We start from the raw sequence: 57,671 nt of genomic DNA on the forward strand, positions 1-57,671 counted from the left end.
TCGGGCCGAGATCAATCTTAGGATTAATCGGCCTTTTCCCTTCTTTTTTCGGACCGAGCATCAAAACCTTTACTTTTTCCTGGGCTTCTTCCTTCGAAATACTGCCTGTCTTCACGGATGCATCGAAGGATTCAATCAACTGGATGGACATTTGCACCGTGTTTCTTAAATCTTTTTCAATCAAAGAATCGGTAACTTTAGAAGAAACATAGTAACTGGTGCTGCCTAGAATCAGAATGGGAATGAGCAATAAAAATAGCGATGTGGCTAGAATCTTGGTCTGAATGCTCCTTTGAAAAATCTTTAACATGGTTTACATTCTCCCTATATTTTGTAATTTTCTGTATGTATTCGATATGAATATCCTGTTTCCTTCCCGCAAATCATGAACAAAAACTGCCGGATCACCTATTCCCCATGCACAGGCGGAACTACGATGCCTTATTCCATGGCAACGTCCCTTTTCTCCCCCTGAAGAGGAACTGTGGTGCGTTAAATGAGCGAAAATGTGCCTACAACCCAGCATTTCCTGCTCATAAGGTACGGTAGTTCCGCGAAATGTCCCTACAGCCGAAAATACCGCCTCTTAGCGCACCTACGTTCCGCTCACCCGTGCAAAAACACGATCTATCGCAGATCGGGGCGACATTTCATACTCCAAACCGCTGTGGCACTTCCGGATTTTCCACGTCCATCCTGTCAAATGCCCGTACTACACGATGCGTGCGGAATCTCTCCACTCCAAGAACTCGCCAAACATACATACCTGACGGCGTATGCTTTCTGGCGTGTTAGAATGGGTATCCCTAACGCTTAGTTCAGCAACTTATTCAATAAAAAAACGATCGCCCCCCGGTCATTTACCGGAATGCGATCGTTTTCTTATGCCGAGGAAGCGGCAATATTGGTTCTACAAATGGCGGCCTGTAATGTATCTGTTCTTCCAGTAACCGGAGTTCATGTCGTTAATCACGACACCGGAGCTTTTCGTGTTGCTAATGAATTTCCCGTTGCCCAGATAAATGCCGACATGGTTGATTTTCCCGGGCGTACCCACGCTGAACATAACCAAATCACCTTTGGTTAAATTCGCTTTGCTCGAAACGGCCTTACCCACTCTAGCTTGCGCGCTGGATCCCCACGGAATGGTCACTCCATTTTGCTTGAATACCATCTGCGTAAATGCAGAACAATCTAAGAGTAAATGGTTCGTATCCCTGACCCCGAATCGGTAGGTTACTTTCCCGATATAGGATTCAGCTGTATGAATGATGCGGTCCGCCTGGCTTGCGCTTGTACTTGCTGCGTTGTAAGCAGCCGTTGAACTAGAGGTACTAGCCGCGGCATGAGCGGATGTTGGATTCAGCAGCAGGCTGCTTGCTGTCAATAAGGAAAGACTAAGGCTTATCCCCACTAACGATTGGCTAAGGCGGTTCTTTTTCATCGATTGCATGATTGGATTTCCTCCTCTTGATCGTGGTGTTAGGCTTGTGCCTGATATTAATTTAGCATAGATCAGGTTCCCTAATATTTACCGACGATGGAAGAAAGCCATGTCCTGCCTAGCATAATCCGCCATTCTTAGAATTACATGAGAAATGCATGAGCACGATCACCTTGACACTCTCAATGCGTCAGTGCCACCACGTATGTAAGCACTTATCCGAGTGTGCTCACACTGTTCTCTTGACGGTACTCCGATGGCGTAACGCCGTACTTCTTGCGGAACACCTGCGAGAAGTGCCGCATGTCTTGATAACCGATACGCTCGGCAATGTCCGCGAGCTTCATCTTGGGGTTCATTAGCAGCTGCTTCGCCTGCTCCAGCCTAAGATGAATGACGTATTCCTTGAACCCTTGGCCCGTCTTCTGCTTGAATAATTGGCTGAAATAGGCCGGATTCAAGTAAACGATGGCCGCGACTTTCTCCAGCGACAAATCCGCATGATAATGCGTACGAATGTACTGCTGCGCCACTTCGATAGAGCGGTCGCTGCCATTGGCATAATGCTCGTAGACCTGTGTGGTAGACGCTTGACGCATGCGCTGCACCTCTGCGGGCACTGCTTGGAACCGGTCAATGCGTTCTGTGAACATGATTTGAAACGGAACTTTCAAATACTTGATCAGATGGCCGCGCAGCTCGTCAACCAGCTCCGATACGCTAGCGCCTTGGGGCAGTGTAACCAGCCCGAGCAAGCTTTTGTTGTCGTGCATAGTGACGAAGCCTTTGCCAAAACGTTCGATCAGCTCAAGAAGGACGTTCTCGATGATGAAATTTTCGAGATGAACGACTTTATCGCTCTCCATTTTGACCATGATCAGATGGAAATTGGGATACTGCTCCACAAAAGGCTGCATATCGATGCGGCCTGTGTCGAGTCCAAGCGCCCAGCGCTGGAAGACAGCTTCCTGCAAATAGCGGAGGTTCGTCTTCAACAGCTGCGCTTCTTCTGTCCATTCCGATTCTCGTATAATCTCCTCGCTCAGCTTCTCGATCATCTCGCTCAGCACTTCTTTGCCGATTGGCTTGAGCAGATAATCCTTCGCCCCGAGCCGAACGGCCTCCTGCGCATAGGCGAACTCCGAATACGCCGAAATGACCACCCACTTCACATGAGGGTGGCGGCTTCGCGACATGTTCATAAGCTCAAGTCCCGTCATGCCTGGCATTAAGATATCGGTAAGCACCAAACGAATCGGATGATTGCGAAGCAGCGTCATTGCTTGCTCCGCATTCGCTGCCAAATGGATCTGATACTGAGGAAACCTGTTATTCAGAGTCCGCTGAATCCCTTCGCGGATCACATTTTCATCGTCAACGATCAGAATATCCAAAGCTTACCCCCCTTTCCGAGGAAGCGGAAACGCAAGGATGACCGTCGTTCCTTCCCCTAATTTACTTTGAATTCTTAGGCCATAGCTATCCCCGTACATGAGGACAATGCGCCGGTGAACATTCGTCAGCCCGATGCCGCGCCTAATTTTCGCAGAAGAATCTGAGATCTCCACCGCGGCATTGCCAGCATGCCCTCCCTTGGCTGAGCGATAGCCGGCTTCCGCTTCCAGTGTGTCCGTTTTGAGCATGTCCCATATTTGCCGCAGCACGCTCTCTTCAATACCGACGCCGTTGTCCGCAATAATAATATGCAGCTCCTGTTCATGAACTTCTGCGGAGACGCGAAGCATCCCTTGCTGCGCCAGCGGCTCTAGTCCATATTTCACGGCATTTTCGATGACCGGCTGCAGCGTCATCTTCGGCAGAATGGCATCCAACCACTCGGATGCGACATGAATATCGGTGCTGACCCTGCCTTCCAAGCGACTTTCAATAATCGTCATATAATGCCTCATTTGATCAAGTTCCTGCCGCAGCGTTGTCTTCGAGGCCTCTTCCCAGTCGCTGCTGTAACGGAACATATGCGATAGCGCCAAGATGACCCGTCCAAGCCTGTCGTTCTCGCGTTCATCGAGCATCCAATAAATCATATCCAGCGTGTTATACAAGAAATGCGGATTCACTTGGGACTGGAGCGCCTGCAGCTCCGCGTTCTTCTCACTGATGGAGGACAGCGTAATCCGCTCAATCAGCTCGTCCATTCGCTGCACCATGCGGTTGAAAGAGGAAACCATGGAGTTGATCTCTTCATAGGATTTAACGGTCACGGAGCCTTTGAAATTCCCCATCTCCACCTGCTTCATCTCGCGAATCAGCAGCTTTAACGGGTTGGCAATTGTCCGGGAAATAATGCTGGCCAGCACGGTCGATAAAATAATAAGTACCAGGATAACAAGGTACAAATACTCCCTCGTCTTCACGACCTCGGCATTAATATCCCCCTTGGGCGTGAGCCCAAGCACCGTCCAATCCGACATCTTCGCATTGGCGGCAACGATAAGCTGGTCTGTCCGGTCATCCACGATGATTTCGTTGGATTGCGGGCGCGGAAGCCCGCTGAAGGAGGGCTGCTTCACCTGCTCACTTTCCGTAGAAGCAATCAAACGGTCTTCCCGGTCAACGATGTATACACGGCTGTTCGGGCTAATGGTCACATTCGACAATGCGGCAAGAATTGGCTGCGGATTCGTCTCAATAAGGATGACGCCAATCATCCGATGCTCAGTTAAATCGTACAGCTTGCGGCCGAATATGAAGAGCGGCTCCTCGCTAAACCGGTTGATGACCGAGCCTGGGAACAGCCCCAGCCACACCATCTCACCGGAGGAGTTCACGAGTTTCTGATACCAGTCCGATGACGAATAATTAGCGTCGATGACACCAGCAAACCTTCGTTCATAGTTATAATTCTTCCCTGAATTTGTAATGACGTGAATCCCGATAATATCGTCTCGCGAGTAATAAATCGCGCCTAAAATATTGGTAACGGTCCGCTCGTTGATCACGCTGAGAGCAGGATCTATATTCGCTTCGCGATCTTCAATGAGCCTAATCATTTCATAATTGCTATTCAATGATTTAGTCACGCTATCATACCCTTGTAAAAGCAAATCGAATAAGCCGACGGTTTGCGAAATATTTTTTTGTGCCAAATCACTAATTTTACTGTGAATAATCTCTGTTGTTTTCTGATAGTAAAGAAAGCTTACAAGCAACAGCAGGACCATCATACAGGAGAGAAATAGCAAAAAAAGCCGATTGCGGATGGAATGCAGGCCCCGTTTCAATGCAGTGGTCCCCTTTCGTTATACCTTACCTCCATCTTACACCATTAGTCTCCGCAGGAACAAAAAAAGAGAGAGGGGTGAATTAACCCTTCACCGCTCCCGCTACCATACCTTTTGTAATTTTATCCGCCAGCAAGAAATAAATCAGAATGACCGGCAGCGCGCCAAGTACAAGGAATGCGCCGATGGCTCCATAATTGACCGAATATTGACTGACGAAGCTGTTTACGCCGAACGGCAATGTTTTCAGTCTTTCGGACGAGATGAACGTAGCCGCCAAAATGTACTCGTTCCATATGCTAATGAAAGTGAGGATACACACCGTCATCATCGGAGGTACGGAGATTGGCAGAATGATGCTTCGGAAGGTCCGGAACACGCCGGCTCCATCCATAATCGCCGACTCTTCAATTTCATTCGGAATCGACTTCATAAAACCGCTTAGAATAAAGACGGCGATCGGCGTCTGGAACGCCACATACGGCAAAATGATCGAGAGATGCGTATTCAGAATATGCATGTTTTTGAAAATGATCATCAGCGGCAGCAGCGTCGCTTGCAGCGGAATCATCAGCCCAACAAGGAAAATGAGCAAAACCGCTTGGCCGTATTTCCACTTGAATCGGGCAATAGCGAACGAAGTGAGTGAGCTCAGCAGCAAGACCAGAACCATCGTTAGCGATGTAACAAACAAGCTGTTTTTCAAATATTGAAAATAGTGTCCGGACTGAACAGCGTCGCTGAAGTTCCTCCATTGCAAGGAAGCCGGCAGCGCGAAGAATCGGCCAGACAAGATTTCCTCGTTCGTTTTCAAAGAATAGATAAGCAGCCATAGAAGCGGATAGACTTGTGTAACGACCAGAGCCGATAAAAGAACAATCACGAGCACTTTCACGATAGAGAGGCGTTTGCGTCTCACTAAGGCGGCAGGTTTCACTGAGGATACAGCTAACGTTGAATTCATAGTGGCACTCCTCTCCCTAGTTGAATTTTCTCTCTAATCGGTTAAAGATCAAGTTGATGATCAATGTAGCAATCAAGCAAAGCACCACAAGAAATGCTGCAATGGAGCTTCCGTAGCCATATTTCATGGATAGGAACGACATGTTGTACATATGGGTCGAGATGACGTCAGTAGCATGCGCCGGTCCGCCGGCCGTCATGACCATAATCATGTCGAAGGCTTGAAGGGAACCGATAAAGGCGAGGACAATCGATATTTTGAAAATCGGAATATTCATAGGGAAGGTAATATGCCAGTCGGCTTTCAAGCCTTCGGCTCCATCAATCCGGGCCGCTTCATAAATATCCGCGGGAATGTTCTGAATCCCGGTAAATTGAATCAGCGTATGATAGCCCAAATACTGCCACATCGCTACAAAGTAAAGGGAATACATCGCGATCTTCGGATCTGTCAGCCATGATCTCGTCCAGCCTTGTAAATTCAGCATCTCGAGCACTTGGTTGAGCATTCCCCCCATCGCGGCAGGGTTATAAATGGTTTTCCACAGTTGGCCGACAATAACGACGGATAAGATAACAGGCATAAAGTAACTCGAAACAAGAAAATTCGGCTTCTTAATGAATCGATTAAGCAAAATGGCCACAAATAACGCAACCGGAATTTCACCCATGGAGAACACAGCGAACATCAATGTCCTGCGTACAGACGGCCAGAAGACCGGGTCTGCAAACAACAGCGTACGAAAGTTTTGCAAGCCAATGAATTTCGATTCGCCAATTCCGTTCCAATCCAACAATCCACTGTAAAGTGAAACGAAAATCGGGACAAACACGAGACCCACATAAATGATCAAACAGGGCAGTACAAACATAGCTATCGTCCATTTGGAGACTCTCAACACATTCACTCTTCTCGCCTCCCTTTCTGAATGAACCAATCGGAACTTACCTTCTTCACCGTCGCGGCGTCAAAGATAAATTCCGATTTGGCTTCTCTCTTACTCTATTTTTTATTTGTGTCGTAAGCCGTTTGATGTTCTTTAGCTACTTCAGCAGCATCTTTCTTCTGTACGAACAGGTTTTGGATGCTAGTCAAGTGGCCTTGCGCCGTTCCTGGGTTCATGGTGTTATCGAACGCGATGTCTCCGCCTTTAACTTGCTTAAACAGGTTGAGTACTTCCATCGCCATATCTGAGTAACCAGCTGCTTTGAAGTCGCCTTCTACTTTCTGAGCGACACCGACTGCCGCTTTTGCTGCGAAGGCTTCTTTTGGATAGTTCAACATGTAGTAGTTCAAGAAATCTTTCGTTTCTTTCAAATGCTTGCTGTTTGCAGATATCGCGAATCCACTGCCTGGAGCCAACATGTACTCGTCTGGGTTACCTTTCCCTTTAACCGTCGGGAATTTGAACACGCCCACCTTGCCGTTTACCGAAGAAGTTTCGATTCCGCCAGTTGCCCAGCTGCCCATGAAGTACATCGCGGCTTTGCCGGTTTTGAACAAGTTCTCACCTGAGGTGTAGTCGAAGGAAGTTGCGCCTTCTTGGAATGCACCCGCTTGAATCAGGTCTTGGAAGCTGCTGACAGCATCCGTGAATGCTGGATCTTGGAACGTCTTTTTGCCGTCAACGACAGCTTGCAGGAAGCCAGGACCGCCATTGGTGCGAAGCAAGACATTCATGAACAAGAAGGAGCCGGTCCAGCTATCTTTTTCGCCAATCGCCATCGGTTGAATCCCTTTGGCTTTCAACGTTCTCACCGTTGTTACCATCTCTTCGAAAGTCTTAGGAATTTCTACGCCTGCTTGCTTGAACAAATCTTTGTTGTAGTAAACAACGGCGATGTTGTTGCCGTCCGGCAAAGCGTAAACGTTATTATTGAATGTATAAAAATCAAGAATTCCGCCTGTAAATGTATCTTTCAGACCGTTTTGCCCGAGCATATCGTTCAGTGGCGCGAACAGGCCTGCATCTACGAAAGGCTTCATTTGCGCGGATGGATTCACGATGGTGATATCCGGCACTTCTTTGGAAGCAGCTTGCGTTTTCAGCTTCAATTTTTGTTGATCCGTGTTCAGCGAATCCAACTCAATTTTGATGTTTGGATTTTTCGTTTGGTAGTCGTTTACGATTTTTTTCAACATGCCGTTTTTCGGATCGGTTGGATCCGGATATATATTTTGGAACGTAATCGTCACGTTCTCTGCCTTTTTCGCTTCAGGTGTTGCGTTGCTCGTCGTCGCTGCGGGCTTGTCTCCATTACCGGTGCTTGCCGCGTTGCCGCATGCAGTCAATCCAATTGCCAATGTGCTCGCCATAACGATCTTTAGTGCGTTATATTTCGTAGCCATTTGTAAATCCCCCTCATGTACTTTGTTGTTTTTGATGTGTTTATTATCGCTCGAAATTGGCAGCACTTACAATGTGCGAACTTTAGATATAAGGTTTACTTTTTATAGATTGTGCAGAAAGAAAAAAAGACACCGGTTAGGGTGTCTTTGGGGTAGATATGGAGGCGAGAGGATTACAATCTACAGTTCGTCGCCTCTTAGCCCCGCCCATTTCTCACGGAGCTTCAGCGTTTCACGAGACGTATGAAAAAAGCCATACTCCCGATAAGGCTGTTCCCGATGCAATTCGTAATAGCGCTTCATTGCCACTGCGGAATCGTCAAAACGATCAATAAGTGCCAATTCTTCAATGAACCAGTAGCCGTCTTCTGAACGAGACTTCAAAGCTTCACAGACCACCCACTCATCTGGAAATTGCTCTCTAACCTCTTTCCAACGCATCTAACCACCTCTGAAGGACACTCGCTTCCTTCACAATACTATAACACAGAAAAAAAGCATGGCTTGACAAACACACATGGCGAAATCACTGCCTTTGGAAACTCTGTTTTCTGGAATTGTTTGGCCTCCGGTACAGAACTAAATGAGAACCATCCGCCATCATATTTTTCGATTTCTATACCATTCAGATTGGTTTCTTTAGGATTACAATATGGACATTCAATCTTATCAATTTGAAGACATAGGTTTACTTATCAACATTAAGCCAATACACTCTAAATCCTGCCCTTTAATCTCATGTCTTGTTTCATGCTCTCCTCCTCAGTTAAACAATTTTATTTAAAAATCCTGTGTTCTGATCAAACTCCATCACAGAAACATCGTCAAGCAAATGCCGATAAGTTCTTACATAATATTCCGCAAGTGTTTCATTTCTGCCAGCGTGTCTATCCAAGTTAATTACCAACACTTTTTGAGTGTTTTTTGGAGCATGTTGTAAATAAAAAACTGCCTCATTAAGAACCGACATCTTTGCGCTAGGCACATTATTCCCCGATGTCCAAGTGTAGTTTTTGGTTTCAACAATTACTCCACCGTCGCTGGAGACTAAATCGAACTTGTGGTCTTTTGCCGGCTTCCCAATTGGATAGGCAATCTCCATGACAAAAGGCTTCTTAAAATATGCAGCCAATGCTTGCTGAACTAATAATTGGAATGCTTTTCCCCTACCCGGATTCAAGCTATTTAAACTTGCCATTGCTATTCTTCCCTCCCCTTGATTCAGACGCGGAAATGATTCCATTTGAGTTCTCAATCAAACTTTTTCAGCCATGCCTCAAAGTAACTTCTGCTAAGTTCTTCGACCCAGTGGTTACAAAGCAAGTACAACTTATCCCCAATTTGGTAAGGATCTGCATAATATCTAGCGTGACCAAGAGGGTCATTTCTCTGCACATTGATCGGACGTGTTTTTTCGTATTCCTTAAGAACAGGGTAATTTACATTAAACACTCTCTTCGAATACCCTTCTTGTGTCATTCGTTCTATTTCCATTGAATCAAGCAGATTCTTTTCAATAAGTTGAGAGAGACTCGATCTGACCAAGAGACCAATCTTCATTTCCTCAAATCCCTTAAAGTCTGTATATGTCTGCTTTCTCACAATCTCCTTTTTCTGCCTCTCAACCCTCTGCACAGGCTCATCGACAAAAAGATTATACATTTGAATGCTTCTCATGAAGAGCTCAGAAGTATCGGAAACAGCCCCCGCCAACGCTGTCACGACATTGAATACTTTATCTCTAAAGTCCTCATTGCAGATGAGCGTGAATTTGAAATCCAATCCTTTCTTATCGAATATCTGTTTAAGCTCTATCAGACACTGCTTTAATGGAGCACTGATTATTTCATAAACTCTAGGAGAAGCAAATATGATTTCTCCCTTGTTCATGTTTAAGTAACCGTGCAGAATCATGGCGGAACGAATCATCTTTTTCAGCACACGGGCTATTGTCTCTTCACGTGATGCATAGTTTAGTCCATTTTCATGAAATGCCACGTCAATAGCGTATATATTCCGAACGGAACCTTGGTTTAGCTCTATACCGAGAGCATCTATCTCACCTTGTTGCATAAGCTGCGTATAAGTGTTTTTCTTGAACAAATTCATTCCCTGGTATCTCTTACTAAAATATTCATCCGCCTCGTTCATTATCGCTTCTACTTCTGTTTCATTTGAGAGTTCCCATGTACCAGCCGATGGTTTCCAGTTTAGTTGGACAATCTGGCAGTTCTTGGCGTGCCTTAACCAAGACAGCATCAACGATTCCGCGATCTCTATCTTCATAGCTACCCCCCCATAATTAAAAACCGTTATTAACCTTTCAACCAGTAGCATTATATCAGAATCAATTGGCTCCTTAACATCTTCAAAAAAAGAGTCAGAAGCGTCAAAAGTGCCACCAAGGTGCGATTGACACTACTGACATAAGTAAGAAGCTCTTTTTGACTTGGTGAACCCCTTTCCATATCCTTAAGTTGTGGTTTTGCATGGACAAGGGTTCCAGCAACTGAGCGGAGTCGAACCTCTATCCAAAATAATGCCCCACAGGCAGCGCTTCGCGGTGACGAAGTCCGCGTGTTTGATTTCCACCCGAGCATAACCCAGAAATTCAGCACTATAAACTCGATAAAATGCAAAGTATACTTATCATTATCCACAGCATAATGTATAATAAGAATAACAATTTTGAGAAGGTGAACCTAATAATGAAGGACCTGATTACTGAGGAGAACATTTTACAAGTTTTACGTGGGTTCAACAGATGGTGGGAAACGAATGTAATATCCGAAGAGTTTTCCAAACCAATAAAACGATTTGCTTACTATGAAGCGAGACAAGCCTTCGAGCATATTGATATTCGTCGACATGTTATTCTAACTGGTTCTAGACGTGTTGGAAAATCAACGATCATGTATCAATTTATTAATGACTTGCTGGATAAAGGTGTTCCATCAAAAAACATTATCTACGTTTCGTTTGACCATCCCATATTAAAAATGTCCAATATGGATCAGATCATTAAAGCATTTATAAACAATATTGCTCTTGGCGATGACATTTATTTATTCTTGGATGAGATTCAATATGCGACAGATTGGAATGGCTGGTTGAAAACCATATATGATAATAATCCCACATATCGGGTTATGGCTACTGGTTCTGCAAGCCCTATGTTGCACGAGAAAATGCCTGAAAGCGGGGTTGGTCGGTGGATTCAAATTCAAATACCTACCCTATCTTTTTTTGAATACTTAGAGTTAAGGGAGATCAAAACGCCATCAGTCGATAAGCTTATTGGTCCCACATCTTTAATAAATCTAGATAACGATACTTTAAAACAACTAATGGCAAGCCTACAGTCACTAGAAAAACACTTCCACAGATATCTATTGGTTGGCGGGTTTCCAGAGATCGCCCGAACCGATGATATTTCTTATGCGCAGCGAATTATTCGCGAAGACGTGGTAGATAAAGTGCTGAAACGCGATATGGTTTCGCTCTTTAATGTTAGGAATATTGATGAACTAGAGAAGATATTTATTTATCTCTGCATGACAACCGGAAACATTATAGAAGCGACTACGATTTCAAGCAATATGGAAATTTCGCGCGCTACCGTCAATAAATATATGTCTCTTCTCGAAATGGCCAACTTGATATACATTGCCTATCCAATCGAGATGACAGGGAAAAAGATTCTGAAAGCAAAACCTAAAGTGTATCTCTCAGACTCGGCTATTAGGAATGCCGTTCTTGGTCATGGTGAGGATGTTGTTCATGATCCCGATCAAATGGGAATGATCGTTGAATCAGCGGTTTTTAAACATATCAAAACGTTTTATTACAATATGAATCCAAAGCTTGGTTACTTCAGGGATACTGCTACTCAGAAAGAGATGGACATCGTGTTATCCATCCCTAGAGGTAAAATTCTAATTGAGGTTAAATATCGGAATGATACAAATTTGAAGGAGTCCGAAGCAATAGTCGAGTGGTCAAAGAAAGACAAGCTTAACTTATCCATCTTGGTCACGAAAAATAGCGAGGATTACGGAGCAGTAAAAAATGCCCCCATTATGAAAATACCCGCATATGTTTTCCTTTATCTGCTTGGGCATGCTGAAAAGCATCGATTTAGAACACCTCAGTAGTGTTTAAGAAAATCGATCTAGAAACTATACATGTCCAATGAGCAGTATAATGCTTATAAATTCACTACAACACTACTCTCCCCAGCCCAAACTGCATACTCTAGAGTAAAAGCGTTAGTTAGGATGTGCTGCCCATGTATCCTTTTTCCTCCGACTCCCGTAACGCTCAGAGACCTAATTTCCTCGTGTTCCTCGTGGATGAGGAGCGTTATCCGCCCCTCTATGAAAACTCAGAGATTCAGGAATGGCGCAACAAAAATCTCATCACGCAAGGGCTTCTCAAGCGCCACGGGCTAGAATGCCACCGGCACTACATCGGAAGCGCCGCGTGCTGCCCCAGCAGGGCCACCCTATTTACTGGGCACTATCCATCGCTTCACGGTGTTAGCCAGACGGACGGCATCGCCAAGAGCGCTTTCGATTCCGATATGTTCTGGCTCGGTAGAAACACAGTGCCTACGATGGGCAATTACTTTCGCGAGGCCGGTTACCAAACGTATTATAAAGGGAAATGGCATATCTCTTATGAAGACATCGTCGTTCCTGGAACGCACCAGGATGTCCCGAGCTACGATCCCTTGACAGGTGTGCCCGACAGGAAAAAGGAAGCCTTATACGCTCACGCGGACAACCTGGACAGCTTTGGCTTCTCCGGTTGGATTGGCCCCGAGCCGCACGGGGTAAATCCCCGAAACTCCGGTTCCTCCGCCGCATTTGGCGTAAGCGGGAGAGACGTCGTTTACTCGGCGGAAGCCGTCGATCTCATCGAAGCGCTGGATCACGAGAAACGCGCCGATCCCGCTGCGAAGCCTTGGCTTGTCGTGGCTTCTTTCGTGAACCCGCACGATATCGTGCTGTACGGCGCGCTGGCCGAAAGCCAGCCTGCCTTTCATTTTGAAGCGGACGATATCCCGCCAATCCCACCCCCGCCCACGTTCAGCGAGCCTCTGGACACGAAGCCGCATTGCCAGGCAAGCTACCGGAATCTCTACCCGATCGCCTTGCAGCCGATTATGAATAATCCCTTTTATCGCAAGCTCTATTACCAATTGCAAAAAAATGCCGACCAGCAAATGCTCAAGGTGTTCGAAGCGCTGACTCGATCCTCTTTTTACGACAATACGATTGTCATTTTTACATCGGATCATGGAGATTTGCTTGGCGCTCACGGCAACCTTCACCAGAAAATGTACTGTGCCTATGAAGAGGCTTTGCATGTCCCTCTCGTCTTTCATAATAGAAAACTCTTCCCTTCGTATAAAAGCTGTCCTGCACTGACAAGCCACCTCGATCTGCTCCCGACCATGCTGGGACTGGCCAATGCCGATACGGCAGACATTCAAGACCGCCTACGGACTCAATTCAGTGAAGTGCATCCCTTGGTAGGACGCGATCTTTCCCCCTATCTCTTGGGACAGCAGGAATCCGCTCCAGCGAATGAACCGGTTTACTTCATGACGGACGATGATTTGCTGCGCGGACAGCGCCAAATCAGTCTTATCGGCGTGCCTTATCCAGCCGTTACGCAGCCGAACCATATCGAAACGGTGATCGCCATCCTATCGATCAATCAGCAGCAAGAGATGTGGAAGCTCTCCCGTTTTTTTGATAACCCGCAGTTCTGGAGCCAACCGTGGATCAAGGATGAGACCTGCCATATAGGAGTCCACCCTGCAGGAGGACCATACAAGTCGACGAAAACCGTACCCCTCCCGGACGAATATGAACTGTATAATCTAACCGAGGATCCTCTGGAATCCAGGAATCTTGCACATCCCGCTTTTGCGTCGCAGCGAACGAAAAGCATCCAGCAGGCCATGATGCGCTTATTGGATGAGCAGCGGAAAAAGAAGCGTTTGACGCCTGGGCAGGCGAGGAAGCGGTGAGCCCCTTTACTCAAGGCTCATCGCTTCCTCGCCTTATCTTCCAAAGCGTACCCGACCCGAAAGGATAAAATGGAATTAATGGGAAGGAGTTCAACTTCCAGCTTGCGAATGTAATAGTTATCACATGCAAACAGGAGGAATATCATGTTTTCACCCTATCAGTCAGGAAAAGGAAAAAGCGGGAACCAAAGTACCCCGAGCCCGCAATTGCAGCGGGATGCTCCCCAGAGCGCCAACGGCGAAATGTTGAGGATGCCCGAACAACTTCTACAGCTGCAACGAACGCTAGGGAACCGCAGGGTCCAATCGCTGCTTACTCATTCATTGAGCCAGCAGGTCGGCCAAGCAGGCGCGGCTGTTATCCAGCGCGGCATCGACCCCCCGGATTCCACAACTGCGCCAACGAAAGAATCTATCGAACAGCAATGCCGGCTACTGATCAAAACGTATTTCGAAGCGCTTTATGGTACGGATGAAGAAACAAAGGAACAGACTGGGGAACTGGCCGCAGAAACGCAAGGAAATCAAGAACTGAACGTTGAAGACGACCAAGAACCGGAAGACCCTGAACCGCAGATTAAAGAGCTTGTCGAAGCCTATAACCTGCAGCATCCGGAAGACGAAATCGATGTGAAAGAGCTGATCGAACGGCTGACTCAGGAAATTTTTCAAACGGAGAAACTCCCCGAGGGAGCGGAAGAGTTAATCCATGACAGGCTTGAGAACAATTCGTTTACAATTACCTCGGGGATGCAGGAATATTCGAATTATTTCGGTGAAGATTTCGAAAAGCATGTGAACGGTCTGGAGGACAAACAGCGGTGGCTTGACGGCGGCGCAGGGGAAGCCAAAGCCATGCAGGACTACTACAAAAAGGATGGGAAGGCGCGCACGACGGCAATCGGCTTCAAAAAGCCGGAATCGGTCGATTTGCAGGAACTGGAGAAGAACGACAAGTTCCGTTATGCGTCCGGTAAGTTTTTCGGCGACATGTCCGATGAGGATCTTGGCATGGATCAAGGACTATTCGATGTAATTACCGATTACAACGGGATCTTGTCGTATACGAAAACGCTATCGGAAGATCTACAAAAGTATTTGAACTTATTGACGAAGGGCGGCACGCTGTATACGTCCTTCTACGCCAAGATTAACGGTGACACCCAGATTGAAAATTGGCTTGCGGATATCAAAGGGGCACGCCACGAGAAGTCTGGGAAAACGTCTTTTAAAATTGTGAAAACAGCCGACGAAGTTCAGGTGCCTCCGCTAGAGAGCACCGCTTATACGGAAAATAAAAATTCGAACATTCCAGATCGGGAATACCGAAATAAGATGACGGATTGAACATTCGAATAACCTGTCTTCCCCCGAGAGGGAAGGCAGTAGTGTGTGTGAGAGCTGAAACTTGATCTAGAGCACCGCATAGAAAATGAAGCAAAGCCATAAGCACAGCGGTGTGAATACAAACAAATCGTACGTGGCAAATCGCGATCCCCGCACCCTTTTGAACAGTCCCACATACTTGAAATCACCGATGACCCGAAGGCCGAATACAGCGGCGCATATCCAGCACCCCCATCTCACCATTCGTTCGGCATGGGGGAATGCGAACAAACCGCCTTGAAGCATAAGAAGCAGAGCCGCTACAAAAAGTAAACCTGCCACAACAAGCGTAGCCGTTTTACCCGGCCTGAAAACCGCCTTCTGCGCTTCACCGGTCGGAATAGCGACACTGCCTCCCCATCTGCCGCCGAAAGCCCAGTAGACATGGATGCCTCCGATCCCTGCCAAAAGCAAAGCCGATAAACCGATCAATCCCGTCATCATGCTTCATCCCTCCTCCTACGAATGCCTTCCCACACGATTTCGAACTTGCGTAAAAATATAGATTCAATACCCTGAGCATGCTGATCCGAAGACGCCCATGAAAGAACAGAATAAAAATATAAGCCCACAAGGATAGCGGCAATATCTGAAGTAACTGTGCGCTCGTCAACCTGGCCTCGTGTCTTGGCATCATCCAGCATGCCAGTAAGAACCTCCTCGAATTTGCGCGTGATGCTCATTTCTTCCTGGAAAAGCAGGGTTGAACGCATCATCTCCGAGATCGTCATCTTGATCATGTCCGGATGCTCCGAATACCGCTCAAATAGATCGTGAAATAGGCGCGTAAGCTTTTCTTTCAGATCGGATATATGAGCATAACGCTGCATGCTAATCTGAACGGCTTCCATTTGTGTTTGACCAAGGTGGAGGAGTATCGCTTCTTTTCTTGGGAAGTAGTTATAGAAGGTGCCTTTGGCGATGCCGCAAACTTGCGTAATCTCTTCGACTGTTACGTGATCGAAGCCTTTTTCCTTAAACAGCTTCATAGCTTGCACAAAGATGTGCTCCTTTAATTCCTGTTTTCGTTCGGCTCTTAGCATAAGGACGATCCCTTTCCCCAAAAATGACTACGGTCATAATTTGACTACAGTCATAATTATACATGGAAATTGGTTGCTTTTAAGAAATATTTTCCAAATATTGTTTTGGCTAAAGGCCATGAGTTGCCTGCTCTTACGGACGGTTATTCGTTCGTTTTAACAAACAAAAAGCTGCCCCCTGAGTAGACTTTCTACTTCAGGAGACAGCTTCTTTTACTAGATATCCGCTTTGATGGTCGAGGCCAGTTGCTTCTGGATAACAAACTTTTTAACCTCTTTGAATCCCATAAACCGCTTGCTCTCTTCATCCCATATATGGAATTTAAGTGATTGCAAGCTTGTGCGCAGCGTAATTGTCTGTACATTTCTAAGAACTTCATTCTTATTATGAGCCTTTTCCAAATAGTAATTAGGCACTCTCGGGCTCAAATGATGAATGTGGTGAAAACCGATATTCCCCGTAATCCAATGGAGAATTCTCGGCAGCTTGTAGAACGAACTGCCATGCATCGCCGCTTTCACATAGTCCCATTCTTCATCATGCTCATAATAGGATTCCTCGAATTGATGTTGTACATAGAACAGCCAAATGCCCGCCGCCCCTGAAAGGAAGAAAATCGGACCCTGCACAAGCAGGAACGATTGCCAGCCAATTGCCCAAATCAGCAGCGCAGCGCAGCCGACTATAGCGATGTTCGTCACGTACGTGTTGATGCGTTCTTTCATGCCCACTTTTTTGCGGTTAAAACGATAATCAATGAGGAAAATAAAGATAGGACCCACGATAAACATAACAAAAGGATTCCGATACATCCGGTAAACCCATTTTTTCAGCATCGGCAATCCGATATATTCATCTACCGTTAGCGTCCAGATGTCGCCCACGCCTCTGCGATCCAAGTTCCCGCTGGATGCATGATGAATCGTGTGCGTATGGCGCCATTGATGGTATGGACAACAGGTCAATATCCCGGTAATCGTCCCGATGACTTCGTTTGCGATTTTATTTTTAAAAAACGATCGATGGCAGCAATCATGAAAAATAATAAAGATCCGAATCAGAAATCCAGCCGCGACAATGTCCAGGACCAGGGTAATCAGGAATGAAACCGAGAGACTCAGATAGGCGAAATACCAGAGTAGAAAAAAGGGCACAAGCGTATTGATCAACTGCCACACACTGTGCTTAAAATGTGGTCTTTCGTAAGGCGCGATATCCGATCGCCACCCGCCTTTATCTTCATAACTCATTCTTATAGAACTCCCTCTCCGATGCTTGTCGGATCTTTTTTTGTTTCCGTCTCGTTGTAGTACGCAGCAGGATGAAAAGGGTTCCACCCTTGGATAGATCTTGCTCATAGCCTCCCCATCATAACGGCGATTTCGCCTTTTGTAAAATGCAATATAAGTAATTTTTATAAATGCCATTTTCAGGGAATTACCAATGAACACTCGGAGGTTTAAAGATTAAGGATCAATAGGTGCATTACATCGGCATGAAAATATGCAAATACACTAACATCTTAGACGTTCCGCAAAGCCGTCAGCCCTTCAAAACAATGAAAGTGGCGAAAAATTCGTTGAATCTATATGGCAAATTGGGATCATACTAAACCATAAATTCAATGGGGGTGTAACAGATAGATGCTTGCAAAAAAGCAAAAGACGAAAGGAATTGCCTTGGTATTAGTTACTTTAATCGTTATTGCCGCAGGTTGCACAAACAATAAAAACAGTAATCTGGTAAGGCAACAAGGAGCTCAACAACAGCAGAACCAATACCTGCCGAATGGAACCGTCAATAATCGTGTTCAAGTCGCGAAACAAGCGGCAGATAAGCTTACTCAGATCAACGGAATTAAGTCAGCGAATGTCCTTGTAACTAACCGTAACGCCTATGTTGCAGCAGTGGTGAACACAGGCCATACTGAACTTACTCGAGACTTGGAGGGTCAAATCGCCCAACATGTCAAGGCAACAGACCCAAATATTCAAAATGTCTATGTGTCAACAAACCCTGAATTTGTAAATCGCGTAAATACTTATGTTGCAGATGTAGGGCAAGGAAAGCCAGTTGCCGGCTTCTTCGAACAATTTAGCGAGATGGTCCAGCGTATTTTTCCAAACCCAAGATAGATACCTAATCAAACCTGCCGTAAATCTTACCGTCTACATTCGCTTGACCCGAAATGTCACCTTTGGTCGCATGAAGGATCCTGTTAAGGGTCCTTTTTTGCGCGTGCGTAGGAACTCGCCCTGTACGCGACGAATGGTTTTAACAAGAACGGTTTGCGGAAAGGAACCCTCACCATGAATATTTTAATCATTGAAGACGATTCCAGCATTCAAATGCTGCTTAAATTAAGCCTGGAAGTTGAAGGCTTCCACCCCACTGTAGCCGGCACCATTGCAGCGGGGCTAGAGCATCTCGCGGCGGAGCCGACGGACCTTATCCTGCTCGACCTGATGCTGCCCGATCAATCTGGCTTCGAACTGTTGAAGACGCTGCAGATCGCCTACAAGGAGATTCCCGTCATTGTGCTTACCGCCAGAAATGAAATGAACGATAAAATACTAGGCTTCCAGCTCGGCGCTGACGATTACCTGACCAAGCCCTTCGAGACACGGGAGCTGATCTTGCGGATTCGTGCCGTCATGCGTCGTATGAAAGCGGAACCAACCGAGGCAGCCGATATCCTTCAGGCCGGCGTCATTGAAATCGACAAAACCGAGCGCACGTTCAAAGTGGCTGGCTGCCTTGTGAAAACGACAAGCAAGGAATTCGATCTCCTCTGGTTGCTGTGCAAAAATCCGAAGAAGGTTTTTACGCGCGAGCATCTTCTGGATCAAGTCTGGGGCTATGAATACTACGGACAAACACGGTCTGTCGATATGATGGTGAACCGTCTGCGCGAGAAGATGAAGCCCCACGGCCACGTGCTCGCAACCGTCCATGGGACAGGCTACAAGCTGGAGGTCTAGCCATGAGGCTGCGCAATAAGCTGTTCATTCAGCACACCATTACAATCGTCATGCTGCTCGCAGCGATGTATGTCATCGTCAATTACACCTTGAGCAAAAGCATGATCGAGCGCGATACACAGACGCTTAGCCAGTACTACTCGCTGCATCGCATAGAAGCCTTGAAAATCGTGAACGATAAAAAAATTAGCATCGAACAGTTATTTTCGGGCACATACGCCCCTCTTATCGCCTCTCACTTAGCGGCTAACAGCAACTTTCAAGTCCAGCTATTCGACCCGCAGGGCACGATTATCGGAGATAGCGGCAATAAAGAGGATCTGTTCAAGCGAAACGATATCGATGCCGCATTGGAAGGCCAAACGGCGACCGTTATTACCTTGGGCGAGAGCGGCAAGCTGCTCATCTACGCCTCTCCTTTCGTGTATGAGGGCAAAATCGTTGGCGGCTTCCGCTATCTGCTCGATCTCAACCAGCATGAACAGACACTCGCCGGGATGCGCAAATGGTTCATCGGCGTTGCGCTCGGCTGCCTGCTCATTGCCTTGCTGGCGAGCTATTCCTTTTCCTTCTTCATCATGAAGCCGCTGCATGCTCTCCAACAAGCGCTTAAGCTTGTTGCCATCGGCGATTTCAGCCGGAAAATCGTCGTTCGCAGCCATGACGAGGTGCGGGAGCTGGCCGACGATTTCAATCAGATGTCCTACGCGCTGCGAGAGCATATCCAACTGCTCCACTATGAGCAGGGGAAACAGAAGAAATTTTATGATAATGTGACTCATGAGTTGAAAACACCGCTCACATCGATCATCGGATTCTCCGATCTCATTGACAAAATGGAACGTATCGACGATATTCGTACATGCAATGTCTACATCCGCAAGGAAAGCACACGGCTGCTCCAGATGGTCGAAGAACTGCTGCAATCCTCGCTCAAAGGCGATGAAGCGTGGCGCGTACAGCTCGAAAGGGCGGATCTAGCGGAGATTCTGAGCGATAGCATTCGAATCTTGGAGCCGACTCTGTACAAGTCCAGCATCACAACCACCTTGCAGGCCGATCCATGCGAGGTGTATATCGATCCGAAGCGTACCCAGCAGGTACTCTTCAATGTGATCGACAATGCCATCAAGCATAGCGAGTGCACGCAACTGCGCATCCAGTTGGAGCATGCCGACGGCCAGTGCATCGTGCGCATCACCGATAACGGCATAGGAATGAGCGAAGCCGATGTGCTTGCCCTCTTCCTCCCGCTTGACCAGCAGCAGCCACGCACGATTTCGCCGAAGTCGCACGGGCTAGGCCTCTTGCTGTGCAAGCAGCTGATGGAGCTGCAAGGCGGCCGCCTATCCGTCCAGAGCCGATTGGGGCAAGGCACCGATGTTGAATTGTTTTTCCTGACCGAGCAGTTGCCTCCGCGCATTCTGTTACAAAATTGATACAAACTAACAATTTTTCTGAGATAAAAGGAGAGTAATCTACATGCAAGAGGAGAAGAAAGGGCTTTCATGTTTGCGTCTCATCTTGTTGCAAATCGTCATCGGCTGCACAATCATCGGCATTTTCGCCTATGCGTTCCGTATCAACGTAGATGAAGTGCGGGTTGTGCCCAAGGAACCGAACAGCCGCGATATGTTCGACGGCGTGCCTATGCACATGAACATTACCTATCCGGGGATCGGCACGATTGCCATCGATGATCCGAAGGAGCTTATTGCATGGAAAACTTCGTTTTCCCGCTTGCTTAGCTCCGGTAAGCAGCAGAATCGTGCAAACGCTTCCCGTTTGCTGTTAACCGGTTCTATTGCCTACCTGGATCAGGAGGATGTTCCGTTCCAGATCGGCACGAGCGGATTCCGCTTCGGTTCCGACTCGGTCAATTCACTGGAGGTTAGCGCGGAGATCCGCAAGCTGCAAAACATGCTCATCGACAAGACGCTGACCGCGGACACCGTGGGCGCGGCGATTGAGAAAAAGGAGCATGAGGTGTACAGCTTGCAGAACGGGCAGCTTACACCGCTATCCGCGGCGGAGCGAAACGCGCTAACGCTGCAAATGCGGGCGTCGGTCAGACTCATCGACTTCAGCCATTTCAATTTTACGGCGGAAAGGCCTAGCGCCCACTTCGTCGTCGAGTTGACCGATGAGGCGAAGAGTTCGAAGCATTGGCTGCACGTTGACCGGTATGACAACGCTTACTTCGTTGTTTTCGATTTGCTGGATGAAACGAACCACAAAGCCTATTTCAAGTTAAGTGACGCCTCCTAACAACTCTGAGGGGATGGTTGGTAGAAATGGCTAGAAAGAAAAATAACAGTACCATCATGATCGTGTCGGTCATTATCGTTGTGTTGATTGCAGGATTTTTCCTATACAAATCCGGCGTTTTTGGCGGCAAGGCAAAAGGTAAAATTACGGTATACTCAATTTTCCAAGAAGAAGAAGCTCGCAAAATCCTGGATAAATTCAAAGCAGAAACCGGCATCGACTACGACGTGCTTCGTCTGCCGAGCGGTGAAGCTGTAACCCGCGTGCAAAATGAGATGGGCAAACCGCAGGCCGACTTCCTGATGGGCGGTCCTGCAGACTCCCACGAAGTGCTAAAGAAAGCCGGTGCGCTCGAAGCTTACATCACACCGAATGCCAAAGATGTGCCTGACAACATGAAAGACAAAGAAGGCTTCTGGACGGGATTCTATTTGAACCCGATTGCTATCGGTGTCAACGAGCAGCGTTGGAAAGAGAAATACGGAACAGCGCCTTATCCGCAAACGTTTAAAGAATTACTAGACCCTAAATTCAAAGGTGAAATCGGCATGTCCGACCCGGCCACATCCGGAACCGCTTACACCGCAGTCGCTTCGCTCGCACAGGTCTGGGGCAAAGACGAAATGCTGAAATATGTCGCGCAGCTCCTGCCGAACCTGAAAGAAAGACCGAAATCCGGCATCGAGCCGATTCAAAAAGCAGCAAAAGGCGAATACACCATCGGCATCACCTTCCTGGGCGACCAGTTGAAAATTAAAAATCAAGGCAACCCCATTGTCAGCATCGTGCCGGAAGCGGCAGGTTATGAGGTTGGCGGTCTGGCGATCGTCAAAGGCGGCGCAAACACCGCTGGCGCGAAAAAGCTGATGGACTACATGCTCACGAATGAGCCTGGCACCCTGTACTCCGAATCCGCAATGGCGGTTTCCGTTAAACCAGGCGTTCCGGTTCCTAAGAACGGCATCGATATCAAGACAACGAAGTACAACACGACCTACAGCTTGTGGAAAGCAGCCGAGCAGCGCAAAGAGCTGCAGGACGCTTTGAAAAACCTGAAATAACTTGAACTAATCTGGAACAAAGAAATCCATGGCAGGGCATTGCAAGAGAGCAGACAGCATGACAACCAGACAACAAACGCTCTTATTTGCAATGCCCTTTGCCCTACTTACACAATGAATTCGGAAGGTGGTCGTAAGCCCCCTATGATTATAGAAAAAAAGGGTATGGGCGCGTCGCTCAGCAGACTGGTCAAAGATCCATCTTCGCTGATCCTGGTTCTCATCAGTTTTGCCATTCTCTGTCTCTTCGTCATTTACCCGCTCATTTACGTCGTTGCGCTGCCGGGTGCGGACAGCTGGAAAACGTTTTTTAGCAAAGGCCGTTATGGAACGGCTCTGCTGAACACGGTCGTCAGTTCCTCCTTATCTGCCCTGACAGCAACGGTTTGCGGTTTCATCTATGCGTATTCCATCCATTACAGCAACATCGATGGTAAAAAGTTTTTCCGCTTTATCGCTTTCCTGCCGATTCTTGCGCCTTCGGTCATGACGGGCCTAGCTTTCCTGCTCTTGTTCGGCAGAGGCGGCATGGTGTCCCAATTTCTGAAAGCATGGTTTAACGTTGAGCTTGATCTCTACGGGCTTCCCGGTCTCTGGATCGTCCAGACGATCTCGTATTTCCCGCTTGCCTACATGACCATTACAGGCGTCCTGCGCTCCATCTCGCCGAATCTCGAAATCGCCGCCCAGAACCTTGGCGCACGCGGCTTCAAGCTCTTTCGCACCATTACCTTCAAGCTAGCGCTGCCTGGGGTCATCAATGCCTTCTTGCTGGTCGCGATCAACTGCTTTGCCGACTTCGGAAATCCCAAGCTGATTGGTGGCAATTACTCCCTCTTGGCTGTTGAAATCTACGGAGAAATTCTGAACAACGAGCCCGGACTTGCATCCGTGATGGGCCTCATTCTCGTCGTCCCTGCCCTGCTCGTGTTCGTCATTCAGAGCAAGCTGCTGTCCAAAGGCTCCTATTCAACCATTACAGGAAAGCCGGTTTCCGGTTTGAATCGAGTAACCACCTCTCGTAAAACCGATGTCCTGCTTTTCATTTTCAACTGCATCATCTCACTCTTCATCTTATCGATGTTCGCAATCACAATTCTGTTCGCCTTTACCAAAAATTTCGGACGTGACAATACGTTTACGCTGGATCATATTTTCAAAATTGTGTTTAACCCTTCCAGTCCTGCCGTCATGAACAGCTTGGTGCTGTCGCTTGTCAGCTCTCTGCTTGCCGTCGCCTTCGCGCTCGTTCTTGCCTATGTCGTCGTAAGGAAGCCCTTTCCGGGCAAAAAATTGCTCGATTTCACTGCCGTTCTGCCAATTGCGCTGCCAGGCACGTTCGTTGGTCTGGCGCTGATCGTCGCTTTCAGTTCAGGACCTATCGTCCTGCAAGGCTCGGCGATCCTCATCATCGTCGCCATGCTGCTGAAGCAGATGCCGGTCGGCTACAGAGGTCTCACCGCTTCCTTCAAGCAGGTGGACAAATCGATTGAGGAAGCCGCTACGAATCTCGGCGCTGACAGCCGCCGGACGCTGACGACCATCGTCTTCCCGATGCTGCAAAAGACCGTTGTCGCCAATTTCGTCTACGCCTTCATGAAAAACATGAACACCTTAAGCACCATCGTGTTCTTGATTACGCCCAAATGGGTCGTCGCCGCCGTCTCCATCTTCAACTATGCCGAGACCGGCACGTATTACTGGGCAGCGGCAGTCGCCGTAGGCTTGATGGGTGCGACACTGGCAACGCTCGGTGTGATGAAGCTTATTTTCCGCTCGAAGGTCAAAATCTTCGATTTCTAAACGTACGTCATGCTAATGAAGCCAGCTTTTCTAATTAATAGCTCTAAGGAGTGAGACATATGGGTACAGAAGTATTGCTCGATTTGGAAAATGTAAGTAAAGTGTTTGGTAGCAATCACGTACTCAAACAAATCAATCTGCAAATCGAACGCGGAAAGTTCATTACCTTCCTCGGACCGAGCGGCTGCGGCAAAACGACGCTGCTGCGCTCGATTGCAGGCTTTTATACGATAGATGAGGGAGAAATTCGGATCGACGGCCAGCTCGTCAACGATCTCCCGCCTTACAAGCGGGGAACGCCGATGGTCTTTCAGGAGTATGCGTTATTCCCGCACATGACGGTTTTTGATAATGTCGCTTACGGGCTCGATATTCAGAAACGTCCCGAAGCCGAGGTGCAGGATCGCGTGAAATCCGCGATGGCCAAGGTGAAGCTGACCGGACTGGAGGAACGGTATCCGCACGAAATGTCCGGCGGCCAGCAGCAGCGTGTGGCGATGGCGCGAGCGCTCGTTATGAACTCGCCGATCATTCTGCTCGATGAGCCGCTCAGTAATTTGGATGCGAAGCTGCGCGAGGAAGTGCGCGTGGAGCTGCGCAGCATTCAGCTGGAGCTTGGCCTGACGGTCATCTATGTGACCCATGACCAGCTTGAAGCATTGTCGATGTCGGATTACATCGTCGTCTTCAACAAAGGCGCGATTGACCAGTACGGCACGCCGCATGAGATTTACTACAAGCCGAGCACGCCTTATGTCGCCGACTTCATCGGCACGACGAACTTCGTGGATGGCGTTGTGCGGGAAGCTGCGAGCGGTCATTGCACCGTGGAATATGGCGCGAGCGGACGGACGGCAATCGTAAACAGCGACGAGGATGTCCGCGTGGGTGATAAGGTGCTGCTCAGCATTCGTCCCGAATCCATGAGGATCAATGGGTCCGTTGGCAGCGGTGATTTCCTCGTCAAGGGCTTCGTCAAGTCATCCATGTTCCAAGGCGAGAAGGAAAGGTATTTCATCCTCGACGATAACATGAAGGAATGGATCGTCGATGCGTATGACATCGGGCAAACGAAGTTCCAAGGCAACGTTACGATTAACGCAGCAGCGGACAAAATCCATTTGATCAAGAACCCTGGATAAGAAACAATGTGGCATATACTCTGCATAATCGTTAAAGAAACGTGACACACTCTGCTGAATGACGCTGATTTCGTTCAACTTGGCGACGACGCTGCTTGGACTTCGAACTTCGGAAGTTGTAACGTTGATGCACGCTGATAAGTGATGCCATGCGACGCTTGGGAGATGGTAGGCGGTGGGATGCGATGCGGTGCAGTGCGGTGCAAAGTGATGCAGTGTGGTGCAAGGCGATGCAGTGCGGTACGATGACACACAGCGATTTGCTTCTACCATTGGAGCGCACCCACGTATCTAAGTCTAACGGCTGCTCGCAAAGTTGCCCTCTCCAGGGAACTGGAGGAACTGCAGTGCGCTATTACTGGCTGATCACGCCAAATCGTGAGCTGAACGGAACTAGGATGCGCTATTGAGAGATTTCTCGTGATTTTCAGAGTGAAATCCCCGAAATAGCGAACCGTAGTTCCGCAAGTCGCTCTATTTAAGTGGACTAGAGCAGAATAACGCACTCAAGTTCCCTTCAGTCCTCAGGCAGCACTTACTAGTGCTATTGACTATCCGATTCAACCATCGGATTATAGTGGCTAGTTGGCATTTTGACCAGCAATCAGCTACTGGAACTAACTCTTGGCATTGTCAAATCCATACGCTTACCGAAAGAAAAACATAATTGAATTTAGCAGCTTGCTGAAAAGGGAAACTTGGGTTTCCTTTTTTGGCTGTTCAGGAGGGTGTCGGACGATGTGGAAAAAGGGATTGCTTGCGCTGACGATGGTTGCATTAGTCTTCCTTGGTTTACAATTGTTTGGGGAAAAGAAAAGCAACCAGCCACTCAAGGTATATGTCGTCTTCCAGGAGGATGAGGGCCGAATATTGCTGGAAACGTTCAAGAAAAAGACGGATCAGCCGTATGAACTCATCCGGATGTCCAGTGGAGAAGCCAGCTATCACCTGCTGACCCTGGGCAAAACCGGCATCGATGTTGTACTCGGCGGCCCGGCCGATCTGCATGAGCAGCTCAAGACCAAGAGCAAGTCCCTTCGCTACCTGTCCCCGGCCGCCTCCGGCATTCCCGCCAAATACAAGGACGGCGAAGGGTATTGGACGGGCATGTACATGGGCGCGCTCGCCATTGGCGTAAACCAAACCGTCTGGCGGCAGGATCCTCAACTGGCGGCTATGCCGATGCCGCAGCAGTACGAGGATTTATTGCGCCCGGAGCTCAAGGGCAAGATCGAAATCCCCGATCCAGTTACCTCGGGGACGGGGTATACGCTGCTCGCTTCGCTGGCTCAGCAGCGGGGCGAGACACAGGCGATCGGTCTGATGCAGGCGCTGAAGAAGCAAAGCGCCTCGACTACGTTCGCCGGCATTACGAGCGCGCAGCGACTGGCCGAAGGCGAAGTCGCGACGGTCGTCTCCTTCCTCGGCGACCAACTGCGCTTCAAGAACTCGGGCTACAACATCTCTTCGCTGATTCCGCCGCAAGCCGGCTGGGAGATCGGCGCCGTTTCGATCTTGAAGGGCGGCAACAACACAGCGGCGGCGAAGCAGTTCGTCGATTTCATGCTGTCCCGCGAGGTGCAGACGGACTACATGAACACGGCTTTCTCGTTTCCTGTAGCGCCGGATATCCCCGTGAACGCGCTGCTCACACCGGTCAAGCTGGAAAACCTGCTCGCCACGTATCGATTTGATCTCGCCGCGCAGCATCGCGAGCAGTTGCTGAGCCAGTGGCGGGCGGCGTTGGAATAAAGCCTCTCTTCTTCATCGTGATGACAAGCCATAGATTTACTTTTGTTAGCGCCAACAGCTTCAATTCCGAATCCAGTCTAGCGCTTGAGGAAAGAACAGGCATATCCCTTCCAGGGGTACAGAATGATCTTACTGAAGCCGCCAAAGGCATCGTCGGCGATTATTTTACAGCCATAATGAAACCGGGAAATTCAGACGGCACGCCCCTGATCGGCTATCTGATTACAAATGTGAATAGTTCCGACCTCAACGCGATCAAAGTATCGCTTGCTTCGAAATATGAGAATATGAGCGAATGGCCAGCAGTTGGAAAAGCGGAACTACGATGCGCTATTTTCTGAATTACCTTATTTGGAACCCCAGGAGGGAACTACGGTACGTTATTTAGCTGAATGTGAGTCAATAAACCGTAATTTATCCATAATAGCGAACTGACGTTCCGCAAGTTAGCTAATCTAGATGAAATAGAACCAAATAGCGTACTCAGGTTCCTCAAAGTCATCCGGTACAACCCGTATTTTGGTGGTCGACAGCGGGTACTGGTCAATCGAAGCGTACATAAAAGCACAACACCAAGCTGAAAAGGGAACCTTCGGTTTCCTTTTTTGCTGTTCAGGAGCGTGTCGGACGATGCGGGAAGTGGGATTACTCCCGTTGGCGGTAGAAGCACCGCTAGTCAGCGGCACGAGCTGCTGCTGCTGAGTCAGGCCAGTGACGCGAGGTGCTGGAATAAGGCGGCCGCTGGTTGAGATAGCACGAAAAAGACTGCCGCCCAACGTAGCTTGGTCTACGTGAACAACAGCCTGTTGCGGTCAACATAATTTCATCACCATGGCTAAGCTTTAGCTACGGCTACAACTATTCCACACTTTCGGTTTCCGTTGCTTCTTCAATTCGGATATGGAACGGGGCAGCGACGACCTCATCTGCGCGCGTATGCACGTTCACACCCTCGGGAATAGACAAATCTTTAACAATAATGGCGTTCCCATCGCGGACCGGAATCAGATCGAGTGGGATTGACTCCGGTATTTGATCCGGCAAACAGTCTACTTGAATCTCATGTAAAAACATTTGATACGGGATCATTTTACCGTCTGGAGCTGCAACCGGTTCAATGCGGATGTGCGCTTTCACCCGTTCGTGCAGATCGACTTGATGGAAGTCTACAGCCAGAATCTGATCGTGAAAAGAATTCCGTTGGACAGCTTGCAGAACAACCAGCTTTTTGAATGCGCCGTGCGACTCCAGTTCAATCAGGGCATTCGGATTGCGCAGCACCTTTTGCACGTCTTTTTCATCCAGTGCAATCGGGATCGGCGATGTCATTTTGCCGTAGACGACAGCGGGAACTTTACGATCCTTCCGCAAATGACGAATGGCAGAGCCGTTAAAGTCCGTGCGGATTTCAGCTTGCAAGTTCATCTTTTTCATCGTTATGTCCTCCCCTTGGTCAGGGTGAACACCTCTCGCCAGACCTGAGCTTTCACTTCCTTCTTCATGATTTGGAGTAAATCCATATGGAGGTGTTCTCCCTGGCGTGACTTTCGTCCTCATTATTTTACCACTCTGACTAGCCCAAAGACGGCTGCACAATCCACGAAATGGCCTGCTATTCTGCCTGTGCGTCCGGATATCCCCCTGCGAACAAACCACGCCGTACTTGTTGTCTAAAATCAAAGGATTTAAGCTGTTTACATGGCCTGTTACAAAGAGGATCAAAAAAACAACCCATCGGATCATAGCGATGGGTTGTTGAAGTGTGGTTTACTGATGGTTGCCTACCAAAAAAGCTCGCCATGCCCCAACAAACGGGACAGGCCTTCTACGAAATAATAGTCGCCGTAAATCAGCGGAACGTCGATATTCTTGCCCTCCGGATAGTGGCTCGTGCCGTGAAGAATCAAACCTTCCTCGCTCTCCGAGTCCCATGCGCCGTAATTCGTATAGAGCGAGTGCAGAATCCGCTCTCCCGCCTGGCGGTAGAGCGCCGCTTCCTGGCCGCCCACCTGCTCGGCCAGCAGCAGCAGGCCACAGGCGGCGCAAGCGCCTGCGGAGGAATCGCGGTATGCCGTAATGTCATCCGGCAGACGGAAATCCCAATGCGGGACGAAGTCGTCCGGCAAATGGGCCATGAAGAAATGCGCTGCGCGCTTAGCGGCATGCAGATACTGCTCATCACCCGTGTGATGATAGCTTAGGCTCATGCCGTAGATCGCCCACGCCGTGCCGCGCGACCAGGCGGAGTCGGGGGCGAAGCCCTGACCGCCGTTCACTGCGAGCTTCTCGCCGGTGTGCGGATCGAAGATCACGATATGGTTCACGGAGCCATCCGGACGGATGAAGTGCTCCACCGCCATATTCGCGTGCCGCACGGCGATTTCCTTGTAACGCGGGTCTCCGGTGACCTTGGAGGCCCAGTGGAGCAGCGGCAGGTTCATCATACAATCGATGATGGCCCAGCCGGCATTGTCCTCGCCCTCGCGCCAAGGGTTCCAGGCGCGGATATAGCTGCCCTGCACGTTGAACCGCGCAGCCAGCAGATTCGCCGCGAGCAGGCCGCGGCGCTTCGAGTCTTCCTCGCCAAGCAGCTTATAGCGGGCTACGCTCGTTAACGTCCACATGAAGCCGATATCGTGGTCCAGCTTGTAGTAATCAGCGATGACCTGATCGAGCTGCTGCTCGCAGGACTCCGCCAGCAGCTTCAGCTGCTCATCCTTCGTGTCGCGGTACACGAGCCACAACAGGCCCGGCCAGAAGCCCGCCGTCCACCAATAAGCCGGCTCCAGCTTGTATTCGCCGCCCACGCTCGCATGCGGGAAGCCATCTCTGATTCGCTTGCTGGTTCTGCCAATTTTGGCAACAGATTTGTTCCACGCTGCCTGTGCCCAGTCTTTTTCTAAAGTCATATCTGCCACTCCCTATCCTTTTTATTCAAATGAAAACGTAAATGAAAGCGCCAATTCCTTACGAAGCGCACCCTGCTTAACGGTAAAATGAATAGCAAAACATGGAACATGCTTGCCGTAATGGTCGTGGTGAACCAGCGACTCGAAGTCCCAATCCACCATTTCCTGATCGTAAGCAATGTAAAGCTGGTCTCCTGACTTGCTGCCTTGAATGCGAATGCGCCCATCCTCTGCACATTCAGGCCGAAACCAGCTCATCATTCGCTCACAGATGGCGCTAGGCGATTCCTTGAATTGAAACGTATCTATAAGTTCAAGTGATGGACGACCTACTTTGCCCCAAACGAACTGCCTTTGCAAGCTATCAAGTGTCTCAACCTCATATGCGCTGGCAAACTCAATATGAAACATATCCTGTTCATCTGTCTGGCTATACGCAATAAGCTGCGCACGTGCAGTTCCACCTACTCTTTGGTAGCCACCATTAATGATTGGCACCGAGTGCCCCTGCGATCCGTTACACAGGATATCATAGCGTCCATCGCCAAAATAATCCCGCGTGTACTGCCCGCTGCCCAGATCCGTGAGCAGCGACTCGCCGCCCGCATAGAGAATGAATTGCCCGATGTCATTATGATTATGCGGCTCATCGTTATGCCCGCCCTTAGCGGCAAACACATAGCTGCCTTCGGCGCGCACTTGCCGGGATACCAGCCACTGCGCGTCCGGCAAGCAGTAGGTGGCGGTTTTCCAGCCCGCTCCCTGCTCCCCATCCTCGCTTAGCCACAGCAGATTGCGCCAGGCCGGCGCCCAACGGTGGCAGTGATCATCGCTGAAGCCCGCCCGCAGCGCGGCTTCCGGCATTTCCATCTCGGGATATAAGCTTCTGAGGTAGGCGCTTAATCCCATGAAAATGCCCGCTTCGCTGCTCGCATCCGAGAAGTTGACGATCCGTCTGCCAGCCATGAAGCATTTCTGCTGGAATAAAGCGATCTGCCGAACCTTCTCCTGCGCAAACAGATCCGCTGCACCGCCCGTGCGCCGTTTGATCAAATCCGCGGCATACGCGAAGTAGCCGAAACCGTACTGCCAGTACATGTAGCCTTCGGTACATGCCCCATCGTCCTCGAAGCCTCGCAGGTACGACTCCAGCGCGGGAAGCGCGCGCTCCAGCACAGCTGCGAGCTCGTCCTCACCCTGCAGCAGATAAATCGCTGCACAGGCAATCGAACCGCCGCAGACGGAGGCCCAGTTGTGCGTCGCTGTCTCCCAGTCGAAGGGAGGCTGCGTTACGAAGGGCCGCAGCACGCGGCGCAGCGTTTCCTCGCGGATGCGGCCGCGCAGCAGTGGAGGCAGCGCTTCGCCATGAAGCGCCGCGATTTCGCTCAGCGCGAAGGCCGTCTCCGCACTGAACAGGTCCACGGTCAGCCTGCTGTCGGAAACTGGCCATAGCGATGCTTCGCTATCCGCGACCGCCATCTCCGGCCCGTGCAAAATATGAGCGGGCAAGCACCAGGTATACTCATCCAGGATAGCCCAGATGGCTTCCTGCAGCGCATTCGCATAGCCTTCATGCTGCGGCTCGAGCCAAGCCATGAGGCCAAAGGTGGTCAGCCGCTTTCTTCTGCGGAAGTAGATGCGCTCGTACTCGCTCCGATTGCCCGTATCGGCATAAAGGCGGAAGCTTGCAAACGTCAGTCCGGGGATATCTTCCGCCAGCAACAGCTCGGCGTCCTTACGAATCTCCTCAATGAGCGGCAGACTAACTGCCGACTGGAGCAGCCTATCTCGCATTTGTGCCGAAGTTGTCTCTCCGAACACCAACTGAGAGGGGCTTCTTTTCACCTCAGAGAGCATATCCTTCAAATCAGTTAATCTGCTCATCGCATTCATCCCTCAAGTTCTATTGTCGATTTGGCCGTGTCACCGCCATACCAAATCGCAGGAAATTTGCTGTTAATCATGAACGTTCCTGCTTTCTCTTCAAATGGAGAAATAGAGAGAACCGGAGTTCTCCCTATATTCGTTTGCTTATTTATTTTTTGCTGCCGTCAATGAGCTTTTGCGTACGGTCTTGGGCATTTTTAACCATTGTATCGAGGTCTTCCTTGCCCAGAATCAATTTCTCATACTCTTCGTTGATGACTTTATACACGTCCGCTTGGTAAGGAGTCGGTGGCACCAGCTTGGATGCTTTCGCATTCGTAAGCACAGCGATCAGAGAGTCTTTGTCTACTTTCTCAGGGTTTTTGGTGCCCTTAAGAATCGTATCTACGATCGTTGTCAGTTGATCGTTCTTCACTTTGCTCCATGATGGTACATACTTGCCTTGTACAAGCATGCCGTCTGTAGTCAGGTAGCGAACGAAATTGTACGCTTCTTGCGGATGTTTCGATTTCGCTGCAACCGCGTAGAAGTCAGTAGTTACCATGGAATAGCCGCCTTGGTCGGATGCGCTGTTTTTAGGGAATGGAGCTACAGCTACATTGAAGTTAAGCGGGTACTGCTCGGTTCCGCCGATCTCGGAGTTCATCCAGCTGCCGATGACGACCATACTTGCGCTTTGGTTGAAGAACTGCGGACGGTAGTTCAATTTCTGGGAAATCATATCCGTGTATGGCGTGGAGGATTTGTCCACTTTCTCCATGTTGTAACGCATTTCGATCGATTTTTTGAAGAGCGGGCTCGTCAGATTGGACGTACCGTCCGTTTTCAAGTAGTCTGCGCCATCAGCTTGGTTCGCCATCAGCAGACGAGCGAACTCCAACCAGCCGCCGCCTTGAGGACCATGGAAGTAGGTACCGTAACGTTTGGTCGCGCCATCACCTTTGGTCAGCTTCTTCGCATAGTCCTGGAATTGGTCCCAAGTCCACTCTTTCGGCACTTCAAGACCTGCTTCTTTCAGATGATCTTTATTCAAAATGACGTACCACGGATTGAACTTACCAGGAAGCGCATAGTATTTGCCGTTCAATTGGGTATCCACTTTATATTCTTCGCTTTCTTTGAAGCCTTCTTTCGTGATGAAATCGTCCAGAGGGGCTACCATGCCAAGCGCGACACGTTGTGAGTACATGCCAGCTTCACTGAACATCATAACGTCCATGTCTTCACCGGATGCTGCGGAAAGATCGAGCTTTTTCGAGTATTCCTGCGTGTCGCCTTTTTCGCTCAGATTAACCAGATCCACTTTGACGTTCGGATACTTCGTTTGGAAGCCGTCAATAATCTTGCTCCAGTTCTGTTGGGCTTCACTGCCGTATGCATGGAACTTGATTGTAACCGGATCTTTGGATGCAGCCGCGCCGCCTGCCGTTGCCGCTGGTGTTGCTTCAGGCTTCGTACCCCCGCAGCCAGCCAAGAGTCCGATAGTGACAGCACCGCAAACAAGTCCAGTAAGTAGTCTTCTTTTCATATATGCCCCTCCGATTTGTGTAGTCTGAAGCGCTTTCTTTATTAACAACCCCATTATAGCAAGGGGCTGAAACGAAAGGATGACGCGATATTGACTACTATCCACGTTATTTTTACTTTTGGGCGCGTTGCTCCTTCGATTCCGAAGAGCCCCGATACTCAAGCGGTGTGACACCGGCGACGGTTTTGAACATTTTGATAAAATAGCTGTGATTGTCGTAACCGAGCGATTCGCAGATTTTCGCAACTGACATATTCGTCTGATCCAGCAGCTCCTTGGCCCTGCCGACCTTCATTCGGGATACGTATTCAATGAATGTTTCGCCCGTCTCTTTTTTAAACAAACGGCTGAAATAGCTGGGATTCAAAAAGAGCTGCTCCGCCACTTCATCCAAAGAAATTTTCCGGTTCAAATGGAGCGAAACATATTGGCAGGCATCCAGCACTTCCGGCCGCTTGCTCAACACCTTCACCTCTTCGGCCACGACAAAGAAAGACGTGAAGAAATAGACCATCCACTCGCCCATCTCTCCCAGCGTATCCATTTCGAGCAGTTCTCTATGCAGGATTTCGACGGAAAAATGATTGCGGAACAGCTGCATGCTCTTCAGCTTCAGCTTCAAATCCAGCACAAGCTTCAGAATCCAGTCCTTAACTGTCTCCGGCGGGAAACGATTCTCCCTCAGATAGGAGATCCAATAGCTCACCATCATTTGCACCTTGCCTGGATTGCTCTCGATCAGCATTTCGCGCAGCGCGGTTACCGCTTCATCGTAGACGGCGAACAAATCCTTCTGCGAATAAATGACAGATTCTTTCTTCTCAATCGCCTTCGCTTTCATATAGAAGCGCTGTCCATAGGCGCTAAAAATCTCGTTCAACTCGTGCTTAATGTCAGTAGGTGTGGTACAAATTGTACCTAACATGAACGAAAGGCGGATTTTCAGCGTCTTCTCGACCATCGTTTGCAGCTTCACCAACAGCGGAAGCGCTCTGTCGTAGGGATTCGTCTTGATCCCGCTGACCGAAGGGATGAAGATGAACGAGCGCAGTACGTCATAGGCAAAATGTACCGCCTCCGGCTCCTCACTGCTCAGCACTTCCTCCGTGATGTTGTTGAGCGCAAAGCGCAGCACATCGTCGCTGACAAAGCGCTGTCTCGCCAGCCGCTGACTGTCAATGTAGCAGGCAACGGGCAAGCAGCTGCGGCCCGCGAACCCGAGGCCGAACGATTCCGCTTCCTTCATCCAAGTGCTTTCGCTGAGAAGCGGCTCATGAATCGTTGCCCGCAGGAAGCTTTCCTTGTGATGCTCGCGATTGCGGTCGACCAACTGGCGGAGATGGTTTTGCCGCTCTTGCAAGTTGTTCTCCTCATCAAGGCTTAGCTTGAACTGCTGCAGCAGCTTCTGCAAATCGTCAGGGTCCAGCGTATCCTTCAAGAGATAGTCCTGTACATTCAGCTTCATCGCCTGCTGCGCGAAATGGAATTCATTATGGCAGGATAGGATCGCGACGCGAAGCCGCGGCTGCTTCTCCTTGAGCTCCCGAATGAGCTCCAACCCATTCATCCGTGGCATCCCGATATCCGTTACCACGATATCCGGCATCTCGCTATTCGCGGCTTCAAGCGCGACTGCGCCGTTTTCATATAACCCGGTTACTTCCATACCGAGCTTATGCCAGTCGATAGCGCTGGACAACAGCTCCAGCACCGGGTAATCATCGTCCACGAGCATCACTTTATACATCTTCATGCACCTCCTGCTGTCCTTGCTTCGGGATATATAAGGTAATCGTAGTCCCTACTCCCTGTTCGCTGTCGACCTCCATGCGAAACGCATCGCCGAAGGTCATCCGCATCCGTTCATTTACGTTCTGGAGTCCGATGGAGGAGAACCCTTTCTTCCTCTCAGGCTCCGTCAGCAGCATCTCATCTGTAAACATAGACAGCTTGCTGCGAATCCGCTTCAACGTCTCCGCATCCATGCCTTGCCCGCTGTCTTGCACGCGAATACAGATGTCATCCCATTCTCTGTGCGCTTCCAAGCGAATCGTCCCCGCTTGTTGACTGAGCCCATGAATGAGCGCATTCTCAATCAGAGGCTGCAGGAAAAACCGCGGCACTTGCTCCAGAAAAACATCGCTGTCGATATCGATCTCCAGATGCACTTTCTCTTTTTGCCGCATATTCATCAGCTTCACATAGTCGATTACAATGTCCACCTCATCGTGCAGAGGAATGCTGCCTTTATCTTGAATGGTCATGCGAAGCAGCTTCGACAAGGACGCGATCATTTCCGCGCTCTCCCGATCCCCTTTGCCCAGCACCTTCATGCGGATGGAATTCAGCACATTGAACAGAAAATGCGGATTAATCTGCGCCTGAAGCATGTCCAGCTCCGCCTTGCGCTTGCGCGCATGCGTTCGCGTCACTTCGCTAATCATCTCAGAGATCCGGTCAAGCATCTGATCGAACGATTTCCCGAGACGGCCGATCTCATCCTGACCGCGGATCATGCTACGCAAATGCAGCTCCCCCTTTTGCACCGACGTTGCGACTTTGCCCAGCTTCACCAGCGGTTTCGTAAAGGTGCGAATGAATAGCATAAGCGCTATGAAAAATAAAATGAAAGAGATCAGCTGGAACATAAACACATTTTCGAAGATCGAATTGATATTGGAGACCGCTGCATGGTAAGGAATTAAGGAAACGAGCTTCCAGCCGTTTGTCTTAATATCCCGTTTGGAAATGAGATAATCCTCACCATCAATTCGGACAATATTGTCGTTATTATCGACTTTATTCAGATAAGGAAAGCTTGAGCCAATTCGGCTAACATCGGCATGAGACAAGATGCGGTCATGCTCATCAAGCAGCATCACCTCTTGTCCTTGCACGGCTTCGATTTCCCGGAAATAGTCGCCGATCTGCCGTTCCATGATTGTCACCACAACCACTCCGTTGCGGCCGTCCAGCTGCCTCAGCGCTGTGATTTGGTAAGGACTCGCATCCTTATCCCTCCGGAAATCCGTCGGCGTAATCCCCACCCAATACGAATCAAGCCCCTGAATCTCCTGCACTTTCGAAATCCATGGCTTCGCTATCAAGAGCGATGGGTCATAGTCGTCATCCTTGCGGTAATTCATGAAATAGGTGCCATTTTTCAAAATCACCGTTAAATAGCTGGGTTCCCCCGCTGCTGTCGCACTCTCAATTTTCGTCAAAATATCGGCGCGTGCTTTGAATTCCTCATAAACAGGATTAATTGTGCCCCAGTCCCCGGAGATGAATTGCTTGAACGTCGAGCTAATGCCCGACTGATCCACTTGGATATAATTCATCAGGTAAATCATATGTTTCAGCGTATTGGTCACATGATCGTCAACAAGCTGAAGCGTTTGCTGCGCATTGGAGACCGCTTGATCCTTGACGGCGTCGCGCGTTAAATAGTTATATACGAGCAGCGTAACCAAGGCCGGCAGTAAAATGCAGACGACTGAGGCGGCGGTCAGCTTACCGCGAAAAGATTTCATCGAGAATTTGGCAATCACCAGGCCAGCAGCCCCTTTGCACGTGAAATGAAAGGCAAAAGAGGAAGAAACAATTCTTCCCCTCTTTTCATTATATACGATGTTCGCCGCCAAGGATAAACGGCTACGCCGTCCTTCCAGGATGAGTGCGTTTACCCAGAAATATAAGCATCTAGGGTAATAAGACGATTTCAAATACGGGCGTTAACGCTTCTCCCCCCAGTCCCATCCCTCTTCTGTTGTACTTTAAGCCGCCTGCCACTTCTCTTTCCCATCACGGGTTACCGCGCAGCTGTAACGGTGGAACTACAGTGCGTTATTCTTTAAATTTCCTGTTTTTTTACCAGTGACGGGGAACTATGATGCGTTAAACAGGTAATTGCTAGCGTGAAACTCCTCATTTCTGATGCATAGCGTACTGCAGTTCCGCGAAATGCCCATTTAAGCCGATATGACTAGCCATAACGCACTGTAGTTCCGCTAGCCCGCTCATGATAACGTCTTTCAAAGAATCCAATGGTCCGGTGAACTTTATCCTTTTACCCCGCCTGTGGCAATGCCTTCAATTATGCTCTTCTGACCGATCAGGAAGATGATCAAGAGCGGCACAATCGCGGAAACCGCACCAGCCATAATAAGAGAGTAGTACTCGCCGTTGAGCGACGCGAATTTCTGCATCGCCAGCGGGATGGTGAACAATTTATCCGTCCGCAAGAAGATAAGCGGGTTTTGGTAGTCATTCCAGGTCCAGATGAACCGCAGGATCGCATAAGTCGCTACGGCTGGGCGCACCAACGGGAACGCGATTTTCCAGAAAATCGTCCAGTGGCCTGCGCCATCCATTTTCGCCGATTCGATGAATTCATTATGAATCCCCATGAAAAATTGGCGCAGCATGAACGTCCCGAGGACGCTGAAACAGCCGAGAAGCACAAGACCCATGTGGCTGTCGAACAAGCCGATATTGCGGTACAAAATGAACTGAGGAATCAGAATCGCTTGGCTAGGCACCATGTAAGTGGCAAGAACGATCATGAACAGCCATTTTCCAGCCGGAAAATCAATTTTGGAAAAGCCATAAGCGGCAAGCGCCGAAACCACACAAGAGATGAACGTTGTAATGACGGCAACTTTAATCGAGTTCAAATAGTAGAGATAGAACGCCGCTTTCCCGAACCAGACTGTTTTATAGTTGGCAATGGCATTCCAATGCGTCGGAACCCATTCAATTGGGAACTTGAACACATCCGCTTCCACTTTGAAGGATGTCGACAGCATCCAGAAAAAGGGCAAAAGGAATAACAACGAAATGATGAACAGGACGATGGTGGTAATCAGCTTGGATAATTGTAATGGTTCTTTCATTTGTGTAGTCCCCTTTCTCAGTAGTTAACCCATTTTTTCTGGCCGAGCCATTGCAGCGCGGTAATGATCATAACCATCGCAAACAGGACAACCGCCATGGAAGATGCATAACCGACGCGAAGATTAATGAAAGCCGTATCGTATAGGTTCCAAACGATCATGCTCGTCGAATTAAGCGGCCCCCCAGATGTTGTAACCGCAATCAGCTCGAACACCTTGAACGTTGAAATAATGCCTGTTACGAGTAAGAAGAAGGAAGTTGGCGACAGCAGCGGAAACGTAATCTTGCTAAAACGAACCCACGGGCTAGCGCCGTCGATCTCAGCGGCTTCATAGAGGTCTTTGGGAATCGATTGCAGAGCCGCCATATAGATGATGAGATTGAAACCGATGGACACCCAAACGGAAATCATCATGACAGACGTTAGCGCGAAAGACGGATCAGCCAGCCATTTTGGCGGGTTTTGAATGCCGATCGACATGAGGAATTGGTTAACCGGCCCTGCTGACGGGTGGAATAACACCATCCATACGATGGCTACGGCCACTGTGCTTGAAATATACGGCATGAAATAAGCGACTTTGAAAAAACCTTTCCAATACACATGCTTATTAATGAGAATCGCTAAAACGAGTGAAATCAACATGTAAACAGGCACAGTAATGAGGAAAATCAAGTTGTTTGAAAGCGATTTGATGAACACTTCGTCGCCGAAAAGCTTGGTGAAGTTATCCACGCCTATCCACTTTAGCCCTTTCAGGCCTGCAACGAAATTCCAGTCGGCAAAACTTAGCACGAATGTAGCGATGATCGGCAGCAGCGTCAGTATCGTCACCCCGATTAACATCGGAGAAACAAATAGGAATCCTGCTAAGCTTTCTTGTCGGCGTAATGCGCCTTTTCTATGTCGAGCCTTCGGTTGTGCGAGCACTTCAGTTGTTGTACGCATGGTCTATGTTCACCTCTCGGCATGATGTTTGTGCAGCTTGTATGGACTCATTATAGAGAAATCATGCGAGGCAACCATAACGTTATTTTGATTTTTCCGTCTCCTATTTTGACCACTTGGCTAAAACGTGATACATCCTCCCAGGCTTTCCGTATAATCGATTTCATAACCTATTTTCAACATGGAGGGGTTCATAATGACAAAAGGATGGGAACTGCCGATTACCCGCAACCCGATTCATGCCAAAGAAGATTTACGCCGCGCATTCGACGAGCTGACGGTGCCGCTGAAACCGCATTACAGCAAGGGCTCTGCCCGACTTTATATGGGACAAACCGGAACTAGTTATACGGATGAAGTTGCCGGATTCGAGGGCTTCTCGCGGATTCTCTGGGGACTTTCCCCGCTGCTCGCAGGCGGTGGAGAGAGCGATTTATGGGATATCTATGTAGAGGGCATCCGGCACGGAACTGACCCTGCTCATGAAGAATATTGGGGGCAGGTAAGTGACTACGATCAGCGGCTGGTAGAGATGGCCGCTTTCGGTTTAACTTTGGCACTGGTGCCCGGCAAGTTGAAGGAAAAGTTGAGTGAGCAGGAGCTTCAACGTCTGGTGGCTTGGCTCAGCCAAATCAACGATCACAAGCTGTACGATTGCAACTGGCTGTTCTTCCGCGTGATGGTGCAGCTCGGCTTCAAGGGAGCTGGCCTTCCCTATAGCCGCGAGCTGATGGAAGAGATTTTAATCGAAGTAGAACGATTCTATCTGGGAGATGGCTGGTATACCGATGGGGTGGGCGGTCATAGCGATTACTACGTGCCATTCGCCATTCATTACTATAGCCTGGTTTACGCCGTGCTCATGGAGGATGAAGATCCGGAACGTTCCGCGCTCTATAAAAATAGGGCCGCCCAGTTCGCCCGGCAATTCATCCACTGGTTCGCGGAAGACGGCAGCGCGCTGCCTTATGGCCGAAGCTTGGCGTATCGCTTCTCGCAGTCCGCGTTTTGGAGCGCTCTTGTCTTCGCTGGTGTAGGGCCATTCCCGCTTGGCGTGATGAAGGGGATTATATTGCGCAACTTGCGCTGGTGGTTCGCGCAGCCGATCTTCCAAGCCGACGGCGTACTGACCATCGGGTATGCCTACCCGAATCTGGTCATGGCCGAGAATTACAACGCGCCCGGATCCCCCTATTGGGCGATGAAGACCTTCCTCGTCCTGGCGCTGCCGGACGAGCATCCCTTCTGGGCAGCGGAGGAATTGCCGCTGCCTCAGCTGGAAGCGGTGGCGGTGCAACGGGCGCCGCACTTGGTTTTTTGCCGGTCCGTGAGGGAGAACAGGCAAGGCGGCAAGGGCGGGATCGCCGGTGGGCGCGACGGCGGAGACGATGGAGACAAGCGTCTAAGTGCCGGCGGGGGCGGTATGGGCGGTAAGAGCGTTGGTGGGGGCGGGTACAGCGCTATAGGCGTTAGTGCGAGTGGGTGCGACGACGGCGCTATGGACGTTAGCGCGAGCGGGTACGGCGACGGCGCTATGGGCGTTAGCGCGAGCGGGTACGGCGACGGCGGTAAGAGCCCAAGCGGCACCCCACCGCATGTGCTCGCTTTCAACTCCGGGCACATGGGGACGAACGAGCATACCCACACTTCTGCGAAGTATGAGAAGTTCGTCTATTCCACTCATTTCGGCTTCAGCGTGCCGCGGGCCGAATGGGGGCTCGCCCAGGGCGCCTTCGATTCGATGCTCGCCTTAAGCGAAGGCGACAACCTGTACCGCGTGAAACGCTCCTGCGTCGAATCGCGGATCGAGGATGGCGTCGTCTATGCACGGTGGAAACCGTGGGCCGACGTGGATGTGCAGACGTGGCTGCTCGTCGGCACGCCGTGGCACGTGCGGGTTCACCGCATTGAGACCGCGCGGGTTTTGGACGCCGCTGAGGGCGGCTTCGCGCTGGGCACGGACAGCGGCCGGCAGTCGACCGGACCGCTGGAGACCGAGCGGACGGAGCGCAGCCTCTTGGCCGTCAACGCGCTGGGCGCCAGCGGGGTTGCCAGTCTGTTCGGTGGAGGCGTGGCCGAGCTGGTACAGCCGAACGCCAACACGAACTTGATGCATCCGCGCACGGTGATCCCCACCGTGCGCACGTCCATTCAACCAGGCGTCGCGTGGCTGGTCAGCGGGGTTTACGGAGCGCCGGCTAGCCGCGAAGCGGCCGGCGGGTGGGCAGCAGCCCCTTATGCGGAAGTCCGCCAAGGGGAGCTGCTCGTGTATGTGAACGCGGGCGGGGAGCCCGTGTTCCGCCACGCACTTCGCTCTTAGTCATAGCGTGTTAAGAAGAACGCCTCGCGGCATCCTTGGTATAAACCATGTGTAGGCGCATGGGGAGTGGATTTGAGACTGGGGTTCTGACCGTTGTTAAAGCCGTGTTCCTTGCATGCACAAGGTGGTGCGAACACGACTTTAAATGCGGGCGCGAACGCTTCTCCACCCCAGTCCCATCCCCTCTTCGTTCTACTTTGAGTTACCTTCCACTTCTCTTTTTCCATCACGGGCTATCGCTAAGCTATAACGACGGAACTACGATGCGTTATCCCTTTAAATTCCCTATTTTTTTACCATGACGAGGAACTATGATGCGTTAAACAGGTAATTGCTAGCGTGAAACTCCAAATTTCTGATGCATAGCGTAATGTAGTTCCGCGAAACGCCCATTCAAGCCGATATGACTAGCCATAACGCACCGTAGTCCCGCTAGCCCACTCATGATCACGTCTTTCAAAGAATCCAATGGTTCGGTGAAGTAAATAAAAAATGGATAGAATTCAGAAAGCATCTGAATCTCTATCCATTTCTTATCATTCAAATAGCACCGACGTATCCTGGGACTCATAAATGTGAGCCGCACAATTTTCCAAAAGCGTATTGAGCTTACGGTACAACGCGCCCCCAAGACTTAACCTTCTGACTCCAAGCTCTTTCAGCTTCTTGCAGCTAGTAAGCCCAGGCATCGACATCACATTTAGAGGCGCCGCCGTTTCGGATACGATCATCTTGATTTCGGCGTCATCCTTTAATCCAGGAACAAAAATCCCGCTTGCTCCGCTCTCCACATAAGCTTTCGCTCTAGTGATCGTTTCTTGCAGCGGATCTTTATTTTGCAAATAAGTATCCGTCCTTGCGTTTATGTAAAAATCTTTATAACCGTTCTTCTCTAACTCCGTCCTCATTTTCGTTAAAAGCTCACATTGATGACTCCATGGTTTGAGCCCCTCTTGATGCTTATAAGAATCCTCGATATTGATGCCGGCTACCCCCAGATCAGCAAGCTTTAACACATTCCCGACAATGGTTTCGTCATCCTTCCCATAGCCTGATTCAATGTCTGCAGTAACGGGAACTTGAACATGTTCCACGATCGTTTTTATAACACTGAGCTGTCTGTCAAAATCCATCATTTCACCATCAGCATATCCCAAACTTTTCGCTATTCCCCAACTGGTTGTGCCGATTGCTTTGAATCCGGCATTCACGAGAGACAGCGCGGAGAACAAGTCCCATGCATTCCCCAACAATAAAATCCCGCCTGATTCATGCAGCGAGTTAAACGCCTTCAATTTGTTCATGCCAGCACGCCTCCTTAAACTGAAAAATTCATTATGTATGGCTCATCTTACCTGAAAAGCCATTTAATTAATTGGTAAATAATGATTATTATTGAAGTATCCTGCCGTACTCCTGTAGTAGATGAAGCCTGCGTTGATCCTTCAAAAATCAACAATTTGCGCAACTGAACATAAAAGTGCTCGAATTGGAGGTAAACAAGAAAATCGTGTTCCAATGGTCGCCAGCGATAAAGAAGGTTGGGTTTTTGTGCTGACCTGCTTGAAGGGGTAGTTGGAATTCGGCGTAACCGGATTGCGAACAGGGTTGGTGAAGGATTGACCCTACAACAAACCATTCTGTCAATTTTATTTAAACGTGTATTGCAACCATAACGTTTGTGCCGAAATAAAAACAAACGGGACGGCTAACACAAAATAGACAGCAGACATTGTAGGATTATTCTTCCGTTCTTTTACGCCACACGCACATAAAAAGATTGCCATTATAAATTGGGCACCACTTCGCCAATAAGCATTTTTCACATAAAATATGCTCGTCGCCTCAATAACGATCACAGCGAAAGTTAATAACTTGAACCACAGGGGATTTTTGCGAAATTGTTCACTTAGGAATTTCATCTTCACCGCCATCACCTTACCCCTCTCTCCTTAAAAATCCTCATTGGAATTAGACGCTTTAATCACGCAAAAGTTACCTTAATTTACCAAAACTTATGCCCAACGGTTCGTTTACGCGTAAAAGCCCTCCAATCACATTACTGTCATTGGAAGGCCCTTAAAGCGCGCATTTCGACAATGTATCGCGTGACGCGCTCAAATGGTTTCGCACCAATGTGCCAGAGCGCACTTGCTATAGTTGGCAAAATGCAGCGGCCAGACTCGTAGCCCTCAATTTGAAAGAAAAAAATGCAAGTTAGCTGAGAAATGGCGCAGGAGCTACTGTTACTGGGCGAGTCAAGTGGAACCCTGAATCGCGTTGCGAGATGAGGGTTGTTAAGGCCTTTTAGGGCGCTACGGCAGTGATGATCTGCAGGGCAAGTTTTATTTTATTTCCATGGAAGGCAATTCTGTTGGTGGAACGCCGGAGGAGATTTGCACGGCGATGAGGAATGTAAAGATTAACTCGAACTGGGCAACGGAGAAGGAAATCGAGACTTGCTTCCTTGCTCTATCTTTTGAGAATCATTCATAAAATACAACGAACGATTTCCTGGAGAAATCGAAGGAGGCTGCCTGTTATGAAAGCATTCATATTTGATATGGACGGAGTCATCATTGATAGCGAACCTATCCACTTTGAAGTTGACGTGAAAACGATGGCGTATCTGGGCGTGAATATCCATCAGGAACAATTAGAAAAATACGTGGGCATGACCAATCCGGAGATGTGGCGGTTAATCAAGCAAGAATACAAGTTGGCTAACCCTGTAGATGAAATCATTGATTATCAATTGTCCACGAAGATTGCTTTGCTGAAAAACCTCCAAATCGAGCCCATCGAAGGCATCCCCGAGCTCTTGCAGACGCTGCGAAATCATCAAATTCCGATAGCCATTGCTTCCTCCTCGCCAAGAAAATTTATAGAAGAAGTCTTAGCGAAGTTTGGCTTGTCGAATCATTTTGCTTGCGTGGTAAGCGGCGAAGAAGTGAATGAAGGGAAACCCGCGCCAGATGTCTACCTGGAAACAGCGAAAATACTCGGCGTAGATCCCGCGCATTGTGTGGTGCTGGAAGACTCTAAGAATGGCGTATCCGCCGCGAAGGCAGCGGGTATGACGTGTATTGGCTACATCAATCCGAATTCCGGCAATCAAAATTTATCTGTCGCTGATTGGGTGGTGGATGCCGTGAAGGACATCAACATGGAAGAGCTTTTGCGAGGATAGCGAAGCAGCCTCCCTACTGCCGAACAGGGGAGGCTGCTTCCTTTTTTCTATTGTGGATTTGTCGTCCAAATTCCTGCGTTTTTGATAAAGACCCGCTGCGGCAATTTCAATGTTGCCAGGACGAGCTCCGCCACATCCTCTGCTTGCATCATGCGGTCCTCGTCTCCAATGGACAACCCTGCTTTCAAAGCAAGCTCGGTATTGACGGTACTTGGCGTAAGCGCAGTTACGCGAATATTGAATTTGCGGACCTCCTGCATCAGCGATTCAGTGAGACCCAGCACTGCGAACTTGGAGGCGCAGTAAGCAGATCCAGTCGCGAAGCCACGCTCCCCAGCCGTTGACGCAATGTTAATGATACTGCCGCTGTTTTGGGCGACCATGGATGGCAGGGCGGCGCGGGTCACATAGTACGTTCCCATCAGGTTCGTTTGGATAATGCTCTCCCAATGCCCAGGATCCATATCAAGGAGTGTGCCGAACTGTGCAACGCCCGCATTGTTGACCAGAATATCGACGGAACCTAACTCCCCGATCATGGCTTCTATTGCGTTCTCAACTTCCAATTTGTCCGAAATATCCGCCGTGGTCACATATACTTTAACCCCACACGTGCTCATCAGCGCTTGCTGAAGGGCTTCCAAATCCTCACGGCTTCTAGAAATTAGCCCTAAACTCACGCCCTCCTTCGCGAGCGCGATGGCAGTCGCTTTTCCAATTCCTTTACCTGCGCCAGTGATAATGGCTGTTTTATGATGCAAGTCCATCGTTAATCTCTCCTTTTCTCCGTTAGCCTTCCCTTGAAATTTTATATAACTGCTGGCCTTTTTGCAAAAGCAAGGGAATATTAGTGATAAAGCTCTCGATCCACAGGTCCAAGGTGGGGCGTGACGCCTCACTTCAAGTATACTTATACACCTCAAAGTAAGTACTTGCTTATCCCCTGATTATGTCTAAAATGAAGGGATACCTGCGACGACAACATCAACGCGGGTCATTTCAAAATCGGAGGTTGATCCTGTTATGGTTCCCATATCTATCCTAGATCTGGCTCCTGTCATTGAAGGCGGGACGCCCAAAGATTCTTTTCACCGTTCGCTTGATTTGGCCCAGCATGCCGAAAAGTGGGGCTACCACCGGTACTGGCTCGCCGAACATCACAATATGCCCGGCATTGCGAGCTCCGCGACGTCGTTGGTCATCGGCTACGTAGCCGGCGGCACAACGAAGATCCGCGTTGGCTCGGGCGGCATCATGCTGCCCAACCATGCTCCGCTCGTCATTGCCGAGCAGTTCGGTACGCTGGCGTCGATGTACCCTGGTCGGATCGACCTAGGGTTAGGTCGCGCTCCCGGCTCGGATCAGCCCGCGGCCCGTGCCCTACGCCGCGGCTTGGGCAGCGACGGCAGCGATTTCCCTGAGCAGCTAAGTGAGCTGCGCGGTTACTTCAATCCCGCCATGAGCACCGGAGTGCCGAATGTGCGGGCTGTGCCTGGGGAGGGGCTCGACATCCCCATCTGGCTGCTTGGCTCCAGCGGCTTCAGCGCGCAGTTGGCCGGACAACTCGGCTTGCCTTTCGCGTTCGCCAGCCATTTCGCCCCTGATTATTTGCTTCCGGCCCTGGAGCTGTACCGCAGCAACTTCCGGCCTTCCGAAGCACTCGCGAAGCCGCATGCGATGGTCGGCGTGAACATTATCGCCGCCGACACGGACGAAGAAGCAAAGCGGCTGGCAACTTCGCAGCAGCAGCAATTCCTGAATATTGTCCGCGGGCGTCCGGGTCTGCTGAAGCCTCCCGTGGACAACATGGATGCGCTATGGAGCGAACAAGAAAAAGCCTTTGTGCATAAAAGCTTAAGCTTCTCCATCGCTGGCAGCAAAGAGACGATTCGCGAGAAGCTTCGTTCTCTGCAGCAGCTTACAGCAGCCGATGAGTGGATTATCGCCGGGCAAATCTACGACCATGCTGCACGCCTTAGATCTTATGAGATCGTTGCCGACGTCGTGAAGGAATTAGAGACCAGCAATTAACTAGCGAGCACGGTATAGAACACAGTATAGAAAGTCCACTCGGTAAATTATGTATTTTTGCAAGCAGAAAGGTTGGCATACTCAACATGAATTCGTCTCAAGCCTTACGCGGGAACGCTGCTGCTAGTGGGCGCTTCCCGATTTCTCTCTTCTCGCTGACCGCTGGCGCTTTCGCCATCGGCATGACCGAGTTCGTCATTATGGGCATTTTGCCTAATGTGGCGGATGATTTGCACGTTAGCATCTCACAGGCCGGGCAGCTGATTACGAGCTATGCCTTAGGCGTAGCGATTGGCGCTCCGATCCTTGCCGTGGCGACGCACAGGCTGCCACAGAAGATGCTTCTGTGCCTGCTAATGGCACTGTTTATTCTCGGAAATATCATCGCTATGATTGCCCCCAACTATGCCATCGTGATGGTAGCCCGGTTAATTACCGCGCTTGCCCACGGCACCTTTTTCGGCGTAGGATCGGTCATCGCGGCCAACCTCGTCAGACCCGACAAACGGGCAGCAGCAATTTCCGTTATGATGGCAGGCCTGACGATTGCCAATATCATTGGCGTGCCGCTGGGCACCTTCATCGGCCAGCACCTGGGCTGGAGGGCCTCGTTCGGTTCAATTGTCATTATGGGAATTATTTCGTTAATCGGTATCCTGGTCTTCATTCCACGTATTCAAAAACAGACATCGGCGAGCCTTCTCCAGCAATTCCGAGCCTTAGTCCAGCCCAAACTGCTGCTCGTACTGCTCACAGGCGCTTTAGCATGCAGTAGTTTGTTTGCCGTATTTACGTATATTGCGCCTATTCTCATTCAAATTACCGGATTTTCCGAAAAAAATGTCACGTGGATCTTAGTGCTGTTCGGCTTCGGCGTAACATTTGGGAATATACTTGGCGGAAAGCTTGCAGACTGGAAGCTGATGCCTTCCTTGCTCGTCAATTTCGCGGTGCTGGCGCTGATTCTTGCCATCTTCGGTTTCACGGACAAAGTGCCTGCCGCTGCCGTTATCACCGTCTTCATTTGGGGAGTAGCTGCCTTCGGCATCTTGCCGGGCATCCAAATTCGCATCATGAATCTGGCCAAAGAAGCCCCGGAGCTGGCCGCCACCTCGACGCACTCCGCGCTTAATGTCGGAAATGCAGGCGGCGCTTTTATCGGCGGTTGGGCGATTACTCACCTAGGCCTCTCTTCCTTGCCGTGGATCGGCTCTATTTTGACGGCGACAGGGCTAGCCCTAGCGCTGGCGAGCTATGTGTACGAGCGAAGAGGACGTCAAGCCTCCTTATAAAATTGGAAAAGGACACCGCGACTTAAACGTAGTCGGGTGTCCTTTTTTACATGTCTCTATTTAACTGGAGCCAGCTTCGCCAAGCTCGTTATGATCCCGAGATGAATCGCTTCATGCATGAGCGCGAAGTTAAACAACTCGCCAACCGTTACCAATTTCAGCGGTCCCATCTCGAAAGGAACTTGCAGGGGTTCATTCAACGTTACCGGCGATACCTCAGAGAGGAGCTTCTGCTGGGCGGACAAGTATTGAATTAACTCCTCTTTAGATGGCGGTGTCACCGTCCAATCCGCGGGCTTCGTTCCCTTGAGGAACAAACCGGCGTGAGATGCAGGCAAGCCCGATCGGAACGGTATTCCCATGGAAAGAAAAAACTCTAACATCGATACCACATGGCCTGTGTTCCAACGAATCGTATTGCTAACGCCCTCCGGCTGATGATCGAATGCTTGCTCAGGGATAGCCTGCACCTGCCCGATAACGATCTGGCGCAATATTACTGCTGTGTTGATGATGGCTTTTGACATTTGGAATTCCTCCTAAGTGTGGATGTGTTTTCGTCTACAGGGCCATCGTAGCCCGAAAAGAACTGCCACAACCATACTTTCCACTGCCAAACAGTGCCATTTCGGAGAAAAACAGGCCCTTTTTCAGGTCGACCTCGGCTCTAAGCGCCATAAAGGGCGCTTCGACCCCGCTTCTGCCGGTCGCTCACTCCGTAGCGCCCTAAACGGCCTTTACAACCCTCATCCCGCATCGCGATTCAGGTTGCACTCGGCTCTAAGCGCCTAAAAGGGCGCTTCGGCCCCACTTCTGCCGGTCGCTCACTCCGTAGCGCCCTAAATGGCCTTTACAACCCTCATCTCGCTTCGCGATTCAGGTTGACCTCGGCTCTAAGCGCCTAAATGGGCGCTTCAGCCCCACTTCTGCCGGTCGCTCACTCCGTAGCGCCCTAAACGGCCCTTACAACCCTCATCCCGCTTCGCGATTCAGGTTGCACTCGGCTCTAAGCGCCATAAAGGGCGCTTCGGCCCCGCTTCTGCCGGCCGCTCACTCCGTAGCGCCCTAAATGGCCTTTACAACCCTCATCCCGCTTCGCGATTCAGGTTGCACTCGGCTCTAAGCGCCTAAAAGGGCGCTTCGGCCCTGCTTCTACCAGGCGCTCACTCCGTAGCGCCCTAAACGGCCCTTACAACCCTCATCCCGCTTCGCGATTCAGGTTGCACTCGGCTCTAAGCGCCTAAAAGGGCGCTTCAAGCCCTGCTACTGCCGGTCGCTCACTCTGTAGCACCCTAAACGGCCTTTACAACCCTCATCTCGCTTCGCGATTCAGGTTGCACTCGGCTCTAAGCGCCTAAATGGGCGCTTAGGCCCCTCTTCGGCCGGTCGCTCACTCCGTAGCGCCCTAAACGGCCTTTACAACCCTCACCCCGCTTCGCGATTCAAGTTGCACTCGGCTCGCCCCGCAACAGCAGCTAGCTCGCATTTTTTTCTTTCAAATTGAGGGCTACGAGTCTGGCCGCTGCATTTTGCCAATTATAGCAAGTTCGCTCTGGCACATTGGTGCGAAACCATTCGAGCGCGTCACGCGACACATTGTCGAGATGCTCGTCCGAATAGCGCAAACTATACGGCTTTACGCCCACAATGTACGGGAAATACAGCGCGTTGTAGAGTCTCCATTCTTCCGTCGTTCCGAACTCATCGTCACTGCGGGGCTTCAACTGACCGATGCTTTCGAGCAGCACGGATTTCAGCTCAACGGCCCGCTCCAACACCTCATCCGCCACTCCTCGTTTCTGCAGTCTATGATGAATCCATTTCATCTGCGTCAACGGATTCGAAGCCAAGCGTTCCAAATCACCAAAGTTGCTCAGTGCGCGACGCGTATAACGAAATAAATCTTCCTCATTGATTTCATCCGGTACCGCTGCCTCATCAATCCGCACTTGGACGCTCTCGACCAAACGCAGGCGAGTCTGCTCATGGCGCAGCTTCGGGAAGGTAATAAAAGCGATATGATCCAGCATCGCTCGAATCGGGTACACAAACACCTGAAACGCGATTGATATCGCGATGCTAATCTGCAGCAGAATCAGCGATGTGAAATTGAATCCTGCTGCCCACCCTATCGCAAGCGCCACCTGCCCCGAGAACAAAAACGTGAAGAAGACGGAGTAATCCAACGAACGGAAAAAATCCGGCAGCCAGGATTCCCCCTGCGCTTTAATTTCAGTCACCATGACATGGACCGCAAACAAAAGCAGGCCGATGCCGCTTCCGACCTGACTCCACCCTTTCCATGAGTCGTCCCGTAAAAAAAGGACGAACACAACTGTAAAGACATGCACAATAAGCGGTATAAACATCAGCAAGCTGCGTTTTTGCGACGCTTGGGATCTAGTTGCCAAAGCGGAACCCACAGTGAACAGCACGCAAAGGGCGAGCGTCGCGCAATAAATAATTTTACAAGCAATTGTATACAGACCTTCGTTAGAAATAATCATTAAAAGGATGCCGCTAATGAGGAAAAGAGATAAAAAAACATACTTCCAAATGTTCCACGCCGCGCTTCTTTTAGAATCAAAGGAGGAACTGTAAGACACGATAACGCCTTGCCAGAGAGCTAGAGGCAGTAATAAGGAAAGGTCCCGCACCTTACCCACAACCTCGCTTTGATGTGCCTCTTGAGCAAAAGGGACAAGCAGCCACGCCCCCAATCCACATGCGCAAATAACTAAACTAAGGCCTGAGAACCATAGCTTTACATTCCGTGTATCCCGATTGCACATATATAGACCGAACCAGCATACAATTCCGTATAAAATCAATTGAAAAAACAACAAATTCCTTGCCCCTTTCCAAACTTTCCCACACCCAGACGTAAATTATTATACGTGGACTTGCAAAGGGGAACAACAAAACCGCAAGAAAAAACCCCGCAGACTAGATACGGGGTTAAGCTCTTTATGAATGTATGTTTATCCGCGATACTGACGAATGAACCCAATCGCCTTCCCGATGTCGAGCTCTGGCTGTTCGCCGACTTCCCGTTCGATCGTTAAATAGCCGGTATAGCCAATGTCATTTAACGCCGCAAAATAACGGCCAAAATCCACATGTCCCTCACCTAAAGGCAGCTCCCGGTAGCTCGCTCCCGTAGTCGCGGTTTCAGCGATATTGTCGTGGCTCATCGGCTTATAGCCAAGAGCCCCATACACCTCGCGCGGGTCGACTTCCCGCAAGCGGATACCGTCTTTCACATGCGTATGGACAATATAATCCTTCAAAGTATACACGCCTTGCACCGGATCGTCGCCGGTCACCATGACCATGTTCGCCGGGTCGAAGTTGACGGAAACCCCATTGGTGCCCAGCGAATCCAGGAATTGTTTCAAGTGTGCAGCCGGTTCAGGCCCGGTCTCGATGGCGAAATAAGCATTCATGCTTTTGGCGTAAACGCCGAGTTCGTCGCAAGCACGCTGCATCGTTTCATAAATGGGGTCGTTAACGTCATCCGGAACAACGCCGATATGGGTCGTCACCACGTTCGTGCCCAGCTCGACGGCCAGATCCAATATGCGCTTCGACTTCTCAATTTTGCTCACATTTGCCAAATGGTCCTGAAAGCCATGACCGGCAAGATCGCCGCAAAGCGCTGAGATTTCCAGCCCCAGTGATTCGATGTAAGCCTTCAGCTCCTTCCGCGCGGCGGGGGACAAGTTCGCCGGGTCCATCTCGCCTTTTACCGCATAAATTTGCACACCGTCAGCGCCTAGCTCCTTGGCCTTTTTCAATCCGTCACGCAACTCCAACCGCAGGCTGTCAACCATAATACCGATGGGATTTTGAATATACATATGAGCCTTACACCTCGCTCCATAATCTTTTCATATTATCCAAACCGATTCTCGTGCCGTTCTTGCATTCTTCCATGCCTTCAAATTCAAGTGAAATGTACCCGCCATAACCGGAGCTTTTGACCACGCGAAGCACCTCTCGCAGATCAATATCGCCGTGACCTGCAATAGCGCCTCGCAAATAATTGCCGCTAGCGGTCTTGAACCAGCCTTCTCCCGGATTGTGATAGGAATAACGGCGGTAAAAGTCTTTCACATGCACCATAGACGCATAGGGCAGGTTATTTTTCACAGCAGCTACAGGATCTTCATCCACACACATGAAATTGCCGACATCGAGCGTCGTGAGGAAGTTGGTGCGTTCGACGGCTTGGACGAGGGCCTGCACGCGATCGCTGGCTTGAATGAAATAGCCATGGTTTTCAACACTCGTCACGATGCCATATTGCGCGGCATAATCGGCGATTTGCCTGCATGCCTCAACTAAACGGCCCAGTTCCCGGTGAAAGCTGCCAATTGAATTATCGCTGCTGTGCGCGACATCATGCCGCATCCGCGTTACACCCAGCCTCGCGGCGAGGTCGACTTCCCCTTTTACACGCTCAATCTCCTGCTTATAAGCATCCTCTGTGGCCGTGGCAAAATTAGCCCCAATCGCATAGTTCGATATCGCGATTCCGCGCGACTGCGCTTTTTCGCGAATCTCATCCGCAAGCTCTGGCTGACCCGCCAGCTCGAATCCGACCGGCACGATCTCAATATGTTCCGCTCCTTGATCGGCAACCCAGTCAATAACGCCCAGAATGTCCAGTTCGCCAGACTTCAAGGCCCCATATAAACTGTATGAACTGACGCCCAATTTCATCGTTGATCCCCTCGGTTTCCTTAAAATTGGCTGGTTACAGCTGGATTTCGATCCCTTTGGCAGCTGATTCATATATTCCGCAAAGGATTCTCATCATTGTGACGCCATCCTCAACCGGACTGATGGGCACACCGCCTGAGCGGCAGCAAGATACGAAATGATTCACTTCATTGTAAAATGCATCATGGATGTTCAGCGTTTTACTATCCGTCTGCGGGGCTATATTCAAGATCGTATCATATTTCTCAGTCACGAGCGTCAACTCCGGCTCCAGCTCGGCGCCGCCCTTGTCTCCGTACAGCTTCACAGAAATCTCATCCTTCTTGGCATGCAGCGTAAAGCTGACATCCACAAGCAGAGACGCCCCATTTTCAAAACGAATCAACGCGTTCGCCATATCCTCGACGCCATTCACCGTCGGATCATAATCGGCTGCCTTATAAAAGGACAAGTTGCGGATATGGGCGCGATTCCCCAGATTTTTGTACGTATTGCCACTGACAGAAACAGGCTTTGGACGCCCCATCATGTACCAACACAAATCGATGACATGAACGCCCAGATCGATCAAAGGACCACCACCGGACCGTTCCGAGTCGGCGAACCAGCCTCCTGGATTCCCGAGCCTGCGAATGCAAGATGCCTTGGCATAGTAGACTTCGCCGAGATCACCATGGTGAATGAACCCCTTAATGAGCTGCGCATTCGCATCGTAACGCCGGACGAAACCAACCTGCAACGTCTTGCCGGTTTCGCGTACAACGCTTTCAATTTGAAGCGCTTCCTCGACCGTCCGGCACAAAGGCTTCTCCACCAGCACGTGCTTGCCAGCTTGCAAGGCAGCTATGCTGATCTCCGCGTGCGTATTGTTCCACGTGCAAATGCTGACAGCCTCGACCTCAGGATCAGCCAAAAGCTCCCTATAATCCGTATACACATGCGGAATACCATATTGCTTCGCCTTCTCTTCCGCCCTTGTCCGGTTCATGTCGCAAATGGCGTGCAACTCCGCTTGACCTACTTTCTGATACCCTTGCAAATGCAGGTCCGAAATGGATCCTAGTCCAATGACACCAATCTTCGTTCTCAATTCGCTCATGAATGGCCCAGCCTCCTATGTATGGTTGCGACTTAAGCATTCGCATTATACAATCAGAATAACATGCAATTACCAGGGGGTAGAATGCCCATTATGACCACTTACATGGATTATAAGATCAGTTCGAAACCCATTCGGATCATCGACCGTTCAACGGATACAAGCAAGCTGAACGTAAAATCATTATCCATCATGACAGTAGGCCATCTGCCGCATCGCAAGCTGTATCGGCGCAAGGCCATATTCTCGCATTACGCGGTCGTTTACATCGCTGGAGGCTCTGGCACGTATCAAGTAGACGGCGGGGAGAAGCAGCGCGTGGGCAAAGGCAGCTTCTTTCTCTTCTTCCCGGGCGCTTCTTTCGAATATGGGCCTGCAAACGACGAGACATGGGATGAATTTTATTTCACGATAGAGGGCTCGCGGATTCAAGAATGGCTGGAAACCTGGCTAACCGAACCCGACCGGGTGCGGCAAGTAAGTACGGATGACGCGCAGCAAAGCAAAGTCGAGCGCATCTTCCTGCTGATGGAAAGCGGCGAGCCTGGCAATCTCGATCGCGCGGCCTTGCTGCTGGAATCGCTGCTGTATGAGCTCGTGCTAAGCAGCCAGCCAAGGCTCCGAGCGGTCGCCGCAGACCCTATGGCGGCACTGCTCGATGACATCTCCGCATCGATTCATCAGCCCTTCGAAGCCGCTGAAGTGTGCGAGCGGCATCATATTTCGTTGTCGACGCTGCGCCGGATGATTCACAAAGCAACCGGCTACTCGCTCCACGAATACGTGCACCGGCTCAAAATCTCAGAAGCCAAGAACATGCTGCTGAACACCCATCAATCGGTCAAAGAGACCGCGGTTTCCCTTGGATTTAAGGATGTTTTTTATTTCTCGCGCCTGTTCAAAAAGTACGTCGGCGTCTCGCCCATGCACTACCGGGCTAATGTATGAACATGCCTCAGGTCCTTGTCTAAACCCATACGTTGGAGCATGGCTAGGGAACTGGGTATGGGATTCCAACCGCTGTTAAAGTCGTGTTCCTTGATTGGACAAGGGGTGTGAACACGACTTTAAAGGCGGCCGCTATCGCTTTTCCACCCCATACCCATTCCCTTTTCTGTTCTACTTTGTGCTAACTTCCACTTTTCTTTTAACTAACCTGTCTTCCTACCCCTGAACACCCCTGTAAGAGTACGATTCTGGATGCATTTCGCCTCCGCAAGCTTCGTAAAAAAACGGAGGAGCTACTGCCGGACCGCCTATTCCCCATGCACAACGATATCGACGGAACTACGATGCCTTATTCCGCGGCAACGCCCCTTTCCTCCCCCTGAAGAGGAACTAGGGTGCGTTAATTCAGCGAATTTGTGTCTAAACCCCAGCATTTCCTGTTCATAACGCACGGTAGTTCCGCGAAATGTCCCTACAACCGAAAATACCGCCCCTTAACGCACCTACGTTCCGCTCACCCGTGCAAGAACACGATCTCTCGCAGATCGAGGCGGCATTGAGTAATCCAAACCGCTGTCGCACTCCCGGATTTTCTACGCCTATCACGTCAAATGCTCGTAGCACATGATGCGTGCGGAATTTCCCCGCTTTGACAGCTCGTCACACACATACCTGACGACATATACTTTCTGACGAAAAAATCCGAGGCTCCACCTATAACGCTGAACATTAAAATCCAACATTTGACATTGGTTTGACATCAAACTATAATAGGGCTATGCAAAATAGAGATGCCATTTCATTAATTTCCAAAATTAGAGAGAAAGTTAATCGATTTATTGTAGCAGAGATGGTGAAGCATGGGGTAGACGGTATTGGCACTTCACATGGCGATATCATCTATGCGCTATTTAAGAGGCCCAGACTTACCATGGCGGACATTTCCAAAGGGATTAATAAGGACAAATCCACAGTCACGGCACTTGTTGACAAGTTGGTCCGGCTCGGATATGTGACAAAGGAGAGGGACAGAGAGGACACGAGAGTTGTTTATGTTGCTTTAACCCATAAGGGGAGTGAACTGGAACCGATCTTCGAATCCATATCCAAAGAAATGTTAGACGCGTTTTACTTAAACATCTCTGAAAAAGAAAAAGAAGATTTGCTGAACGTTTTAAAAAAGATATACAACAACTTTTAAATTTTTTTCAGCAAATAGTTTGATATCAAACCAAATATCGAGGAGGAATTACTCATGAGAGATTTTACGAAAGAATTGCCCGATCATATCGAGAAATACTTGGGGGAAAACGATCTATTTATAGAGATATTCGAGGGGAAGAACCTCACGAAAGCAACTCAAGAAAGACCCCCTTTGCTTTTTGTACACGGTGCCTTCACAGGAAGCTGGATGTGGAGCAAATACATTCCTCACTTTATCGGTGAGGGGTGGACATGTTATGTCATGAACTTGAGAAGCCACTACAAAAGCAGGCTGCTGGATATGACCAGGATAACTTTCGAGGATTATTTGGAGGATATAAAAGAGGTTATCGCTGAGTGTGGTGTTCCGCCGATCCTTATCGGATTTAGCATGGGGGGGATCTTGAGTCAGAAATTGGCTGAAACCGCCCAGATCGCCGGGTTGGTGTTGATCGATTCCGTCATAAGCAAGGAAGTTCATGAAGTCGTACCCTACAAAGAATTAGAGCAAATGACACCCGGTCTCATAATCCCTGCCCCAGTCCGCGAAGAGCTTTCAAGCATAGATGAAACGGCAGATGACATTGAATTTCAAAGTAAGTATCTGACAATGGAGTCATCAAAGGCATTTAACGCTTTTGTCTTTTCAATCGAATCAAAGGGTATATCCATAGACAGCGGTTCAATTTCTTGCCCGTGCTTGGTTATCAAAGCAGTCAACTGCGATGATGACGACCGTCGGGGTCAGGTGACAGCAGAACATCTCCGTGCTGAATATAAAGGGCTTTGGAACACAACTCATACCGGCGTGCTCGTAGGGCAGAGATATATGGAATCAGTAGATACAATCATGGACTGGTTAAATAGATTTTAAAATGGACGCCCCGCAATCAGTAATCCCAATTTAGCAGGTCTTGCAGCAAGAAAAATCCACTCCAGCATTGGCAATGACGGAGTGGATTTCTCTTCAGGTATCCATCAGCCTCTCAAGAATCCCAGCAAAGCTTCGTTAAATTCCTCGGCATGCGTGGCATTGAATCCGTGCGGACCGCCTTTAATTACGACGAGCTGACTGCCAGCGATCCGCTCATGCGCTTTCTGACCGCTGATTTCGACCGGTACGATCGCATCAGCATCACCATGGAGAATAAGTGTAGGTACATTGAATTTCACCAAATCTTCGCGGAAATCCGTATAGCTGAACGCCGAGATGCAATC

General features: G+C 49.6%; 49 protein-coding genes (2 of these 49 only partly in view). 19 read left to right on the forward strand and 30 right to left on the reverse strand.

The window, feature by feature from the left end:
* The 10 genes from ABRS97_RS09545 to ABRS97_RS09590 form a co-directional block, all read right to left on the reverse strand.
* A protein-coding gene (locus ABRS97_RS09545) for a methyl-accepting chemotaxis protein (protein WP_367813224.1) crosses the window boundary here: on the reverse strand, positions 1 to 310 show its start. It extends 1,433 nt beyond the left edge of the window; 310 of the gene's 1,743 nt are visible here — the first part of the coding sequence; its start codon is at positions 308 to 310; its stop codon lies beyond the left edge, outside the window.
* 600 nt (positions 311 to 910) lie between these two features.
* Positions 911 to 1,453 (reverse strand): C40 family peptidase, encoded by a 543-nt coding sequence (locus ABRS97_RS09550; RefSeq protein ID WP_367813226.1) that lies wholly within the window; start codon positions 1,451 to 1,453, stop codon positions 911 to 913.
* A gap of 206 nt (positions 1,454 to 1,659) precedes the next feature.
* Positions 1,660 to 2,838: a response regulator gene (locus tag ABRS97_RS09555; RefSeq protein ID WP_367813227.1), complete on the reverse strand. Its 1,179-nt coding sequence runs from the start codon at positions 2,836 to 2,838 to the stop codon at positions 1,660 to 1,662.
* Positions 2,839 to 2,841: 3 nt separating this feature from the next.
* Positions 2,842 to 4,686: a sensor histidine kinase gene (locus ABRS97_RS09560; RefSeq protein ID WP_483312437.1), complete on the reverse strand. Its 1,845-nt coding sequence runs from the start codon at positions 4,684 to 4,686 to the stop codon at positions 2,842 to 2,844.
* Positions 4,687 to 4,768: 82 nt separating this feature from the next.
* Positions 4,769 to 5,650: a carbohydrate ABC transporter permease gene (locus ABRS97_RS09565; protein ID WP_367813229.1), complete on the reverse strand. Its 882-nt coding sequence runs from the start codon at positions 5,648 to 5,650 to the stop codon at positions 4,769 to 4,771.
* A gap of 16 nt (positions 5,651 to 5,666) precedes the next feature.
* Positions 5,667 to 6,557, reverse strand: a complete 891-nt coding sequence (locus ABRS97_RS09570; protein ID WP_367813231.1) for a carbohydrate ABC transporter permease — start codon at positions 6,555 to 6,557, stop codon at positions 5,667 to 5,669.
* Positions 6,558 to 6,652: 95 nt separating this feature from the next.
* Positions 6,653 to 7,999, reverse strand: coding sequence for an extracellular solute-binding protein (locus ABRS97_RS09575; RefSeq protein WP_367813233.1), 1,347 nt, complete (start codon positions 7,997 to 7,999; stop codon positions 6,653 to 6,655).
* Between the two features lie 180 nt (positions 8,000 to 8,179).
* Complete coding sequence (locus ABRS97_RS09580; protein ID WP_367813235.1) at positions 8,180 to 8,440, reverse strand: hypothetical protein; 261 nt, start codon at positions 8,438 to 8,440, stop codon at positions 8,180 to 8,182.
* 325 nt (positions 8,441 to 8,765) lie between these two features.
* Positions 8,766 to 9,197, reverse strand: a complete 432-nt coding sequence (locus ABRS97_RS09585; RefSeq protein WP_367813237.1) for a hypothetical protein — start codon at positions 9,195 to 9,197, stop codon at positions 8,766 to 8,768.
* A gap of 53 nt (positions 9,198 to 9,250) precedes the next feature.
* Positions 9,251 to 10,285, reverse strand: a complete 1,035-nt coding sequence (locus ABRS97_RS09590) for a hypothetical protein (protein WP_367813238.1) — start codon at positions 10,283 to 10,285, stop codon at positions 9,251 to 9,253.
* Between the two features lie 422 nt (positions 10,286 to 10,707).
* Between ABRS97_RS09590 and ABRS97_RS09595 the strand changes: the two genes are divergently transcribed.
* From ABRS97_RS09595 to ABRS97_RS09605, 3 genes are all read left to right on the forward strand, one after another.
* Positions 10,708 to 12,153 (forward strand): ATP-binding protein, encoded by a 1,446-nt coding sequence (locus ABRS97_RS09595; protein WP_367813240.1) that lies wholly within the window; start codon positions 10,708 to 10,710, stop codon positions 12,151 to 12,153.
* A 134-nt stretch (positions 12,154 to 12,287) separates the two neighbouring features.
* Positions 12,288 to 14,039 carry a sulfatase family protein gene (locus ABRS97_RS09600; RefSeq protein WP_367813241.1) on the forward strand — a complete coding sequence of 584 codons (1,752 nt, stop codon included), beginning with the start codon at positions 12,288 to 12,290 and terminating at the stop codon, positions 14,037 to 14,039.
* Positions 14,040 to 14,183: 144 nt separating this feature from the next.
* Positions 14,184 to 15,386 carry a hypothetical protein gene (locus tag ABRS97_RS09605; protein ID WP_367813243.1) on the forward strand — a complete coding sequence of 401 codons (1,203 nt, stop codon included), beginning with the start codon at positions 14,184 to 14,186 and terminating at the stop codon, positions 15,384 to 15,386.
* Positions 15,387 to 15,452: 66 nt separating this feature from the next.
* On the opposite strand, the gene ABRS97_RS09610 is transcribed toward ABRS97_RS09605, so the two are convergent.
* The 3 genes from ABRS97_RS09610 to desA all read right to left on the reverse strand — a co-directional run bounded on the left by ABRS97_RS09610 (position 15,453) and on the right by desA (position 17,719).
* A complete protein-coding gene (locus tag ABRS97_RS09610) occupies positions 15,453 to 15,869 on the reverse strand; it encodes a DUF3995 domain-containing protein (protein ID WP_367813244.1) in 417 nt (138 codons plus the stop codon).
* The gene (locus ABRS97_RS09615) at positions 15,866 to 16,414 is read right to left on the reverse strand and encodes a TetR/AcrR family transcriptional regulator (RefSeq protein WP_367813631.1); all 549 of its coding nucleotides are present in this window, start codon (positions 16,412 to 16,414) and stop codon (positions 15,866 to 15,868) included. Before ABRS97_RS09615 ends, ABRS97_RS09610 begins: the two co-directional genes overlap by 4 nt.
* Before the next feature lie 270 nt (positions 16,415 to 16,684).
* Complete coding sequence (gene desA / locus ABRS97_RS09620) at positions 16,685 to 17,719, reverse strand: Delta(5) desaturase DesA (RefSeq protein ID WP_367813246.1); 1,035 nt, start codon at positions 17,717 to 17,719, stop codon at positions 16,685 to 16,687.
* Positions 17,720 to 18,112: 393 nt separating this feature from the next.
* Here desA and ABRS97_RS09625 point away from each other — a divergent pair, with 393 nt between their 5' ends.
* The 9 genes from ABRS97_RS09625 to ABRS97_RS09665 all read left to right on the forward strand — a co-directional run bounded on the left by ABRS97_RS09625 (position 18,113) and on the right by ABRS97_RS09665 (position 27,817).
* Positions 18,113 to 18,604 carry a YhcN/YlaJ family sporulation lipoprotein gene (locus tag ABRS97_RS09625; RefSeq protein ID WP_367813247.1) on the forward strand — a complete coding sequence of 164 codons (492 nt, stop codon included), beginning with the start codon at positions 18,113 to 18,115 and terminating at the stop codon, positions 18,602 to 18,604.
* A 174-nt stretch (positions 18,605 to 18,778) separates the two neighbouring features.
* A complete protein-coding gene (locus tag ABRS97_RS09630; protein WP_367813249.1) occupies positions 18,779 to 19,450 on the forward strand; it encodes a response regulator transcription factor in 672 nt (223 codons plus the stop codon).
* 2 nt (positions 19,451 to 19,452) lie between these two features.
* Complete coding sequence (locus tag ABRS97_RS09635; RefSeq protein WP_367813251.1) at positions 19,453 to 20,889, forward strand: sensor histidine kinase; 1,437 nt, start codon at positions 19,453 to 19,455, stop codon at positions 20,887 to 20,889.
* Positions 20,890 to 20,932: 43 nt separating this feature from the next.
* Complete coding sequence (locus tag ABRS97_RS09640; protein WP_367813253.1) at positions 20,933 to 21,718, forward strand: DUF3919 family protein; 786 nt, start codon at positions 20,933 to 20,935, stop codon at positions 21,716 to 21,718.
* A gap of 26 nt (positions 21,719 to 21,744) precedes the next feature.
* Positions 21,745 to 22,779 (forward strand): ABC transporter substrate-binding protein, encoded by a 1,035-nt coding sequence (locus ABRS97_RS09645; protein WP_367813255.1) that lies wholly within the window; start codon positions 21,745 to 21,747, stop codon positions 22,777 to 22,779.
* 144 nt (positions 22,780 to 22,923) lie between these two features.
* A complete protein-coding gene (locus ABRS97_RS09650; RefSeq protein WP_367813256.1) occupies positions 22,924 to 24,582 on the forward strand; it encodes an ABC transporter permease in 1,659 nt (552 codons plus the stop codon).
* A gap of 59 nt (positions 24,583 to 24,641) precedes the next feature.
* Positions 24,642 to 25,724 carry an ABC transporter ATP-binding protein gene (locus ABRS97_RS09655; protein ID WP_367813258.1) on the forward strand — a complete coding sequence of 361 codons (1,083 nt, stop codon included), beginning with the start codon at positions 24,642 to 24,644 and terminating at the stop codon, positions 25,722 to 25,724.
* Positions 25,725 to 26,462: 738 nt separating this feature from the next.
* On the forward strand, positions 26,463 to 27,476 hold the full coding sequence (locus ABRS97_RS09660; RefSeq protein ID WP_367813260.1) for an extracellular solute-binding protein: 1,014 nt from the start codon (positions 26,463 to 26,465) through the stop codon (positions 27,474 to 27,476).
* The gene (locus ABRS97_RS09665; protein WP_367813262.1) at positions 27,455 to 27,817 is read left to right on the forward strand and encodes a hypothetical protein; all 363 of its coding nucleotides are present in this window, start codon (positions 27,455 to 27,457) and stop codon (positions 27,815 to 27,817) included. Before ABRS97_RS09660 ends, ABRS97_RS09665 begins: the two co-directional genes overlap by 22 nt.
* 517 nt (positions 27,818 to 28,334) lie before the next feature.
* Here ABRS97_RS09665 and ABRS97_RS09670 read toward each other — a convergent pair.
* The 8 genes from ABRS97_RS09670 to ABRS97_RS09705 all read right to left on the reverse strand — a co-directional run bounded on the left by ABRS97_RS09670 (position 28,335) and on the right by ABRS97_RS09705 (position 39,645).
* A complete protein-coding gene (locus ABRS97_RS09670) occupies positions 28,335 to 28,910 on the reverse strand; it encodes a 50S ribosomal protein L25 (protein WP_367813264.1) in 576 nt (191 codons plus the stop codon).
* A 347-nt stretch (positions 28,911 to 29,257) separates the two neighbouring features.
* Complete coding sequence (locus ABRS97_RS09675) at positions 29,258 to 30,385, reverse strand: glycoside hydrolase family 88 protein (protein ID WP_367813266.1); 1,128 nt, start codon at positions 30,383 to 30,385, stop codon at positions 29,258 to 29,260.
* Between the two features lie 21 nt (positions 30,386 to 30,406).
* Positions 30,407 to 32,269, reverse strand: a complete 1,863-nt coding sequence (locus tag ABRS97_RS09680) for a heparinase II/III family protein (RefSeq protein WP_367813268.1) — start codon at positions 32,267 to 32,269, stop codon at positions 30,407 to 30,409.
* 151 nt (positions 32,270 to 32,420) lie between these two features.
* Positions 32,421 to 33,800: an ABC transporter substrate-binding protein gene (locus tag ABRS97_RS09685; RefSeq protein ID WP_367813270.1), complete on the reverse strand. Its 1,380-nt coding sequence runs from the start codon at positions 33,798 to 33,800 to the stop codon at positions 32,421 to 32,423.
* Between the two features lie 112 nt (positions 33,801 to 33,912).
* The gene (locus ABRS97_RS09690; RefSeq protein ID WP_367813272.1) at positions 33,913 to 35,547 is read right to left on the reverse strand and encodes a response regulator transcription factor; all 1,635 of its coding nucleotides are present in this window, start codon (positions 35,545 to 35,547) and stop codon (positions 33,913 to 33,915) included.
* Positions 35,540 to 37,351 carry a cache domain-containing sensor histidine kinase gene (locus ABRS97_RS09695; protein WP_367813274.1) on the reverse strand — a complete coding sequence of 604 codons (1,812 nt, stop codon included), beginning with the start codon at positions 37,349 to 37,351 and terminating at the stop codon, positions 35,540 to 35,542. The genes ABRS97_RS09690 and ABRS97_RS09695 overlap by 8 nt, the downstream gene beginning before the upstream one ends.
* A gap of 510 nt (positions 37,352 to 37,861) precedes the next feature.
* Positions 37,862 to 38,695, reverse strand: a complete 834-nt coding sequence (locus ABRS97_RS09700) for a carbohydrate ABC transporter permease (protein WP_367813276.1) — start codon at positions 38,693 to 38,695, stop codon at positions 37,862 to 37,864.
* A 17-nt stretch (positions 38,696 to 38,712) separates the two neighbouring features.
* The gene (locus tag ABRS97_RS09705) at positions 38,713 to 39,645 is read right to left on the reverse strand and encodes a carbohydrate ABC transporter permease (RefSeq protein ID WP_367813278.1); all 933 of its coding nucleotides are present in this window, start codon (positions 39,643 to 39,645) and stop codon (positions 38,713 to 38,715) included.
* 196 nt (positions 39,646 to 39,841) lie between these two features.
* Between ABRS97_RS09705 and ABRS97_RS09710 the strand changes: the two genes are divergently transcribed.
* Entirely contained in the window at positions 39,842 to 41,965 is a 2,124-nt protein-coding gene (locus ABRS97_RS09710; RefSeq protein WP_367813280.1) for a DUF2264 domain-containing protein, read from the forward strand.
* A gap of 536 nt (positions 41,966 to 42,501) precedes the next feature.
* Here the strand turns inward: ABRS97_RS09710 and ABRS97_RS09715 are convergent.
* Both ABRS97_RS09715 and ABRS97_RS09720 read right to left on the reverse strand, forming a co-directional pair.
* On the reverse strand, positions 42,502 to 43,269 hold the full coding sequence (locus ABRS97_RS09715; protein WP_367813282.1) for an isocitrate lyase/PEP mutase family protein: 768 nt from the start codon (positions 43,267 to 43,269) through the stop codon (positions 42,502 to 42,504).
* Positions 43,270 to 43,614: 345 nt separating this feature from the next.
* A complete protein-coding gene (locus ABRS97_RS09720; RefSeq protein WP_367813284.1) occupies positions 43,615 to 43,902 on the reverse strand; it encodes a hypothetical protein in 288 nt (95 codons plus the stop codon).
* A 605-nt stretch (positions 43,903 to 44,507) separates the two neighbouring features.
* Here ABRS97_RS09720 and ABRS97_RS09725 point away from each other — a divergent pair.
* On the forward strand, positions 44,508 to 45,155 hold the full coding sequence (locus ABRS97_RS09725; RefSeq protein WP_367813286.1) for an HAD family hydrolase: 648 nt from the start codon (positions 44,508 to 44,510) through the stop codon (positions 45,153 to 45,155).
* A gap of 47 nt (positions 45,156 to 45,202) precedes the next feature.
* On the opposite strand, the gene ABRS97_RS09730 is transcribed toward ABRS97_RS09725, so the two are convergent.
* Entirely contained in the window at positions 45,203 to 45,922 is a 720-nt protein-coding gene (locus ABRS97_RS09730) for a 3-ketoacyl-ACP reductase (RefSeq protein WP_367813288.1), read from the reverse strand.
* Between the two features lie 256 nt (positions 45,923 to 46,178).
* Here ABRS97_RS09730 and ABRS97_RS09735 point away from each other — a divergent pair, with 256 nt between their 5' ends.
* Together ABRS97_RS09735 and ABRS97_RS09740 are read left to right on the forward strand one after the other, a co-directional pair.
* Positions 46,179 to 47,186, forward strand: a complete 1,008-nt coding sequence (locus tag ABRS97_RS09735) for an LLM class flavin-dependent oxidoreductase (RefSeq protein WP_367813290.1) — start codon at positions 46,179 to 46,181, stop codon at positions 47,184 to 47,186.
* Between the two features lie 86 nt (positions 47,187 to 47,272).
* Entirely contained in the window at positions 47,273 to 48,478 is a 1,206-nt protein-coding gene (locus ABRS97_RS09740) for an MFS transporter (protein WP_367813292.1), read from the forward strand.
* 56 nt (positions 48,479 to 48,534) lie between these two features.
* Here ABRS97_RS09740 and ABRS97_RS09745 read toward each other — a convergent pair whose 3' ends face one another.
* The 5 genes from ABRS97_RS09745 to ABRS97_RS09765 form a co-directional block, all read right to left on the reverse strand.
* Positions 48,535 to 49,005: a DinB family protein gene (locus ABRS97_RS09745; protein ID WP_367813294.1), complete on the reverse strand. Its 471-nt coding sequence runs from the start codon at positions 49,003 to 49,005 to the stop codon at positions 48,535 to 48,537.
* A 948-nt stretch (positions 49,006 to 49,953) separates the two neighbouring features.
* Complete coding sequence (locus tag ABRS97_RS09750) at positions 49,954 to 51,324, reverse strand: hypothetical protein (protein WP_367813295.1); 1,371 nt, start codon at positions 51,322 to 51,324, stop codon at positions 49,954 to 49,956.
* Positions 51,325 to 51,459: 135 nt separating this feature from the next.
* Complete coding sequence (locus tag ABRS97_RS09755; RefSeq protein WP_367813297.1) at positions 51,460 to 52,338, reverse strand: sugar phosphate isomerase/epimerase family protein; 879 nt, start codon at positions 52,336 to 52,338, stop codon at positions 51,460 to 51,462.
* Between the two features lie 7 nt (positions 52,339 to 52,345).
* Positions 52,346 to 53,203, reverse strand: a complete 858-nt coding sequence (locus ABRS97_RS09760) for a sugar phosphate isomerase/epimerase family protein (protein WP_367813299.1) — start codon at positions 53,201 to 53,203, stop codon at positions 52,346 to 52,348.
* 34 nt (positions 53,204 to 53,237) lie between these two features.
* A complete protein-coding gene (locus tag ABRS97_RS09765) occupies positions 53,238 to 54,302 on the reverse strand; it encodes a Gfo/Idh/MocA family protein (RefSeq protein ID WP_367813301.1) in 1,065 nt (354 codons plus the stop codon).
* A gap of 93 nt (positions 54,303 to 54,395) precedes the next feature.
* Here ABRS97_RS09765 and ABRS97_RS09770 point away from each other — a divergent pair, with 93 nt between their 5' ends.
* From ABRS97_RS09770 to ABRS97_RS09780, 3 genes are all read left to right on the forward strand, one after another.
* Positions 54,396 to 55,250: a helix-turn-helix transcriptional regulator gene (locus tag ABRS97_RS09770; RefSeq protein ID WP_367813303.1), complete on the forward strand. Its 855-nt coding sequence runs from the start codon at positions 54,396 to 54,398 to the stop codon at positions 55,248 to 55,250.
* A gap of 778 nt (positions 55,251 to 56,028) precedes the next feature.
* Positions 56,029 to 56,451: a MarR family winged helix-turn-helix transcriptional regulator gene (locus tag ABRS97_RS09775; RefSeq protein ID WP_367813305.1), complete on the forward strand. Its 423-nt coding sequence runs from the start codon at positions 56,029 to 56,031 to the stop codon at positions 56,449 to 56,451.
* 54 nt (positions 56,452 to 56,505) lie between these two features.
* The gene (locus ABRS97_RS09780) at positions 56,506 to 57,327 is read left to right on the forward strand and encodes an alpha/beta fold hydrolase (RefSeq protein WP_367813307.1); all 822 of its coding nucleotides are present in this window, start codon (positions 56,506 to 56,508) and stop codon (positions 57,325 to 57,327) included.
* Between the two features lie 104 nt (positions 57,328 to 57,431).
* Here the strand turns inward: ABRS97_RS09780 and ABRS97_RS09785 are convergent, their stop codons facing one another.
* On the reverse strand, positions 57,432 to 57,671 hold the end of the coding sequence (locus ABRS97_RS09785; RefSeq protein WP_367813309.1) for an alpha/beta fold hydrolase. The gene runs 597 nt beyond the window's last position; 240 of the gene's 837 nt are visible here — the last part of the coding sequence; the start codon falls outside the window, past its right edge — the gene reads right to left on this strand; its stop codon occupies positions 57,432 to 57,434.

Origin of the sequence: Paenibacillus tabacirhizosphaerae (assembly GCF_040812395.1) — a bacterium.
Taxonomy (GTDB): Bacteria; Bacillota; Bacilli; order Paenibacillales; family NBRC-103111; genus Paenibacillus_E.

Excerpts from the sequence above, each read along its gene's own strand:
- ABRS97_RS09550 (WP_367813226.1), bottom strand. The coding sequence starts at position 1,453 with ATGCAATCGATGAAAAAGAACCGCCTTAGCCAATCGTTAGTGGGGATA.
- ABRS97_RS09565 (WP_367813229.1), bottom strand. The coding sequence starts at position 5,650 with ATGAATTCAACGTTAGCTGTATCCTCAGTGAAACCTGCCGCCTTAGTG.
- ABRS97_RS09575 (WP_367813233.1), bottom strand. The coding sequence starts at position 7,999 with ATGGCTACGAAATATAACGCACTAAAGATCGTTATGGCGAGCACATTG.
- ABRS97_RS09580 (WP_367813235.1), bottom strand. The coding sequence starts at position 8,440 with ATGCGTTGGAAAGAGGTTAGAGAGCAATTTCCAGATGAGTGGGTGGTC.
- ABRS97_RS09585 (WP_367813237.1), bottom strand. The coding sequence starts at position 9,197 with ATGGCAAGTTTAAATAGCTTGAATCCGGGTAGGGGAAAAGCATTCCAA.
- ABRS97_RS09590 (WP_367813238.1), bottom strand. The coding sequence starts at position 10,285 with ATGAAGATAGAGATCGCGGAATCGTTGATGCTGTCTTGGTTAAGGCAC.
- ABRS97_RS09595 (WP_367813240.1), top strand. The coding sequence starts at position 10,708 with ATGAAGGACCTGATTACTGAGGAGAACATTTTACAAGTTTTACGTGGG.
- ABRS97_RS09600 (WP_367813241.1), top strand. The coding sequence starts at position 12,288 with ATGTATCCTTTTTCCTCCGACTCCCGTAACGCTCAGAGACCTAATTTC.
- ABRS97_RS09605 (WP_367813243.1), top strand. The coding sequence starts at position 14,184 with ATGTTTTCACCCTATCAGTCAGGAAAAGGAAAAAGCGGGAACCAAAGT.
- ABRS97_RS09610 (WP_367813244.1), bottom strand. The coding sequence starts at position 15,869 with ATGATGACGGGATTGATCGGTTTATCGGCTTTGCTTTTGGCAGGGATC.
- ABRS97_RS09615 (WP_367813631.1), bottom strand. The coding sequence starts at position 16,414 with ATGAAGCTGTTTAAGGAAAAAGGCTTCGATCACGTAACAGTCGAAGAG.
- desA (WP_367813246.1), bottom strand. The coding sequence starts at position 17,719 with ATGAGTTATGAAGATAAAGGCGGGTGGCGATCGGATATCGCGCCTTAC.
- ABRS97_RS09625 (WP_367813247.1), top strand. The coding sequence starts at position 18,113 with ATGCTTGCAAAAAAGCAAAAGACGAAAGGAATTGCCTTGGTATTAGTT.
- ABRS97_RS09630 (WP_367813249.1), top strand. The coding sequence starts at position 18,779 with ATGAATATTTTAATCATTGAAGACGATTCCAGCATTCAAATGCTGCTT.
- ABRS97_RS09635 (WP_367813251.1), top strand. The coding sequence starts at position 19,453 with ATGAGGCTGCGCAATAAGCTGTTCATTCAGCACACCATTACAATCGTC.
- ABRS97_RS09640 (WP_367813253.1), top strand. The coding sequence starts at position 20,933 with ATGCAAGAGGAGAAGAAAGGGCTTTCATGTTTGCGTCTCATCTTGTTG.
- ABRS97_RS09645 (WP_367813255.1), top strand. The coding sequence starts at position 21,745 with ATGGCTAGAAAGAAAAATAACAGTACCATCATGATCGTGTCGGTCATT.
- ABRS97_RS09650 (WP_367813256.1), top strand. The coding sequence starts at position 22,924 with ATGATTATAGAAAAAAAGGGTATGGGCGCGTCGCTCAGCAGACTGGTC.
- ABRS97_RS09655 (WP_367813258.1), top strand. The coding sequence starts at position 24,642 with ATGGGTACAGAAGTATTGCTCGATTTGGAAAATGTAAGTAAAGTGTTT.
- ABRS97_RS09660 (WP_367813260.1), top strand. The coding sequence starts at position 26,463 with ATGTGGAAAAAGGGATTGCTTGCGCTGACGATGGTTGCATTAGTCTTC.
- ABRS97_RS09670 (WP_367813264.1), bottom strand. The coding sequence starts at position 28,910 with ATGAAAAAGATGAACTTGCAAGCTGAAATCCGCACGGACTTTAACGGC.
- ABRS97_RS09675 (WP_367813266.1), bottom strand. The coding sequence starts at position 30,385 with ATGACTTTAGAAAAAGACTGGGCACAGGCAGCGTGGAACAAATCTGTT.
- ABRS97_RS09680 (WP_367813268.1), bottom strand. The coding sequence starts at position 32,269 with ATGAGCAGATTAACTGATTTGAAGGATATGCTCTCTGAGGTGAAAAGA.
- ABRS97_RS09685 (WP_367813270.1), bottom strand. The coding sequence starts at position 33,800 with ATGAAAAGAAGACTACTTACTGGACTTGTTTGCGGTGCTGTCACTATC.
- ABRS97_RS09690 (WP_367813272.1), bottom strand. The coding sequence starts at position 35,547 with ATGTATAAAGTGATGCTCGTGGACGATGATTACCCGGTGCTGGAGCTG.
- ABRS97_RS09700 (WP_367813276.1), bottom strand. The coding sequence starts at position 38,695 with ATGAAAGAACCATTACAATTATCCAAGCTGATTACCACCATCGTCCTG.
- ABRS97_RS09705 (WP_367813278.1), bottom strand. The coding sequence starts at position 39,645 with ATGCGTACAACAACTGAAGTGCTCGCACAACCGAAGGCTCGACATAGA.
- ABRS97_RS09710 (WP_367813280.1), top strand. The coding sequence starts at position 39,842 with ATGACAAAAGGATGGGAACTGCCGATTACCCGCAACCCGATTCATGCC.
- ABRS97_RS09715 (WP_367813282.1), bottom strand. The coding sequence starts at position 43,269 with ATGAACAAATTGAAGGCGTTTAACTCGCTGCATGAATCAGGCGGGATT.
- ABRS97_RS09725 (WP_367813286.1), top strand. The coding sequence starts at position 44,508 with ATGAAAGCATTCATATTTGATATGGACGGAGTCATCATTGATAGCGAA.
- ABRS97_RS09730 (WP_367813288.1), bottom strand. The coding sequence starts at position 45,922 with ATGGACTTGCATCATAAAACAGCCATTATCACTGGCGCAGGTAAAGGA.
- ABRS97_RS09735 (WP_367813290.1), top strand. The coding sequence starts at position 46,179 with ATGGTTCCCATATCTATCCTAGATCTGGCTCCTGTCATTGAAGGCGGG.
- ABRS97_RS09740 (WP_367813292.1), top strand. The coding sequence starts at position 47,273 with ATGAATTCGTCTCAAGCCTTACGCGGGAACGCTGCTGCTAGTGGGCGC.
- ABRS97_RS09745 (WP_367813294.1), bottom strand. The coding sequence starts at position 49,005 with ATGTCAAAAGCCATCATCAACACAGCAGTAATATTGCGCCAGATCGTT.
- ABRS97_RS09755 (WP_367813297.1), bottom strand. The coding sequence starts at position 52,338 with ATGTATATTCAAAATCCCATCGGTATTATGGTTGACAGCCTGCGGTTG.
- ABRS97_RS09760 (WP_367813299.1), bottom strand. The coding sequence starts at position 53,203 with ATGAAATTGGGCGTCAGTTCATACAGTTTATATGGGGCCTTGAAGTCT.
- ABRS97_RS09765 (WP_367813301.1), bottom strand. The coding sequence starts at position 54,302 with ATGAGCGAATTGAGAACGAAGATTGGTGTCATTGGACTAGGATCCATT.
- ABRS97_RS09770 (WP_367813303.1), top strand. The coding sequence starts at position 54,396 with ATGACCACTTACATGGATTATAAGATCAGTTCGAAACCCATTCGGATC.
- ABRS97_RS09775 (WP_367813305.1), top strand. The coding sequence starts at position 56,029 with ATGCAAAATAGAGATGCCATTTCATTAATTTCCAAAATTAGAGAGAAA.
- ABRS97_RS09780 (WP_367813307.1), top strand. The coding sequence starts at position 56,506 with ATGAGAGATTTTACGAAAGAATTGCCCGATCATATCGAGAAATACTTG.